Raw genomic sequence first — 54,461 nt, 5'->3', positions numbered from 1 at the left:
GACGACCGCGACGATTCCTGTGTAGCCTTCGATTTGTTCCCGACCGGTCGCCGCGAACGAGGCCTGAAAGACCGTCTGGAGGATGAGCGCTAACAGACCGCTTGCGATCAGACCAAGCCCGGCGCCTGCCCAAACCTTTCCTTCTTGTTTGGAACGGCTTTTGCGAGCGAAAGCAACGAGCGCACTGATGATCAGTAACGCTTCGAGACCTTCCCGCAGCATGACGAGCATTGCATCGACGAACGTATAATGCGTCTTCGTTTGTAATTGTGCGATAGCATTCTCAAACGACTGGAGTTCTTGTGCCGTCTTTTCCCGCGTTTCCGGCGTCAGGCGGGCAAGTAACAGTGGTACATCTGATTCAAGCTGGGAATAGAGCCCTTCATTACGTGTCCGGACCTCGCCTTCCGCACGTGGCCAGGTCTTCAGAAACGATTCGAGTGCTTGTTTCGCTTGTGGCAGATCATTTGCCGCAAGTGCGGTTTGTGCCTCCTCGAGTGGCGTCAGCAGCGACTGCAGTCCCGTTTTCTTCGCCTGGACTTGCTCTCCGTCGAGGAAAGACTGAACGGCCGTATCGAACTGATTAAGTGCGGCTTTCCATTCCTTCGTATCCGCGGAATCACGCGCCGCCGCGATCCGGATCGAAGCAAGTGCCATCTCGATGTTGCCATAGTGACCGACACTGTCGTTGCGAACAAGACTCTCGTGCGTCGCCCATGCGGTCAACAACCGTTGCTCCGCTGCCGGACGATCGCTCGCCTTGACTTGCCGCATCTCTTTCGTCAACGAAAGCAATTGCTTCACCTTTGCTTTCGCAATCGGGTCCATCTTCGGTTTCGTTGCTTCTTCCTGCTTCCGGACGGCAGCAGAGAGTGCTGTCAGTTGCTCGCGGACTTCCGGAAACGTTGCCGACCGTTTCGCATCGACCTGTTTGACAGCTTTTATGATTGCCGCTTGCTGTTCCGGTAAGTCTTTGGATGCTTGATTCAGTTCATCGATCGCTTGATTCAGTGCCGCGAGATCTTCACTTGCAACAGCGGACAAGGCTTGTCCGATCGCGACATAGAGATCATCCGTCGAAGCAGCATGGACAGGCACCGTGTGTTGACCGGCCATAAGGAGTACAAGTAAAAGGGCAAGATTACGCAAATAACGCATCACCGATATAGCCTCCTTTCGAAATCCCACCGAAGCAGGCGAAGATGGCACTACCACGGTGCGTGATGTATTCATTCAGGCGATCCTGTGCGGCAAGCCGGCGCTGAATCTCGATGAATTGTTTCGGTGAACGCTGATATGATAAAAACAGCAGTCCAGCATCAAGGGCACCCGTCTTTTCATCGATGCCGTCCTGATACGAGTAGGAACGGCGTAAGATGGCTGTCTTCCCGTCTCCATGCGCGACAGCGGTATGCGAGTCAACCGGTAAGGCAGCTTCGCCACGAGTTTGTCGTTTCGCTGGTGTGACGGAAGCGAACTCGTCTGTTGAGCCGAGCGGCGCCCCGGAAGCACGCTCGCGTCCGAAGGTCCGTTCTTGCTCTTTTAGAATCGTCCGGTCCCAGACTTCGAGATGCATCTGAATGCGACGGACGACAAGGAACGAGCCGTTCGTCAACCACGGTGTCCCGTCTTGCCACTGACAAAAGAGCGATTCTTTCCGGACCTGCTTCTTCGAGACGTCAGGATTTCCCGTACCGTCCTTGAAACCAAATAGATTGCGCGGGGTTCCACCAGAGGCATCTGCTGCTTTGCTGCGCTGGAAACCAGCTTGGGACCATCGCATCGCGACCGTTCCACGCCCGACACGGACGAGGTTACGGATGGCATGGAAGACGACTTGCGCATCATCACCACAGACTTGGACGACGAGGTCGCCTCCACTCCATTTTTCGTCTAAACGATCGAGGTCGAACGTCGGCAACGGTTGGAGCGCCTCCGGTCGTTTATGACGGATGCCAAAACGACCGTCAAACAGACTTGGACCGCACCCGAACGTAAACGTCAAGTGCCCGGCAGATAGACCATCCGCTTCCCCCGTATCTTCCGGTGGCACGTAACTGGATTCGGAATCACCGTACGGTAAACCAGCAGCAAGTCTGGCACATAACCGCGTCCAGCGTTTTAATAAATCGACCAACTCATCGCGTCGCTCTGTCTTGATATCAAACGCCACGACTTGGACGTGATTTTGTGGGGGGGGTCAGAATTCCCGCTTGATACGTTCCGTAGAACGGCTCTTGATCACTGGCTTCGACAGTCAATGTTCGCGGAAGGAACTTCTCAAGACCACTGGCATACAGGGCGGCCCCGAGACTCGTCAAGCCTGCGACCTTCAGGACGTCACGCCGCGTGACACCTTCTTGGATTGGTTTCATGCTTATCCCTCCAGTACGATGCCCATCTTCGAGAGCGGTTCCGCGAGTTCATTGATGGCGACACTCATTTGTTTGACGTCCTGTTTCGAAAGACTCGTATAGAGGACGTAGCCGTCACCCTGTTTCTTCGCATCGAGTAACGCGTGGACATCCTTGAAGCGAGCAGCGATCTCTTTTGATAACGCCGCATCTTGTTTTTTTAGCGCCGGGTTCAACAATTCGTAGATTTTTTCAGCACCCTCGACGTTTGCTACGAAGTCATATAAATCGGTATGCGAATAACGATCCTCTTCCCCTGTTACTTTTGACGTCGAGACTTCGTTTAGTAAATCTGTCGCCCCCGTGACGAGTAATTCTGGTGTCACCTCGACCGTCTCGACCTTCGCCCGCAGTAAGTGAACGTCCTTCATCAATTGTTTCGCGTATGCTTCATAGCCTTTTGTCGTTCCCTTTTCAAATAACCCTTGCTCGATCCGGTGGTAGCCACCCCACTCCGACGCTTTAACGTCGCCTGCTCGCGCATCGATTTTCGGATCGAGGTCACCGAACACTTCCGCGATTGGTTCTGCACGTTCGTAGTGCATCCGTGTTGGCGCGTACAACGCTTTCGCTTCTTCGAGTTTGCCAGCCTGTACGGCATCGGTGAACTTTTCCGTCTCGCGGACGAACGTATCGATTTCGTTGATCGCATACGTTCGGTAATCCGTGACGACCTGATCAAAATTCGTCTTTTTTGGTGCCGGTGTCTCCGCTTGTTTCGCTTCACTACAACCTGCTAAAACGACGGCGAGCGCCCCTGTCATCAATAATGCTTGTTTCATGTATGGTTCCCCCTGTTACTAATTAAGTCAGTTCCTTAAATAGTATAGACGACAATGATAATCGTTATCAATAAAAATTTTTGCGCAATTAAAAAAGCTTGAACCGGTTCATTTCAACCGATTCAAGCTCTTCGTTATGCTTGTTCTTTTCGTTTTTTGAAGTACGTCCGTGAAATGATGAATGTGACGATCCCGAAGCCAATGAAGACGAACGCTTTTTGGAATAAGCTCAGGAACGACAAATCGAACAATAAAAGCTTGACGGCACTGATCGTCAGTAGCAACAATCCGGACAATCGCCACGTCGACGACGTCCGCATCCGACCGATCGCGACAAGGACGAGTGCGAGGACGATATAGGCAGCGGACAACGTCGTACTACGCGCCGTTTCTTCAAGACCGCGGTAGAACGGTAACTCCATGATAATCAACGTATAGGTCGTAAAGACACCGATCGCAGCTAAAACGAGAACAAGTTGCCATGACCCTTTCCAGACCGGATCACGATGTGTCTGAACGAGGAGCAAGACGAATGCTGTCGAAGCAATGACCATAGCGAGCACCGTCAAGGCGTAAGACAGACCTAAGCTTTGATAGGATTCATAATCAACGACGGCAGAAAAGATGAAAACGACATACAAGCCGACGTTAAACAACCGTTGATGTGGCATCCGCGCCCGCGGAACGAACCAAAATGCGGCGATCAACCCGGCAATCAAGAAGTAGCGCAGTTGATACGTCCAGCTGATGGCATCTGCCGGAATCAAGAGGACGGCGACAAGTAAGGCAACGTGACCGACGCCGTTTTGCGCCGAATCCTTTAATCGTTCGGCAAGCACGTAGGCAACGCCAGCAAACAGAATCGCGATTAGCGTCCCGAACGACCAATCAAGAATCAGTAACGTCAGCAAGACGACAACACCAGCAAGCCAGCTTGGGGCGTTCTTCTCGAACTGGATCCGTCGTCCGACGAAAGACGTTGCGCCGTAACCGAAGAATGTCGCAAGTAAGAGAGACCATTCATCGAGTTGCGGAACACCATCGTCGTACCGTGAGAGCGTCAACGACAACAATCCAAACGCGAGTGCAATCGTAAAGATCACCCAAGCGAAGACGAACGCTTTCTTCGCCTTCAGTCGGTCAACGGCAAAGAAGATCGCTGCGAACAAGACGACTTCGTACAATAAGAAGAGCGGTAAGTTCGGCTCGTCCGATAATTGTAGATACGGTAATAAGAAACCGGTGATGGATACGAGGACGAGTAAGGCTTGCGATCGCATCCAGAGCATCAAACCGTACGCGATGAAGACGACGACGAGCTCAAGTAAGAAGGCTAAAGACGGTGGATAGAATTGATATAAGGCCATTCCGGCGAACAGTGCCGCCAAAGCGACGATCGTACCGGTCGCGACGAGTCCGACCCCAAGCTCACGTCGTTTCTTTTCATACTGGTATTCTCCGAGGGCGATGACGAGTAGACCAATCAACACCCCACTTCCGATACGGACAGGCGGACTGATCAGACCGGCAACCGAGGCATAGGAGAAGAGGAACAAAGCCCCGAGTGCAGCAAATATCGCTCCTATCCGGGGTAACCAGACGGTCGCGATGACCTGTTCCCATTCTTCGCGGGAGCGCTTTTCCTTGAACGTTGGTTGAGGAACAACCGGTTTTCGTTTCGTATAGGCAGGACGCGGGGCTGGGCGAGCGACCGTACTCACTTCTGGTTCGCTCGGTTCAGGTGCGATAGGTGAAGTGTGCTGTCCTTCAAGAGCAGCCACTCGTTGTCGTAACGCCGCGACCTCCTGCTCGAGACGCGTGATCCGTGGATCTTCCATCTCTTCACTTCCTTTCATAGATACATTGTCATTCTTTTACACACCTAGCAGGTGAACTCCTTCATTTTACAGTAGATTTCGTATCGATATGCCTGAAAATGACAAAAATCCGGTCGCGTGGGAGCGACCGGATGAGGGTTTAACGAACAGATAACGCATATTGTCCCGTTCGATTGAAAACGGATGTGAACTGCGAGCGACTGACACTATACTTGCCGCGGTATGGGTCCGAGACGTAGAACGAACCACTTGAGACACCTGTCACGAGCATGACGTGATAGTTCCGGTAACCTGTGAATGTTTTACCGTCCGGTTTGATCCAAGAGAAGTAGCCATATGGATTCTTGAAATCGACCGTTGCCCAGACGATGACCGGGTTACCGCTACGAATCTCACTCTCAATTTTCGAGACGCCTTGTTTCGAGATATCGACGGCACCACTGCGGTATTTTTTCGCGAGTGGTAGGATTCCTTTCGGGTAGATACCCCAGTTCTTGTAGTAGTCGAGCGTTCCGGCTGGATTCCCCGTGAACATTTTTTCCGGATCTGCCCAGTAATACTTTCCGTTCTTATACGTCGCGTTCTTCATGCTTTTCGGCATTTGATTGTAGAGTGACGCAGCAGAGACGGCTTTTTTCTTGTATTCAAGTGCCATCTTCAACGAGACGAACTCACAACCAGATGGATACCCGAGTGAATATTGGTTGTAGTACGGGACGTTCAGCTTCTTCGTCGTCGTCGATGGTTTTGATTTCGATACATATTGCGTCGAGATATAACGGTAGCTTCCCTTATAAAGAATCCGTGTCCAGCTCCCTGACGTTCCGTATGTCGCGACAGCAACCCCTTTATTCAGTTGGGCAACGACCTTATACTTCGTTCCAGCTCCCGTCCGGACGTTGAGCGTGCCGACCGTCGTATACTTCGTACCCGTCGACGTGTATTTCGACGAGGACGATTTGACGTAGTTTTTGTGTATGTAGCCTGTGCGGGATTTGTAGCTGATTTTATACCAGCTGCCGGACGTTCCCTTTGATGTGTAGACATTCCCTTTGTAGACGTTACCGAGAATCTTACTCGACGTCGACGGTTTTTCGCGGACGCGCAAGACATCCGTCGTCACGGTCAACTTCGTCGCGGCCTCAGCGATCAACGAAGGGCTGAGTACCCCAACGATGACAGCCGCTACGAGCAATGCGGATAAGAATCGTTTCATGATAGACCCCCTATGTTTTGATTTGGTGAGACATTCCCTTATTCCCAACTTTTTGAAAAAATAATCAACATTTCTTTAGAAAAATCTGAAAAATCAGGAATGCACTCATTCTTTATATCAAAAAAACCCGACCATGCCTATGGGCACAGTCGAGTTGTCATCAACCTGCAATCAAATTAAAATTTAATTTTGGATCGTCAAGATATAAGGTGACGGTTGCGCAAAAGCTTGTTCGAGCAGGTGGGCAACAAACAAGGTATCCTCTTCTTTCACCGGAAGCGGTGCATCTTCGACGATACTGCGGTAAAAGGCGCGGTACATTTTACCGTAATCACCAACAGGACTCGGAATCCGGACGTCTTGCAGATGACCGTGTTCATCATGATAGATCAAACGACCATAATCGTCTTCTGAATCCTCACCGAACCCCTCTTCTCCTGGGAAGTAGTTCGCTTTCAGATCGAGCTCTTGCCGATCGACGTGTTGTTTGATGAACGTGCCGTTCGTTCCGTGTAACATCCAGCGTGGGGCCGGAGCAAGTGCGACGTGACTCGTCCGGACACTCACCTTCAGCTCCGGATAATAGAGATCGATCGCAAATGCGTCGTCTGGATTGTGCGGCAGTCGAACACTGCGCACGTCAAAAGCGACCTTGTCCGGTTTTCCGAACAAGGCGATGATTTGGTCGAGCGTATGGACGCCGAGCCCGTAAAGCGCACCGTTTTCGTGACGCGGGTCCGCTGACGCCGCTTCCGGGCGGAATAGATCAAATTGCGAGACGACCTCGACGAGTCGTCCAAGTTTTCCGGAACGGATGATTTGCGCGACGACTTGGAAGTCGCTATCGTAACGTCGGTTTTGATAGGCGAGAATCTTAACGCCTTGCACAGCTGCTTCCGCAAATAACCGCTTTGTCTCTTCTTCCGTCACGGTGAACGGTTTTTCGACGAGAACATGCTTTTGATGCTGTAACGCTTGTAACGCATACTCAAAATGAGTCGCCGGTGGTGTATTGATGACGACGACGTCGAGTTTTGGGTCAGCGAGCATCTCGGACAGATCCGTCGTAAACCGGGCATCCGGCAGTCGATCCTGATAGGATGCGAACAGCTCCGGTTTTTCCTTCCGATTGTAAATCCAGGTGACGTGATAGTTGTCCTCGATCATCACGTACGGTAAATGGTAACGGGTCGTACTTTTGCCAAAGCCGATAAAGCCGATATTTAGTCGCATCCGATCACTCCTTGAACCGTTCTATTTCTATTACCATACCAAACGAAACGACCGTTGTCTTGATTGAACCGCTTCAGGCAGTCGCTTCGATGCGTTCGTACTCATAAATCGAGAATCCATCCCGTGTTCCTTGATAGACGAATCCGAATGACACGTAATATGCATTGAGAAACTCGTTCGTCGCGACACAGTCAAGTCGTAGAATTTCTCCTTCATCCTCTGTCACAGCAATCGCGTGTTCGAGTAGTTTTCGACCGACACCCTGTCCTTTTGCACGGTCGCTGACGACGATTCGATGGATATACAGACCTTCTACATCATCCCACAAGGATTGATCCCATTCGAGCGAAGGAAGCAGGGCAACGGAACCAAGCAGCTCGTTCTGATCCTCAAAGACATACAAACGACCTGCTTCTAAATCTCGCGCGACGAGTTGCTCGATGTCTTGCTCCAGATAAGCAGACCACTGGCTACTGCCACTGGCTTTGAGGGAGAGCGCTTTTTGCTCAAGTAGGGTTGCGATGTTTCGAACGTCTTTTGATGTAGCTTGTCGTATCATGTTATTCCTCCTGTTACAAAAAAATTCTTCTCTATCCTAACGAATGTACAGCGTGAAGAAAACCTTTTTGCTTCAAGATTTCACGTTTGCCCATTATTTTGTGATTTTTTTCATATTCCACAATTTTATTTCAATGTAACGTATCCTTTAGGAGTGATCTGACCCCCAGTCGTCACAACGGTAAACGACCGGCTTCCCACGAGCCGGTCGTTTTTTTGTATTTAGACGAGTTCGACCCAACGACGCGACAGATTCCGTACTTGCGCCCGGTACTCGTCGTCTTCAACGATCGGATTGCTGAGACGGGGTGCAGAGTCCGCATAGTAGCCACCGTTGTCAAGAGGCTCGTCGGTTGTTGCGAGGTAGAGTGCTGTCTTCGCACCGTATTCCGGCGTATAGAGCTTTCCAGTCCAGTATCCGACTTGGGCGACTGGTTTGAGTAACGTCTTCATCACTTTACCGTACTTGCCGCGGTAGAACAGATCCGTATTGACGATCCCCGGGTGAACGCTGACGAACGTGATCCGGTCGCCGTGCTTCTCTGCCAGTTCACGCATATGAATCATTTGCAGGAGCTTTGATTCGCGGTAAGAACGCATCGGGCTATAGTGTTCTTTTTTGACGTGGGCGATGGCTTCGAGTTCGACGTCGGTCCGAATCAAGCCACCTTCACCAGCGAGCGACGAAATCGAGATGACGCGCGGATCGTTTCCTTTTTCAAGTAACGGCAATAAGCGCTCGATCAAGTAGAAATGACTCAAGTAGTTGACTTGAAATTGTGATTCGAAGCCGTCCTTCGTAACATGATACGGCGGTACCATGACTCCAGCGTTTAAGATCAAGCGGTCGATGCGACCGACTAAATCAAACAGACGATCCGCAAAGCGACGAACGGAGTCCAATTGATCGAGTTGGACAATCTCGATTTCCAGATGCGTATGCGATACACCATGTTCCCGCAGTAATTGTACGAGTGCCGTTGCTTTCTTCTGCGAACGGACGGTAGCGATGACCCGATCTCCTCGCTCTAATAATTCTTGAATCGTGACCATCCCCATGCCGGAGTTGGCACCCGTGACGATACAGATGTTCATCCCTTTTCCTCCTTGTGTTCCATTTTGAACGCAAATAGTTCTGTTTCTAGTTTTCCTTTTTCTTTTCGTTTGTACACCTCGTTTTGACGTTATTTTTCGAAATTTTCAAAAAGTAACGTATACTAAAAGGAGAACATGTTATCACGAAAGAGGTGGTCGGATGGAAGAAGGGACGATTTTATTCGTCGCAGGAACGTTACTACTGATTGCGATCATCACGACGAAGTTCGCCGTCCGGTTAAATGTACCGACGTTGATTCTGTTCGTCGTCGTCGGGATCGTGGCAGGGTCAGATGTCACAGGAATCATCAACTTTGGTGATTTCGAGCAAGCCCGTCTCTTTGGGACGATGGCGCTCGTCCTGATTCTGTTTGACGGTGGCTTGCATACGAAGTGGACACACTTTCGGAAAATCCTCCCTGCCGCTCTGTCGCTTGCGACCGTCGGGGTCCTTGCGACGACGGGGATCATTGCGATCGTCGCGTATCTACTACTTGATTTTTCTTGGCCGGTCGCATTATTGATCGGCGCGCTCGTTGGCTCGACCGATGCGGCCGCTGTCTTTTCCCTGCTTAGTGGACGACCGGTCGATCCAAAAGTCAAACATACGCTCGAAGCGGAGTCCGGAACGAATGATCCGATGGCCGTCTTCCTGACGATTTTGTTCACGTCCTTTGCGTTAGCGCCGGAATCGTTCTCGATCGGTGCGGGTATTCTGTCCTTCATCTACGAGATGGGACTTGGGACGCTAGTTGGTCTTGCGATCGGGTATCTCGTCACGCAACTGCTGAACCGGATCGAGTTGCCATCGTCCGCCCTTTATCCGACACTTCTGTTCAGTGGGGCGCTCTTCTCGTATGGTCTCGCGACGATTTTGCACGCCAGCGGATTTCTCGCCGTCTATTTGACCGGGATCTGGATCAACAATCATGACATGATCTACCGCGAGACGCTCAAACGATTCAGTGGCAGCTTATCGCATTTAGCCGAGATCGGCATGTTCATCATGCTCGGATTGCTCGTCTTTCCAAAACAATTGCTCGATCCTCGGACCTTGTTCGTCTCAGCCGTCATCGTCCTGACGTTGATCCTGCTCGCTCGTCCACTTGCCGTTGTCTTGTCGCTACTTCCGTTTCGGTACACGGTCAAAGAACAGAGTGTCATCACAGCAGCTGGTCTACGTGGAGCCGTTCCGATCATTCTCGCGACCTATCCGCTTTCAAGTGGTCTTTCTGAAGCGCCGCTTCTTTTCAATATCGTCTTCTTCACCGTTATGACGTCTGCTCTTTTACAAGGGACGGCATTGCCGTGGATCGTCCGGCGGATGGGGCTTGAGACACAGCGCGACACGACGGTCGAACCGTTCCTGAAATTCATGACCGTCACCCATCCGCAAGCGGAAATCATCGAGGTCAGAGTCTCGACAAACAGTGTGATTGCCGGAAGAACGTTACAGGATATCGAGATGCCCCAAGATGTGCTCGTCGTTGCGATCATTCGTGAAGATGAAATCCTGACGCCACGTGGTCAGACACGTGTCCTCGTAGACGATCAACTGTTGATTTTGACACCTAAACAAGCGGATCAGGACGTTCGGCGGCTGATTGTGTCGCTCGGGTTATAGATCGCTCTCGACACATCCTCAAGTAGGGTGTGTTTTTTGATGTAGATTAGTATACTCAAAGAGGAAAATAAAGGAGGAACCTTGATGTTGAAACGATTACTTGCCATCATCTTGACCACCACCCTCGTTTGCACCGTCCTAGCATACATATCTTATACACCGCTCCGAGATCAGGAATCGGATACGATGTATGAATCATTCGGGTCAACATTTTTGTTTTATGTCTTAGTGGCATTGCCGATCATCCTGCTGTCCGGCTTCTTACTCGACTTTATCATCGGCATGATCATCAACCGATCATCGACGACATTAGCGTATGTGCCGACAGTCCTCGGTTACGGAGTGTACGGCATCGTGATTGCGAGCCTGCTCATCGTACTGACGACGAAGGACGCATTTGATCTGCCACTTTCTTTTACGATCGCTGGTCTGACAGCCATGATCTATTACAGCCTGTCCGTCGTCTTTAATCGACTGACACCAACACATTAAAAACGACCAGGTACGTCTGCTCGAGCGCGGACATACCTGGTCGTTTATTTATTCTGCTTCCGTTCGTTCAATCGTGACGACACCTGGCGGACGATGCGGGAAGGTCAACGTCAGACCGGCAAAGCGACAAATATCATCTTCGTTCGGTGCCCGGTGCACCCACTCAATCGTCTCTTGCCGCGCTAGCGCGTGACGAATGCGGTTATCGGCTTGTGTACGCGAGATGCCAAGGCAGTCGACGTTCGTGATATACGTCGCTTCGTCCGACTCGATCTGTTGCCAAATCCCAAGGATCAGTTGACCAATCGGACTGACGGATTGACCATCCGGTTCTTCGCTGCTGACGGCATCGTCGAGCATCTCGATGACAGCGTCACAGGTCTCACCAGAAGCAAGCAATCGCGTCGATCCTTGTTGTAGAATCCGGTATCGCGTCACGCCGTTCTCGAGCCACAAGCGCTGTGCGAATGGATTGACCGGGACACCATGGAAAAATGTCTGTGTGCCGCGCCAAGCAAAACCAAATGATGGGTCGTACGCCCGAATCGTCGCCATGGCGCGATCATGGAACTTAGCAATCGTCTGTCGTTCCGTTTCCAGTAAGGTCCGGATCGCGTTATCGTCTTCTAACGATACCGTCTTTGGTGTCACGGTGAATAATTCCGATTCCGGTAAGCGGTGTGGGGACAAAATCGTTCCGTCGAAACGATAATCGTTCGCCGGACGTCCAGTACGCCCGACGGATAAGCGCCACGTCCGTTCTTCCGGCATGAAGGCATAACTTTGATGGGCAAAAGGTGGTGCGACGAACAGTCCCGGAAACGGATCGAATGTGTCGACTCGCAGGACGTCACCGTCATACCAGCACTCTTCGATCAGACGGACAGCCGTCCGACGGGTGCATTACGGTCCGTCAGGTAACGACCGGTATTCGCATGAAATCCGAGCAGGAACTCGCGCTCTTCTTCCTGAAAGGTCACCATCAAGAGTTGGAACAACGACGCAATCTGCTGCTCGACGAGTTGTGGCTCCTCCTCCGTCTCTGCTTCGAAGGCGACCATCTTCCAGCCGGACCGCTCATACAGATGGATCGTCACCGGAAAGAACAGGAAGGCACCATGTGTCGCTTCGAGCTTGACCATATCTTGCGATGCTAATCGTTCTGTCAGTAGGGAAAAGCCCATTCGTTCGAAATGATCTTGCAGCCGTCGTTTCCAATGTGTGAACTCCACGCAATCCTCTCCTCTCGCGAATTATGCGCCGCGCTTTCGTAACGGATTCTTTGACCAGTAGATGTAGAGACCAACGAGTCCCGCGATGCCGATGATATAAGACGGCGTTCCGCTGACTTGAATCAAGACGTCCGGTGCCGGGAAGACCGTCACGAGCAGTGCCTTGTAGGTTGAAAACAAAATGAAGCTGATGACGAATTGAATCCACACCCGCGGTTTGACTTGTTTAAGCTTCGGTGCCGTGATGACTTGTGACATCGCGTCGATCAAGAATAGAGCGATGATCGAGAAGAATAAGTAGTCAATCAAAGCGAATTGGAACAATCCATCGATCCCTTCGATGAAAATGAACATCAGGATCGACGAGACATAGTTTCGCGTCCAGCGTTTTTGTGTTTCCATCCGGTGTCGTTGTGGTAATTCAGCGATCATCTGATCGAGGCGTGCTTCGACCGATAGACCGTGAATCTCTTCGAATGGACGCTGTTTCCGCTGGGCTTCATAGATATCTGCCCGCAGACGGTCTTCGATCTCCGTCCGGTCCGGTTCTGCGACATTCAGGTTCAAGCGTGGTAAAACGGTTTCTAATAGACGTGTGTTGGCTTTCGTTAATTTCAATCGATTTCCCCCTTTTTCATGTTTAAGTATACTGGGTTTTCGGGAAAAATACGTAGTGGAAGTAAAAGATTGCTTGACGAAACGATGAAGAATGTTCAGAATTATTAAAATATAGTGTCGGAATCAGACAGAAAGGACGTGTCGGACCATGCGTCAAACATTGACGAGCGCCGCCTTGATCACCTTGCTGACAAGTGCGGGCATCGCCTTCCCGTTGGCTGAAGCGAAGCCACCCGTGGACCAAGAACCGGTCGAACTCGATCAGCAACAGGAACAAACGCCTGAAACAGAATAACAATAACCCGCGCTCAAGCAGGAGCGCGGGTTATTTCATGTATCACTAGGTTGGGTGACGCGTTCCTCAATCGTGACGGTCCACGTAACGACCGTCGTGCTGTCACGAACGCCATGTGCCTCGATCGTCGAGAGAAGTTCTTTGACACCACCTGATCGTAAAGTTTCCTCGATCTGCACCGCGTCAGCATATGGGGTTCCCGGGCACTCAAGCAAACCATCCGTCGTCACGAACAACTGATTCTCGCCTTGGCGCAATTCGCGGACACCTCGTGTATAACTCGGCACCGGCAACGCAAACGTGTTCGCGCGTCCAATCCATTCATAGAACTGACGCTGGTTCAAAGCAGCTTGTTCCATCCTCATCAAATCTGGGTGAAACAAATACAAGACGACGTCACCGACCGAGAACCACCAGATGAACCCTCCTTTTCGGACCGCAATCAGGCAAGCCGTCTCGCCTTGCAACGTCGCACACGTCGCTAAAAAGTCCGGATCTTGAAACAGATCGAGCACGGTCGTCTCGATCCGTCGGAATGCTTCCGTAAGTGGTGCATCCAGATCAGTCCGAATGCGCGACTCGTGTTGTGACAACTGCTGTAAGACAAGTGCCGCACTATCCGCTGTCTTATGAGCGTCTAAGACGACAGTCATCTCCCAATCGTCGCCGATCAAGATGGCAACCCCGTCTTCGTTTTTATACTGACCGCTTCTTGAACAGCCTCCGAATCGCCCGAGCGTTATCCGACCAATCTGGTCGATCTGCTTCGTGTCGACGAATGGTTCGTCGGATCCGACCCAGTAGTAGGATGATTGTGTCGTCTGCATGCATCAGTCTTCCCTTCTTTACAGAATGTACGAGCGAGAAAGCCCACTCCTTTAGGGATGGGATGATAGCGAGTTCGGGGACGGGGTGTCTTCAGATACCGCATGTCCCCGACTGTTCTTCCTGATGAAATGCATTTATAGTAAATCTATAATGGAGTTGATTATTAGGATGAAGGAGGTGTCAAAGATGAGTCAAGTCGTCACGGTAGAAGTTCGAATCTATGCCACGCGTCGTCAGGATGCCATCCTAAAAAGGATGGGCAAGACCTATATCCAGACCGCCAACCGAGTCGTGGCGAATATGGTCGCCTCCGAGGACGGGAAGAGGTGGTCGAGCAAGGACATCGACACCCCCCTTCCGAGCGCCGTGAAGAACCAACTCGCAGGAGATGCCGTCGGTATCTACAAGAAGGCGAGGAAAGAGGATTTCAAACGCATCCCTGTCCTCAAAAAGCCGGTCTGCGTCTGGAACAATCAGAACTATTCCTTCGACTTCGAGAGCATCTCCTTCCCCGTTTGGATGGACGGGAAGTCCGTGAAGATGCGATTCCGTGCTGCCATGGTTGACAAGGACAATCGGAATACCCGACTCCTTGCCAACAAACTCGGTACGCTCAGGGTCACGAAGAAGGGAAGGAAGTGGATCGCTCAGATTTCCGTCCATGTCCCGACCGTCCCTCGGACGGGGATGCGGGTGATGGGGGTTGACCTCGGACTGAAAGTGCCGGCGGTCGCCGTCACCGATGACGACACGACCCGTTTCTTCGGGAACGGTCGTAAGAACAAGTATATGAAACGCAAGTTCCGTGCGGAACGGAAGGCACTCGGCAAAAAGAAGAAGCCGAAGGCTATCAAACGACGCAATCAGAAGGAACAGCGGTGGATGCGGGACAAGGACCACAAGGTCAGCCGAGCCATCGTCGATTTTGCAAGACAGAAGAAAATCTCTGTCATTCGCCTCGAACTCTTGGCGAACATCCGACAGACGGCAAGAACAAGCCGTAAAAACAACCAGAACCTCCACTCATGGTCGTTCTATCGTCTCGCGTCCTTCATCGAATACAAAGCTGCCTTGTCGGGCATCAAGGTTGAGTATGTGAACCCCGCCTACACGAGTCAGACCTGCCCATCCTGTTCCGTCAGGAACAAGGTGAGGGATAGGGTCTACACGTGTGCCTGTGGGTTTAAAGGACATCGGGACGCCGTCGGTGCGATGAACATTCGATACGCACCTGTGATGGATGGTAACAGTCCATCAGCCTGAGAACCTATACGGTCTGTCTCAGGAGGGGTGATGGCACACCCCTACCTCAAGGCTCGGACGAAGCAGAAATGGATTGAGTCCGCCAAGCACTTGAGAATCCCACCCTCACCAACGGTGTGGGCTTGCGGCTTTAGCCGTGGGAGTGTCAAATCTCCCGCAAGTACGGTTGCAGGAATAAGCGTAATCGTTTTTCGTAGTTATCCGGGTCCATCGTATACGTCTCGTCATGACCGGCATCACGAACCGGATACAATTGTTTTAATCCCGTTTTTGCTTGATACAGTTCATACATCATCCGGACCGGAACGAGGTCGTCCTTCATTCCGTGGATGAACATCGTCGGAACACGACTCTTCGTTGCTTGGCGCGTCACCGAGACGTCACCATAAAAGAAATCCTGCTCGCCTTTGTTCCACATGCTCGCAACCGTCAGAGACGGCAGTGCCGGGTAACGAATCTGTTCGTCCGCGAGTAGACTGAACCAGTCGTCGAGTCGGGCGTAAGCCCCTTCGGCAACGATTGCCCGGACTTGTGTCGGTACGGTCTCGCCAGAAGCGAGTAAGACGGTTGCCCCGCCAACACCAAGTCCGTGATAGACGATCCGTGTATCGTCTCCGTTTTCAGCAAGCAGGCGCTTCGTCCATTCCAAGACATCCAGTCGATCGAGCCAACCGTAGTTCCGGACGCCGCCGGTTCGTTCCTGTCCACGCCGTTCAATCAAGAGGACGTTAAAATCAGCATCATGGTAATAGCGGGCAAGCGCATAAACACCGGTTTGCGAAAATCCGATTTCGTCCGGTACGAGGAGGACTGTCTGTTTGCTATCGTCAACCGGTAGATAACGCCCGAAGCGGACGATTCCGTCCTTCGACCATTGCTGTGTTTCGCTCGTTTGTTTGAACCATGTCTCGTCTTTCGTCACTTGTCCGTCCGTTCTCGTCGTTTTCAGAATCGGAGAAGCATCCGACTGACCAATCAATGTTTCTTGCATCCGGTATCCATCATAGATGATGAACAGTAGCAGACACGTGACGAGCAACACGATGCCGATTCCCCATTTGCGCATGTGCTTCGCTTCCTTTCCGACAGTGAGTCTTTCCTTATTCGTCGTCGGTTTTCACTTCCCCTGCTAACGGGGTCGAAAGGAACGATTGTTTATACCAGCGCTGTAAGGCATCGATATCCGTTCGTTCAAAATAGAGCGCGTTAAACGCAGTATTGCCTCGCAGTTGAATCTCAATCCGGGCAATCTCCTTTGCTTCGAGCCAGCGCGAAACGGACCAGGTCAATTCCTCGATCTTCAGTCGTGGCGTATAGACGGTCTCTTTTTGAACCCATTGTTTGCGTAACATCAAGAGATCGTGTCCCGTTCCAAACCGTGTCTTCCGGTAGCCGCTCTGCACAGCCAAATAATAGAACAGTAACCAGATAAATAGAAGCAAGATCAAGAAGCGCCAGGAAGAATCAAGAACGATGATGACGACACTGCTTAGTGCCGTAAACAACAGTGCATAACCGAGTAACGGCCAACGAACCCGGTAGCGGAAGCCGATCGGTGCAACATCGTGCTGCGGGTGGAACTGACGAAAGCGCGGCAGATACGTCGCCAGGAACGCATCAATCTCGTTCGTTCGGATGAACGGATGGAGCAGCAGTCGCTCCTTCTCTCCAGTCGCCGAGATGATGTGCAAGGACAGGCTCGCTCGTCCGATCAAACGCTGAATCCAGCTTTCTTGAATGACGAGGGCTTGAATCTTATCGGCATGAAACGCAACCTCGGTCCGGTTCAACATTCCGTACCCGATCAATAAGCGATTGTTTTGCAAGACGGCACGGTAGGAACCGTATTTCAAGATATAGACGATAATCGAGCCGACGTAGATGACGAGTAAGACGAGGACACCAAGTCCCGTCAAGACGAACAACGATAAATGAGCGAGCTCCGAGAACAGTCGATCGACATAACGTTCAATGAACTGATCGATGAACTGATAAGCGGTTCCGATCCCGACGAGCGCAAGTCCGACGCGTCCTGACAAGGCACCGGCTAATGCCAAATCGCGGACCGGGATCGTATAGGCGACTTCCGCCTGTTGTTCTTCGACGACGAGCTGTTCCTCGTTTTTAATCGACGACTTCAGTTCTTTCGCAAAATCGAGCCGGATTCCCTTTAGTTCGACTTCCGGGGTTCCGCTCTCGGACGACGTCTCGACGGTCAATGTCGCAAGACGAAGCAGTCGTTCGATGACATTTTGCTGGATGCCGATCGACTCGATCCGTTTACGTTGCGTCGTCCGTTCACTTTTTTTGGAAAATCCCTTTGCGGACCCGGATTGTCTCGGCATCGATTGTGAACGTATAGAAATACCAGGAGGCGATCCCGTATAAGAGGACGAACACAATCCCGACACTGATACCGATCCACGTATAGGTGTTGATTTCCCCTTTACGAATCGCATTTAAAATCAAGGCAGCAAATGGAATCAGGAGCGAGCGGATGATCGAGATGCTCGACATCACGATGAACAGCGGATGGACGCGCCGCGTCATAACGATTCCTCCTCCCGTTCCTCGAGTTTCGCGAATCGTTCGACTTGTGTTCGCAGTTCGTTCCCTTGCGCGCGGTCGAGACGAGTTAACGTGACGAATCCTGATGCTGTCCGAATATCAAATGTGATTAAGTCATAACGACGCAGGATCGGTCCCGTTTGGCTATCGATCAATTGCACCTTGACGAGCGGCACGGTGACTTCGCGACGGAAGAAGATGCCGTTGCGGACGACGAGAAATTCCTCATCGATGCGATAACGCATATACTTCAAGCGAAGAACGGGTATGTAGACGATACGGGGAATGAAATAGATCAGCCAAAGCAGACCGACGATGCCCATCCACCAGGGTGTCAGGTCGAGCCACATGACTTGGGTAATCGTCGTTCCGATCAAAATGACGGCGATCAAGCCGTGTAACGGCAACAATCCGAGTCGTTCTGCTCGAATCGATCGTTCTGGCAATGCATGCCATTGTACAGTAGACATCAAAAAACACTTCCTTTCGTTTCCATTTACGGTTAAAATCGCTGCCAGGTTTCATTGCAACGGTTGACATTTTGTTCGATTTCATCGCATATATAGAAGTGAAGAACTGTAACACCAAGGAGGAACCATGTTAACTTTTGAAGAAAAACTACGAATTATCGAGACCTTCCCACAGCTCGTCCGAAAAGATGTCTCGCTGAAGCGCGTCAATTTCCAATTCCCGGATAGCCAATATGAGAAGAAGAATCTCGTCTATCATTTGCATCCGAACGGAAACGGCTTCGTCTATGCCGCTGGTCTACCAGGTTATGAAACGGACGAAAAAGGATTCGTCAACATCCGTGAATTCTCAGAGCCTGCTTTAATTCTCTTATTAGAAGATGCAATCAAAGCACTCTCGACGGTCCAATCGGTCGAAACACTCGAAGAAACATGGGTCAACGATAACCAGTTCGAATTGACGTTACTCAATGAAGATATCGACACGTGGCTCGTCTACGCTGGCGATCTCCTCGACGGTGCGTTCAACTCGTACAAGGAAGCAGCAAACTATCTCGAAGAAGAAGGCTTCCGCCGTAAATAAGACAATGAGCGATCCGGTTAATCCGGGTCGCTCATTTTCATGACGAGACGATTCAGTGCCGCTTTAACGACGCGTAAGTCTTCTTCGTCGACGTCGAGTGTCCGGACGAGATCAAGCGGAACGGTCTCTGCTTGTTTCCGTAACGCACGACCGGCATCCGTCAAAAAGATTTGGATGTGCCGTTCGTCTTCCGGCTTACGGACGCGTCGCAACAGATCTGCCGCTTCGAGTTTCTTCAGCAACGGCGTTAACGTCCCTGAGTCAAGATGGAGCCGTTCACCGATGGCTTTGAGTGATTGTCCCTCCTCTTCCCAGACGACGAGCATGACGAGATATTGCGGATACGTCAGACCGAGTGGTTCAAGTAACGGACGATAGCGACGCGTGATTTCACGCGAAATCGCATAAAACGGAAAACAAAGTTGTTCATCTAACGCTAACGGGTTCATAAAAATTCCTCCAATCGTGAGCAAACGAGTTGCATTTCGATTTAAATTGTATACAATCTAATTGTAAGCTACTTATTTGAATCTAACAACGAAAGGGAGTTACACACATGAAACCAATGTTCACATCATCTGCAACAGCTGTCGGAGGTCGCGACGGACGCGTCGTATCGGAGGACGGAATTCTTGACGTCGCTCTCGCAATGCCGGTACCAGGATCGAAAAAACAAGCAACGAACCCAGAGCAACTCTTTGCTGCAGGATACTCTGCATGTTTCGACTCTGCATTGAATCTCGTTGCTCGTAAACAAGGCATCAAACACGACGGCAGTGAAGTCACAGCACACGTTACGTTAAACGAAGCAGCTGACGGATTCATGCTTTCAGTCGAACTCGATGTTCTCGTCCGCGGGATCTCAGAAGAAGCTGCGGCTGAACTTGCGAAAGTCGCGCATACGGTCTGCCCTTACTCGCGTGCAACTGCTGGAAACATCCAAGTTGACGTCTACACACGTACAACTGACGCAGAATAAGTGTAGCATTTCTAGCCAGTCTGAGGTTTACTCTCAGCTGGTTTTTATTTTTTGTTACAATTTCGGTAATTGAAATAATTTCATTTTAGATGATAAACGGTTGCTCTCATGAAAAGAACAACCGCCCTTTTTTAAAGTTGATGGACCGATAAGATGACGAGTTCCCCGGATACGGTGACATAATAGGCATCCTCGAACCGATAGCGTTCATTGTGTTCTGCATCATAGACCGTGACCATCGGTTCCGCGTCGTCTCCGATCGCTTCGTGTAAATAGAAGCGTCCACGTAAGACACGTTCGAACGGTTCCTTATCGAGGAATCGGGCACCGTTGCGTAAGTTGATCACTTCATGATGGTGCTCGGACCGGTCATTGACGATGAAGATCGTCGACTCAACGTCATCGTATGTGAAGTCGAGCGGTTCATAGTCACTCCACTGAATCCGGGCAATCTCTTCGACACTCGCTTCCGTATCAATCCGGTAAAAGATTTCTTCGTTCAACCGATCGGTATAGGCACTGAAAATGAGATGCCCTTCTTGTTCCCCGAGATACTGGACGGTATCCCCTTCCCCTTCTAACTTCAACAAGGTTGCGAACGATAAATGTTCAACGCCGCGTTCGATCTCCTCGATCAAGGTCGGCAGTGGGGCAATCAAGAGGCTTTCCGAGTGGTCAATCGGATCTTCTGGTGAGATGACGCTACTTTCAAGGGCGTCATAGAACGAGAACTCATCGAGCCGAGCGTTACAGACGATGTACTCCTTCTCTTCGAGCGTGACGAGAAAGAAATAGAGTTCCCGGTAATTCTCCGTCATCCCGTAGAGCCGTGGATCGCGAATCGTCTGCCGCGATTCATCCTTAACGTCATACAAAAACGCGGACGTCGTATCCGTCGTCTGCAAGAATACGAGATAGTTCTCATTGAGCACCCAGTAGAGTGTCAAATCCCCTTCGACATAAAACGACGCAATCTGCTCCCGTTTACCGGACAAGAGATCGATGACGAGCACTTCCGTCTCCCCACCCTGTTCTTGCGTATGTTCATTTAAGCAATAGACCTTGCCTTGCCGGACGAACGGTCGGGTTGGTCCGTGATCCGTCAAGGCTTCTGGCGTTAGATCGACCTGTTCCTGATCTTCAAGATCATACCGGCTGATGTGGTAACGGGCGTCATCAAGACGACGTCGAAAATAGATCGACGATGGGGTGACATGTAAGACATCCATATGATCGGCGGGTAAAGCACGGGCATCCACTATTTCCATGATTAATCTCCTCCCGGACACGTACTACTTGTCTTTTTCCCACGAATCGTACTGCTTCAAACAGGGTCTTGCTGTGCGTTTAACGAAGCAGAGTGCTACAATATGGCTAGATGACTACAGGATGAGGAAGGTGCGAAACGGTGCAATCACAAGATTTAAATACGATGATGCTCGAATATGTCAACGATAAGGAAGAATATGATGCCTACGCCGACAAGTTGAAGATGCTCTTGTCCGAGCTCTTGGACGCGGCAGGCATTAAATATCACTCGATCGTCGCCCGGACGAAGGACTCCGAGAGTCTATACCAAAAAGTCTTACGGCAGCCGAACAAATACCGTTCACTTAAGGACGTCCACGACTTGACCGGGATCCGGATCGTCACTTATTTCCATGATGACGTCCGGGAAGCGGCACGAATCATCGAGAATGAGTTTGCGATCGACCGCGATCAATCGGTCGATAAGTCGACATTGCTCGATACGACGGAATTCGGTTATCTTTCGGTCCACTTCGTCGCATCGCTCAGCGATCAGCGGCTTGCCCTGAGCGAGTATGGTCGCTTCAAGGATTACACGGCTGAAATCCAGATTCGGTCGATTCTGCAACATGCGTGGGCGGAGATCGAACATGATCTCGGATATAAAAATCCGAACAGTGTCCCAGCAGAAGTCCGGCGCAGCTTCAGTCGAGTCGCAGGATTACTCGAGATCGCCGATCAGGAGTTCGTCAACATCAAGAAACAGTTGAAACAATTCGAAGACGAGACCGTCCAACAAATCTTATCTGATCCGCATCAAGTCCGGATCACGGCAGATAACTTGAACTACTTCATCGATCACTCCCGGTCATCAACGAGCTCGATAAACGACTCGTTACATCGCAAATGATGCTCGATTCCGATCAACAGTTAATCAACGAACTGATTCGGATGTTCCATTATGTCGATATCCGGACGTACGGCGAGTTGATTGAAGCCGTGACGACGCACAGTCCGCTCGCCTTACGCTGTGCGAATGTCATGCCGAATCCGTTCCTGCCTCGTCAAGGAATCGGCATCGCCTATATCTGCATGGCGCTAACGATCGCTGGCGAAGATACACACCGGATCGACTACTTCTTCCGCCGCTTCTATCCAGAACTGCGCAACGTCGAAGAGATCGTCGCTCAAGTCGCCCGTGTTGCCGAATCAGATGATTCAAGAGAAAAATATTGATTAAACTAAAATTTTTCACTATACTAAATCACGAGTGAAAGAAACTACGGTATAGAAAGAGTGAACGATACATGGCAACTACACTAGAAGTAGCACAACGCGATCGATTGATCGTTGATACGGAAAAAGGATTACGGATGAACTACCGCGCAATCAAAAAGGACGTGCGCAGCATGTTCACGACGTACTTGACGCGTAACGAGTTTTTCATCTTAAAATCACTTTGTGCGAACAGTCCGCAAATCGCCTCTGCCCTCTCGCAAGAGTTCCAATTCTCAGCGAGCATGATCACGGCGTTAGCAGACGAATTGACGAAAAAAGAGTTGATCTCGCGCGAGCGAAGCGAACTCGATCGTCGTGTCGTCGAACTCCGCGCCACTCCAAAAGGCATCGAGCTCTATGAAAAACTCGAATCTATGAAGATGGATTACCTCGCAGACGTCTTCGAGGACTTCTCGGATCAGGAACTCGAACTGTTCCGGACGCTCTTGACGAAGCTTGAAAAAACAATCTAAGCTGTTCAATCGAACGGATCCGGTCAGGATGACCGGATCCGTTTTTTAGTAAATTCAGGAGGAGGAAACACGATGTTTGATTTCGAATCGGTGCAACAGTTACGACAGACGGGGCAATATGAAGCAGCGAAGGCTGTCGTTCGTCAGTATGTCGAGACGGCACCTAACGACCCGACCGTTCTCTATCAGATGGCGTGGTGTCATGATAGTCTCGGTGAGGAGCAGGCTGCTGTTCCCTATTACGAACAAGCCCTAGCGCTCGGTCTTACTGGCGAAGACCGCTTGCAGGCATATATCGGGCTAGGCAGTACATATCGTGTCATCGGTCAGTTCGAAGTTTCGTCAGACGTGTTTCATCGTGCGCTCCGTGAGTTTCCGGACGCCCATGCTCTGCAAGCCTTCCTCGCGATGACGGAGTACAATCTGGGTCAAGCCGATCAGGCGGTCGGTCGGTTGCTGAAGAGTCTTGCTACGACGTCGTCAGACACATCGATCCAGACATTTGACCGGGCACTCCGTTATTATGCCGATCATTTGGACGAGATCGTCAAAGAATGAACAGCAACGGTTGACGATGGATTGGTTTGCACAGCATAATGTAACAGCCAAGCGGACTCGCTTTTGGCAGGAAAGGAAGTTAAGGATGTCATCAAAAAAAGTATGGACAGTAGAAGGTTATGAAGAACAAGGGCAGGAAAAACACGGCAAAGCCAGCAAGTCAGAGACATATACGACTGAAGCGGATGCTAAGAAAGCCGCTAAGAAGATGGCGGATCAGAATGATCATCTCGACGTCTACGTCATTTATACGAGTACGGTAAACGGTAAAACAGAAGAACGATTCTTCAATTCGAACGGCAAGTATAGTGAAGAAGGCTTCGAGTGGTAATCTCCATTTTCATTTAAAGATTCACCTATAAAAACAACGGGTTCGTCTCTTATTGAAGAGAAACGAACCCGTTGTTTTTTTAGTCATGACTTTACCCTTTATACCAAAGCGGCACCTCACGCTGGAATCCATCGTGATCTCGGATGATCCGCTGGACACGTCGTTGCATCGCTTCTATTCCGTCTAAATCGAACCGCTTTGCCCAGACGAGAGCCGAGAAGACGACCATCGCCATGTAGAGACTGTAGACACTAAAAAAGTCGGACGGTACTCCGTTCTCGAAATACCCTTCAATCATATTACGGGCAAACACCGGACTCCTCTCGACCTGAAACAGCCCACATTTGACGAAATCATGCCACGGATCGCCGTAATCATGGTTCCCGTAATCAAGGAAAGCGGAGAGATGTCCATCCTCGACAAGTAGATTATCGAGATGAACGTCGTCATGTTGCAACCGGTTTGGACGTGTCTGAAGTAACGGAATCCGCTCGCTAATGAATCGATCAAGACGCTCGATCCACGTTGGCTCAAGCAACCCGTCAATCGCTGCGCGATAGCGGTCATGTTTCGCCTGGCAACGTTCGCTCCAAGACATCATTTCGCTCGGTGCGGTGACGTCATGAATGCGTCTCAACGCTTGCCCTATCTCCTGACCAAGCTGAGGCGCAAATTCCGGTGACTCCTCGAGCACGCTTCGAACGGTTTTTCCGGGTAGGTACGGATAGATGCCGTAAGCGGTCGTTGCGGTCCGTCCGGTCGCTAGCGGTAAGGCATGAGACAATCCCGCTTGTTTTGGAATCGCTAAAGCGGCTTCTCGTTCAAATTGACGACTAGACGGATCCGTCACGACCTTGACGATGTAGTGCGCTGTTGCCGTCTTGACGGACCAGACGGCTTGGCGCGATCGACCAGATAACTGTCTTTCGCTCACAACGTGCGTGAGTAAGGGATGCAAAGGTAGCATATAGACTCCTTTCTGACATCAAAAAGAGGACGCATCTTGCGTCCTCTTCGTCATGCCTGTGGAATGTAGCCAGCAATGATCTCAAGCAGATCGGCATACGCTGTCTCAAAATCGATGTTTTCAATCATATAATCATAATGATCGCGGTCTTTCCACGCTTCCTCGTAATCGACGAGTCGCGCTTCAAACTCCGGTGTATCCCCGCGCATCAACAGTCGTTCCTTCATCAAGTCGGGTGGGACCGAGACGAAAATCGTGATCACCTGATCGCCAAACAAACGCTTGAAGTTCGCCGCCCCTTTCGGATCAATGTCCTTGATGACGATTTGATCCTGTTCGAGGACATCGACATACGCTTGACGCGGTGTCCCGTACCACGCCCGGTGGACGTGGGCGTATTCGATGAAGCCGTCGTCTTGGATCAATTGTTGGAACGTCTTGACGTCGACGAAATGATAGCTTGCTCCATCAATCTCCGTCGGTCGTTTCGGTCGGGTCGTCACCGACGGGATGAACCGGACGTGCGCGTATTCCGTTCGCAGACGTTTGATCAGGGAGGACTTTCCGCTGCCCGATCCACCAATCAAGAGAATGATTTTACCTGACATCGTTTTCCCCCTGTTGTTGTGTCGTGAAGTAACCTGTAAAGCGAAGAGCGAACTGTTCCAGTTCACTATCGACGACCGTTCCGTAAATCGGTCGGATGACGATTAAATAGCGTTCATACGAGATGATCCGGGATGTCTCGTTTCGTGTCATCTGGACTTGTTCTTCCGGATAACTCTCGACGTAATACCAATCGACCGCAATTCGTTCATCGGATGGGGTCTCATAAATCCAGGTCACCGTCGTTCCATCCGCAGGAAGGGTGCTTTTCAAGGTGAAGCGCTGAATCTGCTTCAGTTCCCGTTTCGCTGACGCAAGTCCTGCCTGATAATCCGCAGGACGCATCGGTGTCGTCGTCACTTTCTTCGGTTTTGGTTCCGGCAAGCGGGCAAAGCCAAGCTGAAGTCCGACGAATAAAGCGACGAGCGACAAACTGATGACGAATACGTATTCCTTGCGCATCCCTTCCTCCTCCTCATCCTTCAAGTGTGTCGCGCATCCCTTTTGGATCATTGACGATGACGGCGTCGACGCCGATCCGCTGCATCTGCCGGACATCCTCGAGCGTCTTCGGAGTATAAACCCGGACCGTGACATCTTGCGCGTGAGCGAACGCGACGTCCGCTTCCGTCACCCGTCGATAATCGGGATGAATACCGGTCGCACCAATTCGGAGGGCTTGTTCTTCCGGATGATAGATTGGATACGGATAGAGAATCGCCGTCTCAACGCTTGGGTCGAGCTTCCGGATCAAGGCAACCGAATAATGGTTGAACGAACTGAATAACAATCGGTCGGTCGCGATGCCGTGCGCTGCACAGCGTTCAAGGACATACGCTTCAAGCCCGTCATAGCGGATCGTATCCGTCTTCAGCTCGATGTTGAGCCGCAGGGTCACTGGTGCAAGGATTGCGAGGACTTCGTCAAGCGTCGGAATCTTCGTCTTGATCGGTTCCCCTTTGAATCGTGCTCCAGCATCCAGCGCCTGCAGTTCGGCAACCGTCATGTCGATGACGCGCCCCTTCCCGTTCGTCGTCCGGTTGACGGTCTCATCGTGAATGATGACACCGACACCGTCCTTTGAGAAATGGACATCGAATTCGACCCCATCGACGTTATCTTCGATCGCAGCAGCGATAGCTTCAAGCGTGTTCTCGGGAAAACGGTCACTGACGCCGCGGTGTGCGAACCACAACATCAGAGTGCCTCGACGACACGCGTGTATTTCTTCGTCAAGTAGTTGACGAGTGGTGCAACCGAGATCGATTGACCCGTTGCTGCTTCGATCAGTTCAGCCGGTGTCTTCGATTTCCCGTGACGGTGAATGTTTTCTTTCAACCAGCCTTTGATCGGGGCAAGTGTACCCGCTGCGATCAGACCATCGACGTTGTCGACGTCACGACGAAGTGCTTCGTTCAGCTGTGCCGCATAGACAAGACCGAGGGCGTAACTTGGGAAATAACCGAACGAGCCACCTGACCAATGGACGTCTTGTAAGACCCCTTTTGCGTCGCTCGGCACATCGACACCGAGATACTCTTTATAGAGACGGTTCCATTCCTGCGGGAGATCCTTGACTTCGAGTTCTTTCGTCATCAGGCGTTTTTCCAGTTCATAGCGGATGATGATATGAAGGGCATACGTTAATTCATCGGCTTCAATCCGAATCAGTGACGGCTTGACTTCATTGACCGCTGCATAGAAGCGTTCGAACGGAACGTCAGCCAGCGACGGGATTGCTTGTTGTAAGCCATGATAACGAGCTTCGAGGAAGCCTTGGTTACGCCCGATGAAGTTTTCGAAGAACAGTGATTGTGATTCGTGAATCCCCATCGAAGCACCGTCACCGAGACCGAGTGAATCGAGTTCTGGTTCGATTCCTTGCTCATACGTCGCGTGACCAGCTTCATGCATCGTGCCGAAGACGGAGTTCCGGTAGTCATTCTCATCATATTTCGTCGTGATCCGCGCATCCTTGCGGTTGATTGTCGTCTGGAACGGATGGACCGTCTCATCCAAGCGACCGGACGTGAAGTCATAGCCGATATCGCGGAGCCACTCTTGGTTCAAGGCGATCTGTGTCTCGCGATCCGCTGACCAATCAAGCGTCGGGAAGTCTTTTCCTTCGAGCTGACCGAGCAAACCGATGATTGCTTGGCGGAGTTCTGCAAACAATGGATCAAGTGTTGCGACCGTCATCCCTGGCTCATAGTCATGGAGCAGTGCGTCATATGGATGTGCATCATAGCCCCAGTATTCGACGAACTGGCGCTCCATCGCGACGATTTTTTCAAGGAACGGTTCGAACATCGACCAATCGTTCGCGTCCTTCGCCTTTTCCCAGACGCTCTCTGCTTCAGAGATCAACGTGATGAACGTTTGGTACTCGGCTTCTGGAATCTTCGAGTCGCGATCGAATGCTTCTTTTGCTTTCGCAAACGAGATCGCTTCGATACCCGTCAGCGTCTCTTGCTCCATCGCGGCCAGTAATTGTTGATACGTTTCCCCCGTCCGGCGGCGGAAGCTCTCCGTCGAGAGGAATCCGATCGACGCGGAACGGTTTGCTGCGCCTTGATCCGGCATGTATGTCCGCATATCCCAGTAAAGTAATGCGACGGCTTCTTCGTATGCGCGAAGACCATCGAAATGGTCGCGCCATTGTTGTGTCGTTGACATGATTAAAAACCCCCTTAAAGTATGTAACAGTGTAGCATTTTTAGCATATCACATAATGTTCAAAACTTTCACACACAAGCGATTTTTGAAACTTTTCCTGTCAGATGAGCGTATAATGGGTATAAGAAATGAAGGAGGAAAGGAAGTGACACCATTGAAAACTGACGCTGAGTTAGCGCAATTGATCCAATTGAAAGAAACAGGCTTCGTTTGTACGATCGAGCATCTTCCGAGTGAACTTGACTTAATCGGGACAGGACGAAGTGCGTTCGTCTTTCGTATCCGCGGCACGGATCGCGTCATCAAGAAATTTTACCCGTCGTTTCGATCGCTCGCCGATCTCGAAGGGAGCATCTACGCACAGCTGACTGATTTTCCGACGTATGCGCAAGTCTACGAATACGGTGCCGATTATATCGTGCTTGAATACATTGAAGGTCAAACGTTATTCGAATGTCTCGTCAGCGGGACGTTCATCCCGGAATCCGTCTTAACGACAGTCGATACGGCTTTAGCACAAGCACGATCCGTCGGTTTGAACCCATCAGACATCCATTTACGCAATATTTTTTTGACCGCTACCGGAACACGGATCATCGACGTCGCTCGGTTCCGTCAAACGGAGCCGTGTACACAATGGGATGATTTGAAGAAGGCGTATCATTATGTATATGCAAAACCGTTCTTCCCGAAAAAGTTGAGCGAGACGTTCCTCAATACGATTGCCGACGTCTATAAGGGACGGTTGTTCGAATCGATCCGAAAGACCGGTTAACGAAAAGGCGCGCTGGATCTCTACAAAAGAGAATCAGCGCGCCTTTTTTGTATGTATTCATATAATCATTAAGGGAACGACCTATCTTAGTATTTTTTGCGCTTTAAATCTTTAAATCGTTAATACGGTCAGTGAAATAAAATCACTTCGAATAAACAAGTCGGAAGACGATCATACTGGCGACGGCTAAGAGACGTTCATTCGTGTCACAGTCAAAGACGAGTCGCGCTCCGTGTCGTGACCCCGTCGCGATACAGTCCCCGTTTTGATAGACACCGATTTTTCGCGTAAGCGTCGAGGACCGAATCTGATACGCCTGATCGGCATACGAGACGAGTAACAATTCTTGCAGTCGTAATTGTTGTCGCAGTGCCGCATCGGTGCGGATTGTTCCGACGTCGCGTCCGTCTTTACGAATCACAAAATGTGTCGTATTGCGTAGCCACTCCGTCCTTGTCTCTTTAATTTGTAATTTTTCCCCGTCTCCTTCGAATGTTACGTCGAGGAAAAATGATTCGAACTTTTCGAAGCGCGCAAGGATTGCCTGCCACCACGTGGCGTAACGACGTGAGAACGTCAGCCATCGTTCATGCGCGAGAAAGACCGTATTCATCTTTCGGCTCGCCCGGTCCGCTAAGCGAACGGATATCCCCTCTTCTACTCCCCGATAGCGTAAATCGCGCCGGATTTCCCACCATTCAATCCCGCCGGTCAAGAAAGCGACACCCATTAAACCGAGTAAGGCATAGAACTCCCGTGGAGCGAGGTCACCTGCTATCACGTAATTTCCTACAAAAGCGATCATACATACAAAAATCAATCCAAGACTTTTCATCATGAATTCTTCACACCTCCACTTTACATTTTTCCATAAAACGACAAAAAAATCCTCCTTTCCCGTAGAAAGGAGGATTCACTTATAAGGTTGCTGCGACTTCTTGTAAGTCATCCGCTGTCTCAGCAATCGCTTCTGCAATCTTACGCATACCTTCGATCGTTCCTGCGACATCCTTCGTATCGGTCGATAGTTCATGAATTTGCCGCGAGACCGCATCCGTCTGTTCCGAAATCCGTGAGAAGGCACGGACGACTTGTTGCATCTCCGTCGTCGTTCGGACAACCGCCGTCTCCGTCGTTCCCATCCGCTCTGAGACGACGAGCATCTTTTGCGTGATTTCTTGGGCGATCCGCGACGTCTCGGCTGCCGACTGTTTACTCTCTTCAGCGAGTTTCCGAATTTCTTGCGCCACGACGGTAAATCCGCGCCCCATCTCCCCGGCACGCGCCGCTTCGATCGAGGCGTTCAAGCTGAGAAGGTTCGTCTGATCAGAAATAGTCGTCACCATCCCAGCGATTCGCTCGATTTCCTGCGACAGACGAGACAGTTCAGCGACTTGTTCGGTCGTCCGTGATAAATCTGCAACGACATGTTCAAAGCGACGTGTCTCCTCTTCGACGAGGACGACACCTGCTTCTGCTTCACTGACCGCTTCCGTCAACTGGATTGAAATTGCGTCTGTCGTCGTCGAGACGTGTTTGGCGTGCCGTTCAATCTCTTGGAAGTTCGCTGACGACTCTTCACTCATCGCAGCAAGTTCTTCCGTTGATTTTTGAACGCCATCTCCGACGTGCCGTTTGGCTGTCGCGATCGCTTGGCGTTCCTCATCGATTTGATCCTCATACATCGTCATGACGATCTGTTGCTCGAGGTTGAAGAGTTTCCCCGCTGCCCGCATGATCCGGACACGTTCTACTTCCGGCCAATCACTGCCGTCAATCTGTTCACTGAGGACGTTCCAGACTTTTTGGAAGGCGGCGATATACCATTTATTATGCAGCCCGATTTGAACATGCCGTTCAGCGATCCGGCGCCGGGCTTCGATGTAGTCCATCGTCACCTGACCATCGAACATTTGTAGGATGTGCCGAGCGAGAGTGCCTTTCAATCGTTCGAGCGTCGAATGCTGTTCAATCAAATGCCGGAGTGACGGAACACGAACCAGCTCCTCGTAGAACGCGTCGACCATGCTCGGCATCCAACGGGATACATCTTCGCGGATGACCCGGACAATTTGTAAATCGACTGCTTCTAGACCGATTAAACGTAATTGTTCATGTAAGGATGTCGGAACATTCAACACGACATGAGCGCGTTCGCCTTCGATGCGCGCATCGAAGGACGGTGATGCTGATTTCGCGAACCATTTCATATGCTTCTCTCCCTCACTAATTTGTGAACTTCATTCCTTATATCGTCTCGAACTTCTAACAATTGAATGAAAAATCACAATAATTATGTATAACCTTGAACGTTTGTTGATTAAAGAGACCACTTTCCTGAGCATCTAGTAGATATATTCTCGCTTTATCGCCAAATCTTATCGATTCGTGAGCTCGTCGGTCCGGAATATTATCATACTTCTCTTTGATGAACACGCTAAGACCTCGTTTGATAAAAGAAGACCCGTCTGCTTAGTAGATTGAACTACTAAGCAAAACGGGTCTTTCTGTTAGCTTGACGGCAAGGTCAACTTGACATCCTGAATCTGATATTGGGCAGAACGCAAGATTTCAAGCGTAAACGCCTCATCTGTGACGATCGTTCCCTCTTCAAAAGCAGCCGTCCGTGATTGGATATATCCACCGATCGTGTCGACCGCCTCTGCTTCAGTGAACCGAAGACCAAATCGTTCTTCAATTTCAACTAATAGGACAGTACCCGCTAAGCGGTACGAGCCGTCCGGTAACTGTTCGATTTCGGCTTGCTCCGCTTCATCGAATTCATCACGGATATCACCGACGATTTCCTCCAAAATATCCTCCATCGTGATCAAACCGGATGTCCCACCATACTCGTCGATGACGAGAGCGATGTGTGACCGTGTCTGCTTCATCTTCAAGAGTGTTTCTTGCAGCGGTGTCAATTCCGAAACGACCGGCAACGGTTTAAGGAACGAGGCAAGTTCTCGTTCGTCTTGTACCGCGTGATGGGCGAGCACTTCCTTGACGTTGATATAACCACTAATCCGGTCCTTATCCGTTCCTTCACTGACCGGGTAACGTGTATACGGATTGTCAGACATCGTCTGTAATAGATTTTCCCAACTCATCTCGTCCGAAATGACCATCATGTTCATCCGTGGCACCATGATGTCGCGTGTGACACGCTCATCAAACGCAAAGACGTTTTGCATCAAGGCGAGTTCCGATTGATTGATCTCACCACTTTGAAAACTTTGTGCCATGATGATCTTCAACTCTTCTTCGGAATGGGCTTGTTCGTGACCGGCAGGTTTCACACCGAACATCCGCAAGAGGACACGGGCCGAACCGTTCATGATCCAGATGAACGGATACATGACTTTTCCGAATACATAGAGTGAAGGAGCTAGCAGTAACGTCATCCGTTCCGCATACTGGATCGCGAGTGTCTTCGGTGCAAGTTCTCCGATGACGACGTGGAGAAACGTCACGAAGATGAAAGCGATACTGTATGAGAGAATCGTTGACAGCGCAACGGCGACACCAAGTTCATCAAAGACCGGTGTCAACAATTTCTCGACGGTCGGTTTCCCGAGTGCACCCAGACCAAGTGCAGTGATCGTGATACCGAGCTGACAGGCCGACAAGTAATAATCGAGATCTCCTGCGACCTTCTTCGCAAGTACTGCTCCCTTTTTTCCTTCTTGCACCATCTGGTCGAGACGTGACATCCGGACTTTAACGACAGCAAATTCCGAACCGACGAAAAACGCGGTCAAACCAATCAATACGACGAGCAACAACAAATTCAGTGTTAAGACGATGTCCAACTTGTATCCCCCTAAAAGCGGGGGATCACCTCCTTTTGATTTTAAACTGTACAGTATAACGTGACACTTGATACGAGTGTACGATGCTTTTTCTTCAAACGCAACCAATATCACTTCGTTGAAGTTCAGACGACCATTAATCATGTACCTGTAATACTAGGTTTCTCTTATTTAGTTACCGGTTATATAAGAGCTATGCGCGTAAGAAACTTGAGATGAAGCTTTTACATTCATGAACATCTCGAACTTGAAAGACCAATTTGGGGAGAGGTAGTGCTTATTATGGAAAAGACAAACAGAGGCTTTTCGTCGCATTTCCGAGCGGAAGCGGACGGAGCAGGTCGTAACATCTCATGGAGCTCGATTTTTGCAGGTGTGGTATCATTTCTATCTTTATTGATCTTATTTAGTTTAATCGGTTCAGCGATCGGACTCGGCGTCACGGACGTCACGTCGAATAACCCGTTCGATGGTGTCGGTGCTGGTTTGATCATCTGGGCAATCCTTTCATTGCTCATCTCGCTGTTCGTTGCTGGATTCGTCTCCGGTGTGACGTCGGCACGTGCCGGTCTCGTCCACGGTTTCTTGACATGGTCGACGAGCGTCATCCTCTTGTTCGCTCTCTTGACATTCACGACGGTAAATACGTTACAATCGGTCGGCTCACTACTCGGGACAGTCGGTGGTGCGGCAGGTAGCGGCATCGGATCCGTTGCTTCAACCGCTCAAGACGCTGCGACGAAAGGATTCGATTTGATTACGAAAAACGTGTCACAAGTTGATACGAAAGAACTTGAAGGTAACGTTGACGAAATTTTAAAAGACACGGACATCAAAGAATTGCAACCAGGTTACTTGCAGAACGAACTTGACGCTGTTCAAGAAGACGTCACGGCTGCTGGTAAGGAAGCGATCACGAAACCAGAGAACTTCGATACGATCGTCCAGGATCTCGGTGATTCGTTGACAGCACGAGCTGAAAAAATCGAGAAATCAGTCGATGAAGATAAAATCGCTGATGCTGTTGCGAAAAACACCGATTTGACAGGTGCTGAAGCGGAAGAAGCGACGCAAAACATCGTTGATGGTCTCAACACGGCAACAAAAGAAACGACGCAACAAATTGAGACTGCTAAACAAACGCTTGATGAAACATCCGCTGACCTCAAGAAAACGGTCCAAGATGCCCGCGAGCAAACAGAACAAGCGACACAAACGGCGTCAAAAGTTTCAATCTGGGCGTTCGTCGGACTGCTTCTGACTCTTATCTTTACGTCATTCGCAGGAATCGCCGGCTCACGCGTCGCAACACGCGGTCGTGTCATGAATAAATAATGATTCTTCCTTAACTGATTCCGCCTTCGCGGAGTCAGTTTTTTTGTGCGGTAAGACAATCTGATTGACTACATTTGAAATTTGCTGTTACAGTGTTACCTAACGACCGTTAGGAAGGTGATTCATCTGAAAGCCCAACAATTGTTACAGACGAGCATCCATCATTTTGCTTCGCACGGCTATGAAGGGGCATCGTTGCAAGAGATCGCGACAGAGGTTGGCATAAAAAAGCCATCGATCTATGCGCACTATAAAGGGAAGGACGACCTGTTCCTGCAAGCGACGACGTACGCCTTGCAAGAACAAAAGCGCCGCTTTGCGACGTATTTCACGAGTACGCGGCAGCAGCCGCTCGAGCAATCGCTGCACGGCTTCTTCGATTGGTTCATTTCGGAACAGCAAGACGATATCCTGATGCGATTCATCCTTCGGGCTGCCTATTTTCCACCGGAGAAGCTCGAACAAGAGATGACGGACCGTTTCAATCCGTTTTTCGATTCATTGCACGATCTATTGACGCGATTACTACGCGAACGAGACCGAACAGAACAGATTCTCTTTTCGACGGATTACAAAAGTGCCGCTCTCGCCTATTTGACGGTTGCTGAAGGTACGCTGACGGAACTCGTCTACAACGGTGTCGACGCGTTTCACGCTCGACAGCAAGCTGTCTGGCCGATCGTCTGGCGCGGTATGTCAAAAACGATTTAATTTTATTGAGGTGAACTATGCAAAACAATACATTGATTTTAAGTACACTCCTGCTCAACTTATTCATCGCCTTTTTAGGCATTGGACTCGTCATTCCTGTCACACCGACAATCATGAACGAGTTGAACATTTCCGGGGCGACGGTCGGTTACATGGTTTCCGCCTTCGCCTTTGCGCAACTGATTCTTTCACCACTCGCGGGACGTGCCGTCGACAAGTACGGACGTAAACCGATGATCATCATTGGTTTGTTCATCTTCAGTATGTCCGAGCTCTTATTCGGTCTCGGTCAAAGTGTCGAAGTCCTGTTCGCGTCTCGGATCCTCGGTGGTGTCAGTGCGGCTTTCATCATGCCAGCCGTCACGGCATTCATCGCTGACATCACAACGAACGAGACTCGTCCAAAAGCGCTCGGATATATGTCTGCTGCCATCTCGACTGGTTTCATCATCGGACCAGGGATTGGTGGGTTCCTCGCTGACCTCGGTTCGCGGACACCGTTCTTCTTTGCTGCTGCGTTCGGTTTAACAGCGATGGTGTTATCCGTCTTTACGCTTAAAGAACCGGAACGTCACTACGAGACAACGACGGTCAAACAACAGACGGGTTTCCGGAAAGTCTTCAGCCCGCTCTATTTCATCGCTTTTCTTGTCCTGTTGATCTCATCGTTCGGTCTCGCCTCGTTCGAGTCGTTATTCGCCTTGTTCGTCGACCGGAAGTTCGGCTTCACAGCGAAGGACATTGCGCTTGCGATTTCTCTCGGTGCGATCGTCGGCGTCATCGTCCAAGTCGGACTGTTCGATCGTTTGACACGCTGGTTCGGTGAGATTCGCTTGATCCGGTACAGCTTGATCGGTTCGACACTGCTCGTCGTCTTGATGACGTTCGTGACGAACTATCTCTCGATCATTCTCGTGACGATGGTCGTCTTCGTCGGTTTCGACTTGATGCGCCCCGCTGTCACGACCTATCTTTCGAAGATTGCCGGAAATGAACAGGGATTCGTCGGCGGAATGAACTCGATGTTTACGAGCATCGGCAACATTCTCGGACCGATCGTTGGTGGACTACTCTTTGACGTCAATTTGAACTATCCGTTCTATTTTGCGACAGCCATGCTCGCAGTCGGTATTTTCCTGACGTATTTCTGGCGTGCACCACGCGCTGAAGCCACCAAAGCAGATCGATTGTCTTCTTAAAAATACAGCCCCGTTTCCATCACTGGAAGCGGGGCTGTTTTTATGTCAGTAACAATTCCTTTAATCGACCGGGCGACGTTATGGTATACGTCGCAACGGTCTGACTCGTATGTTCGGTTATCAAACACGTCTTGATACCGGCACGATGTCCGGCTAAGACGTCGAGTTCCCGGTCTCCAATCATGATCGTCTCGTCTCGTGCCATCTGGTGCCGATCGATCAAGTACGTGACAGCTTCCGGATCCGGTTTTCGGGCGAATCCATCCGGTGCCGTCAATACGTCTTGAAAATGATGCGTCATCCCATGTTTTGCAAGCAACGCATGAATCGATGTTCCGCGATGGGTGACGATATGATGCGTCGCACCTCTCGTCGATAACGCCTCTAGCAGTTCACGGATTCCGAGAAACGGTTCAGACTGTTCTTGTTCGATGATCATCTTTTGTTGCTTGTAGTTCAGAATGAATGGTTCGGACACACCAAACGCCTCATACGTCGTTTTTGCCGAGATCGCCATCAGCTCTGCTACTTGCTCGCGTTCAACCGTTCGCCCCTCACGCTCGAGTAATTCCACGAACACATCGACTAACACTGGATACGTATCAAACAAGGTGCCGTCAAAATCCCAAATGAAGTGTTTTAACATCTGCCTCTTCCTTTCTCACTCTCTTGACGCCGACAAAGACGGCTTGCCCGTCCATCTCGACTTTCCATTGGCTGTGATCAAGACCTTCGCCAGAAATACGGATTCCGACATGACCGGGTCGTTCCATCTCGTGTCCTTGTTCGACGATGATCGCAGTTTCCGTTTCAAATGGCTGGATGAATTTTCGGTAATAGACACCCATCACACCACTCGCCGTTCCCGTAACCGGATCTTCGATGCTCCCTGCTCCTGTTGCCGAGAAGTGACGTCCGTGCATCGTCGCTTGTCGGTCATATGTATCGAGACAAATCGGATGAATCGAGGCTTGTGGGAGATCGGTCAACACGGTGGTAAAGCGTTGGTTATCCGGCACCATCCGGTGAAAGTCCTCAAGTCGACGAATCGGGAGGAGCAGTGTCCAGTTCCCAGTACTGCCGTATACGATTGGCCATCGGTCATCGAGATGTGTCAATTCGAGACCAATCGCGGCTAGAACGTGCTTTATGTCACCGTCAAACTGATGTAATTGTGGTTGTCCCTGTTGCAAGCGAAACATTCCGTTCGCTAAACGCATCACGGGCAAGATGCCTGACTTTGTCTCGATCTGACATGCCATAGATAAACGGATCTTTGAATCAAGTGCCGTCAATGCGGCAATCGTACCATGTCCGCATAAGTCCATTTCCCGTTCCGGTGCAAAGTAGCGCATGCGGTAGTCCGCTTGGTCGGATGACAGGACGAACGTCGTCTCGGTAAAGCCATTCGTACGCGCGATTCGTTGCATTTCCGACTCAGTCAATTGATCGGCGTCTAAGACGACCCCAGCTGGATTACCGCTTCCTGGCGTCGTCGTGAACACATCATAATGTAGCGTCTCGATCATTTTTTTACTCCTCTCTTTTCTAAATAGCGTTCAACGGATCGTATGGCCCCTTCTAAGTGTCCACCATGACTCGGATCGGTCTCTGTCCCAATCAGTGAAATCGCTGCATGCTCCATTCCGAGATTGATAGCATGATATGCCGGGAAATCCACGAGCGGTGCTGCATCAGCTCGTGTTGCTGTCCAACTATCCGTCGACCAGTCTTTATACGCCCAACCAATCGACTGACGCGCTTGTTCACCGAATAGACGAACCAGCTGCGCGAATACGGTTTCCTTGATTTCCGCCTCGGTCAATAACTGTCGTTCACGTGCCGGTGTCCGGAAAAAACCGAACAACGCTCCTGGTCCGTCTTGTGGGGAAGCGTCATGTATCTCTTGCACCATCCCAGTCCAGCTGATTGCCTGACCGGACCAGCCCGAATCACGCCAAAACGGTCTCTCGTAAAGAATCAGACATTTAGCTTGCTGCGCCATCCAAGTCGGTAATGCTTCAAGTTCACCCAGAACTGCTTCAGGTAAAGCTGGCATATACGATAATGTTGCCGCTAGACGCGGTGGTAGTGCGAGGACGATCTCGTCGTACGGTTGACTTTTCCTTCCTGAACTGACGAGAATCCGGTTCGTGACATCAATTTGGCTGATCGGAGACTTGAGTCGAATCGTTCCCGGTGTGAGTCGTGCAGCAAGTGCCGTAGCAACGGAGCGGATTCCGTCACGAAGGCGAAGCGCCGTCGGTTGATTCGCAACCAGATGTGACTCGATTCCGTCAGCCCGTTCTAGTCGAAGCGTTCCCGTCGCATATTGTTCCAGTGTCGGTAAATCGAATCGATGGATCAAATCGACCATCAGTGGTTCACTGTCCGGCCAAAACCAAGTCGGTCCAAGATCAAACGCATATGCTTGCCCGGCTAGGTCGAAATCGACTGTCTCGATTCTACCGCCGATTCGGTCACGTGCTTCATAGATCGTCACGTCGTGTCCAAGTTCCTGCATACGCGTCGCGAGATACAAACCACTGATTCCTGCTCCTATGATGGCAACGTTCATTTCACTTCATCCTCTCGATTTGAGATACTTGTTTTAGTATACCGGAACACGCGAAAAAACAAGGACGAAACGTCCTTGCCTTAGGATGATTGCATTTGCTGCCAGTCGTCTTCTTCATAAATCGATTGAACCCATTCGATCGAAACATACAAGGATCGGGCAATCGCTTCGTCCGTCTTCCCCAGTTTTCGCAACAGATGGACGATCCGAATCCTTCGTTCGAGCTCCCGGTCATCCGGTATCAGTTCAGGCATCATCTTCTCTTCTCCTCTCCACTGAATCGGCGATGGCGTTTTCAACAGAATACCCGATAATTATCTGAATATTCCGATTGATGTGCAGAAGCGAGGATTTTTGATAAAGTTCAGGGATAGATAACAGAAAGGAATCCCTCGCTTTTTGTAGAAACATATTGAATAGGCGCAACAGTAGGATTTCTTGCGTCAACCAAACAGAATAGGAGCATGCATATGATTAAACGTAAAGCACTATTTCGCCTGTCGATCGGCTTGCTGCTGATGGGTGTCTTTGGCGGTATCCTTTTAGATGCCATCGGCTTCTTTCCGCACGCGACAGCTTACTTATTGAGCATCCCGATTGCTTCGAATAGCACGGAATTTTGGCTAGGATGGATTTTATCCGGTATGACGATCACTGGGCTGATCACGCTTTTCTTATCCTTACGTTATCATCAGGGATGGACGACGTTCGCCTGTCTCATGGCTGTCATTTTGACACCTTACGCATTTTAATGTTCACGTGGGCTTCAGATGACTGATCCTAAAAAATGACGCGTCTTTTCACGCCCTTTCCTCAGGCGAGACACAAGCCAGAGCGACCCTGCAGCGAAGCGGTGCGATGCTTGTCCTAGGAAAACGATTCGAGATGAACAAAAAAGCGCAATCCTTTTCGTTTTTAAAAAAAATTACGCTTTGTTTTCAGTCTGAGGAGTTGACTTTTGAGTCAGCTCCATTTTTTACATACATGACGTAAAGTCTACTTTACAAAATGTAAACCTGACTTTACAATGTAAACAACTGGAAAGGAGGTCGTCAGATGAAACTGACGAACCATGTCCGCCTCTATCGTCAACAGCACAAGTGGACACAAGAGCAGTTCGCTGAACGAATCGGTGTGACACGACAAACCGTCATCTCACTTGAAAAAGGAAGCTATACGCCGTCGCTCTTACTCGCGATGCAGATTGCCCGCGTCTTTGATTGCCCGATCGAGGAACTATTTCAATTAGAGGAGGAATCCTGATGAAACGTGTCGTCACTCAATCTTTACTTAATTGTTGTCTCTACTTTTTAGCTGCTTATCTCATTAGTGCCATTCATGCTAATCTGCAGTTATTTCAAGATGATCCTGTATCCGGTACGGGATTGTCGCTGAAATTAGATGTAATGGTTATCCTTCCAGTGCTAGTGATTGCGATAGTCCTTTCGATCGTCAGCTATTTCTTACGAGAAGACCGTACACGTTCGTTCGCGACAGCAGAATTTTCCGACTCCGATGAACGTGAGGCACTGATCACCGGTAAAGCAACTCGTGCCGCGTATGTTGCTTTTATGATCAGCCTTCCCGTCCTAATGATTGCCTTTTTGTTCGAGCAACCGTTACTTCAACTGTATCCAGCGTTTCCGTTCTATGCGATTGCTATTATCTTATCGATCGGAACACTTACGTACATGTCAGCTTGGATCGTGCACGTCCGGCGTTAAAATCATTTGTTGAACACATCATGGAGGGTGATTCATAAATTATTCTCTGCAAAGATAAGGGTGACAGAATAATCATCTATCATCCTTATCTCGTAAAAAAATGACTCGTCACACGCAACTCCGATAGGAAAAAGTGCAAAAAGGCGAATCATTCTTTTTTTGAGTCACCCTTTCGTATTGTTCTGACCCTAATTGAATTTTCATTTCTTCTCTCCTTAAATTTACAAATGATACCATTCCTGCCATAATGATAGCATATTCCATCTAGAACGGAGGATTACATATGCAGACGATGCACCACTCGTTCGATACGCAACGGTACCAGATTCGACCGGCTCGACTCAGTGACGCTGAAGCCCTCGCTGAACTCCGCCAAACACTCGATGCGGAAACGGAATTCTTCGACCGAATGCCTGGTGAGGACGTGATGACGGCGAGCGATTTCGCGGATCAATTACACGATGCCTCGGTTCCGGATCGTATCCTCGTCGTCGAGCGCGATGGACGACTCATCGCCTACGCCCGGTGTCGTGGGTTTCATTTAAAACGTTTCGCGCACAAGGCATCATTTGGACTCGGTGTACTTCAATCCGACTGGGGGCAAGGAATCGGTACGCAACTGATGGAACGGATGATTGCTTGGGCAAAAGCGCAATCCCTGCAAAAAATTCAGCTCGAAGTCGTCGAGACGAACCTCGGCGCCATTCGCCTCTATCAGCGACATGGATTTCAAGAAGAAGGACGACTGCGTCATGACCGGTTACTATCGGACGGTTGCTTTTACGATACGGTGTTGATGGGCTTACAGCTATGAGTCTTTCATTGTCGATTGCGACATATAACATCTGGCATCACCCGCACAAACGACAAGAACGGTTCGAGGCGTTATGCGCGGAGATCAAGCAACACCAACCGGATATTCTCCTCCTGCAAGAAGTCATGTCGACGTTTCATCCGGATGAACCATTCGTCTCGATCGCTGAGCACCTCGCAGAGGCGACCGGTTATCCGTATATGATGATGGATCCTTACATGGATTCACCGGACGAAGGACTTGCCATTCTGACGAAATTACCGTTTGAACGAACGGATTCGAGTGCCGCTGCGACAGCAAACATCAACCACCACTGTGCGATTCGGATCCCGTTTTCGATTGACGGTATTCGTTTTGCCGTGACGAACATTCATTTCAATTGGCGTGCTTCAGACATTCGACTCGATCAACTTCGATTCGTCAACGAATGGATTGCCTCACAGACGGATGACACGACGATCGAGTTCTTAGGCGGTGACTTTAATGATTGTCCAAACTCTGCTCTGCATCAAGCTGCGCTTAAGGAATGGGTCGATCTCGCCGGTAGTTTTGCCGCTCGTACAGGACAGATTGCCGCCGCGACGCTTGATTCCGTGATGAATCCGTACGCAAGGAAGAATGACGGCATCACAAGCCCCGTTCGATATGATTGGTTACTCTGTCAGCGTTCGCTTTCACAGGTGACCTTACAGCACGTCCAGCTGATCGGAAATCATCGACTGCAGCATCACCTTGTACCGAGCGATCATTACGGTGTCCTCGCTCACGTGAAGCTACACTAAGACAACAGGTCTACACCCCTTACGGGCGCAGACCTGTTGTTTATTTTTTATATTCTTTTTCGGTTCCGTCTGAGAATTCGATTTCAACCTCTAAGCGGGAAGCATCTTGAATCGCAAACACACGCTCAACCTCACTGATGACCTCTTTTTCAGATGTATCCGCATCAATCTTTAAGTTCTTGAACTTCGCGTCGAGTTCCGTCATCGCGTCGTCTCCTTGCTTTTGCTCCCCTTTATAGCGATATTCCGCTTCCGTTCCGTCATTATCCCGGTCATAACTAATATCAATGGCATCGTTATCCCCTTCAACGTCCGCTTCAATCGACAGACTGTTGAAGCCATAATCCGTGTCGGCATTTTTCGTTACCGTATCCTTGTCTTGCATCGTATCGTCGGTCGTGTTCGAGTTCGTTGATCCTTCTTCGACCTTGTCCGTCGACGCTTCGTCATTTCCGCAACCCGCCAACATTAAACTCATAGCGAACAACGTTGCGACACCGTATCCTGTTAAACGTTGTCTCTTCATTCCATCACATTCCCTTCTGCTGGAATCGGATGCTCATTTAACATCTTGGCAAAATGGTATAGGTTGGCAGCTAAAAACTGTGCGTGTCGCTTCGTAAAATCATTGTCCCGTCCTGCTTCGATGTACGATGGTCCTGGTCCCGCTTCACCGACCCAGTAAGCATCGACGTTCGGCGGAATCGTAAAGCCGATATGCGACAGACCGTACAAGATGGAAGCAGACGCATGTTTAGCTCCATCTTCATTCCCCGTGACAATGACGCCACCGACCTTGTTGTAGTAGATTGCTTGTCCAAGATCGTTCGTCAGACCGCTCCCTCCGTACAATCGTTCAATGACTTGCGTCGCAACACTACTTTTTTCACCCAGCCAGAGCGGTGTTCCGATGACAACGATGTCGGCTCGTTTCACTTTTTCGAAAATCACGGGCCATTCATCCCCGTTGCCTTCGTCTTCCGTGACGCCGAACGCCACTTGGTGATCGACGATCCGGACAATTTCTGAAGTGACGTCCTCCTGTTTCCAATATGCGATCACGTCACGGATCAGCGCCTCCGTATTCGATGGTTCATGTGATGCTTTTAAGGTGCAGTTCAAGAATAAGGCATGCAACATCCTTCCATCCTCCTCTGTCATTTTAGGTAGTATCATTCGTCTTTAATACTTCCCTTCTTCCATTGACGGATAAACTAAAAAACCTTCGCTTCAGCGAAGGCAGATCATGGTAGAAGAATTGAATTGAAAAATCAAACGCGGAAACATCGTTTTATTATTGGAGGTCATTTCGTCGCTCCAATAACAATGTGTCTCGCCAGACACCATGATGCTGTGCGATGGCACGTCGTCGACCGACTAGTTCGAACCCAAGTCGCTCATGCAGCCGTCTGCTTGCGATGTTTTCTGGGAACATGTGTGATTGAAGCGTCCAGATCTCATTGGCGTCCGCATAGGTGATCAATGCCTCCATTAAGAATCGTCCACCGCCGAGTCCTCGAGCGGAACGCTCTAGATATATACTGACTTCTCGTACGCCACGATAGACATAACGTTCAGAAACACGTTCCAGTTTAGCCCAACCAATCACTTTTCCACCTTGCTCTAGAACGAACCGTTCAGATTGTGTCACCGTTGTCCACCACTCTTGCTCATGAATCATCGTTTCAAACGTCGCGTTTCCTTCTTCTACTCCTTGACGATAGATGGCTAACACAGTGCTACGATCTTTCTCTTCCATCGAACGAACAAGCATCGAATTTCACCTTTCCTTATTAACGACTGAATATGAGAAAATCATATATTTATTATTTGCAATTTGCAAGTTTATATCGTATAACTGATTCATAAGCAAAATAACGAAGGGAGAGCTATACATGAATGAAACGCGTGAATTATTTCAAACGTTCACTCGGCGCTTTGGATTATTGAATAAGAATTGTTGTGCCGTTCTAGATGAAGAGATATCTCTCGTTCAAAGCCATTTGCTGTATCAGGTTGCCAAACATCCTGACTCCGCAATGCAAGAAATTGCGGACCAACTCGCTCTTGATATCACTACGTTCAGCAGACAAGTACAAACATTGATTAAGCGGGACCTACTCGTAAAGCGTCCCGCGATCAACGATCGGCGAATTCACCTACTTCGCCTGTCCGAGAAAGGATTACGTGTTGCTCAAGCCATTGACGAAGAGATGAACACGTATCTTGATTCCATCTTCTCATCAATGACTTCCTTCGAAAAAGCACATGTCCTCCAGGCAATCGACTTGCTGAACACGAAGATGGGCGAGAGTGACGTCTGCTGTAAACCATGTCTCTAATACTTGCAACTTACAAATAAAGAGGAGGTTTTATTCATGTCATACGCTTCTTCCCACCCCATCGTCATCATCGGTGCCGGTCCGATCGGTCTTGCAGCTGCAGCTCAACTTGTAGTGGAAGGTCAATCGTTTTTACTATTTGAGAAAGGTCCTTCGATTGCCCACCATATCAAACAATGGGAACACGTTCGGATGTTTTCGACGTGGCAATACAATATTAGTGACGCAGCACGTCACTTGCTCGAGCTGACGGACTGGATTGCACCAGCAAACGATACTGTGCCGACCGGAACTGAATTGATCAAACAATACCTTGCTCCACTTGCTGCATTACCGGAAATTGCTCCCTCTCTACATTTCCAACATGAGATTCTCTCGATCTCACGGGCAGGTCTAGACAAGATGACAAATGCCTCACGTGAAGTAACGCCGTTCGAATTAGTCATAGATACGCCGAATGGTCGTAAACATATTCTCGCTCGCGCGGTCATCGATGCGTCTGGAGTCCTCGGGCGACCAAACCCTGCAATCAGTTCCGGACATCGAGTCGAAATTGAGCAGAACTTACCTGTCCGGTATTCGATCGTAGATGCGAAACGTGATACTGTTGTTTTCGCTAATCAATCCGTCGCTGTCATCGGTAGCGGGCACTCGGCTTTGAACTCGCTCCTTGAACTCGTTTCCATTAAAGCACAACATCCTGAAACGGAGATTCATTGGATCCTTCGCAAATCGGACCCCGTTCAAGCTTACGGAGGAGAAGACAAGGATGCACTGGAAGGTCGCGGAGCACTCGGTTCGCGTATCCGTCAGCTCGTTGAACGAGATCAGATTAGGGTTCACTCCAGCTTCAAGACCCGATCCATTGAATCGAAAGGGAAGTCGTTTGACATCACTGCTCAAGATGGTCGGACCCTTCATCACATCGATCAGTTGATCGTCAACGCAGGAAGTCGACCCGACTTTTCGTTCCTCGAGGAAGTACGGCTTGACATCGACCCTGTCACCGAGAGTAGTCGAATACTTGCTCCTCTGATTGATCCGAACCTTCATAGTTGCGGAACTGTCCGTCCACATGGAGAAGCGGAGTTACGTCATCCAGATCTCGGACTTTATCTGGTCGGTGCAAAAAGTTACGGTCGTGCTCCGACCTTCCTGCTTGCGACCGGTTATGAACAAGTTCGATCAGTCGTTGCTTTTCTTGTCGGAGACGAGGCACGTGCCAAGCAGGTCAAGTTATCATTACCGGAGACGGGTGTGTGCAACGTTTCCCTGCCACAATCATCGACTTCCTGTTGTTCTTAAATATATACATCGGACCAGTCTTAGACAGGTCCGATTTTTTCTGCCAACTCAATGATCACGTCTTCTGGTCCTCTTACGTAACATAGGCGATACTCATTTTCGTAATTCGCGACGTCGCCAATCGACTGATATCCATTGTCCGCTAAACGTTCGACGAGCGCGGCGAGTGCCGTTACTTCAAAACAGAGATGACGCAATCCACCTGCGTGGACGGATTGGATCACGGAAGGCGTGTCACGCGGGTGTTTAAATCGAACGAGTTCAAGCCAGATTGCTTCACCTGGTAATCCGAGTGCAGCACACTCCGTCTCCGCTCCCTCTAAATTTAATAAACGATCGAGTAACTCTCCTTTCATCTCCCATCGTCCGCGTACTTCGAGGCCACAAAGCGAAAAAAAGTGAATCGCTTCTTCTAGGTTCACGACGTTCAGACTGATATGATCCATTCGTTTACTCGGCATCCGTCACTCCTCCTCAAGTGTGTCGAAATGTTGTCAAACCGTTGATAGACCACACATCAAGAGCGTTTCGACATGGTGTCTGAAGACTGTATCGTCAGTAAAATAAAAGTATGAAAGGTCGTGTCCACTTACGAAAAGGAGTCGAAACAACATGGAAGACGTCAATCTCCTCGTCCTTGCGACCCAGTACATGTTCTGGGTCGGATTCGTCGGAATGGCCGCCGGTACGCTCTATTTTCTCGTCGAACGAAATTCCCTTGCCCCGGAATACCGCTCGACCGCAACAGTCGCTGCTCTCGTCACGTTCGTCGCTGCGATTCATTACTATTTCATGAAGCAAGCTGTCGGGGAATCGGGTTTGTTGTCAGAGATCGATGGCTTTCCGACCGAAATCCGCTACATCGACTGGCTTGTGACGACGCCTCTCTTACTGATCAAGTTTCCGCTGTTGCTCGGTTTAAAAGGTGGGAAAGGACGTTCCCTTCTAACGAAACTCGTCATCGCGGACATCATCATGATCATCGGTGGGTATATCGGCGAGTCGTCCATCAATTTAGCGGGTGGCTTCACACAACTCGGTCTTTGGGCATACGTCGTTGGTTGTATCGCATGGTTTTATATCATTTATCTGCTGTTCACGAACGTCACGAAAGCTGCTGAAGATAAGCCTGCCCCGATTCGTGAAGCCTTGTTGCAGATGCGCTTGTTCATCTTGATCGGATGGGCGATCTATCCGGTCGGTTACGCGGTCACCTTGTTTGCACCCGGCATCGAGGTACAACTCGTCCGCGAATTGATCTATAACTTCGCTGACTTGATCAACAAGGTCGGATTTGGTCTGATTGCCTTCTTCGCCGTCAAGACGATGTCTGCTACGAAAAATTTGAAATTGACTTAATCAAAAGGGGCTGACTCAAAAGTCAGTCTCTACAAAGATAAGGGTGGCAGAATAATGATCTGCCTCCCTTATTTAGTAACAAAAAGAATGACGCGTCACACACTACTCCTACAGGAACAAGCGCATTTATGCGCTATCAGAGACGAACAAGACCCGCTTTCCTGCTTCAATGAAGCAGGAAAACTGGCTTGTGTCTCGTCTGAGGAAAGGGCGTGAAAAGACGCGTCATTCTTTTTTTGAGTCAGCCTCTTCATTTGAATTCATGCTGTAAATCCTGTGGAAATCCTCCGTTTTTAAAGGTGAAACTTGAAAGCCTAATCCGGTTCCCATCCATATCTAGAAAATAAGTTACGTCAGGTTCATTTGCAAATTCGACTTCGATTGAAGCCGGATTCGCCGAAGACTCATACGAAAATTTTTGTGTTTTTGTAGTGTAGACTTCATCCGGGAATCGACGTGCTAGTTCTATCTTAAGCAATTTCTCATCCTCAGCAATCTGTTGATTGATGAGCGTCGGTCGGATGTACCAAAAGAAACTGCACCCGATCGCCACCAAACCAAGCAAAATCAATCCATACCGCTTCCATCGTTTCGGGAGACACATCACGCCGCAGCCGACTACGAGTAGTGTAAAAACGATCGTCATCCCTTCGATTATGAAATTTGGTACCATCTCATTCACTCCTTTCGTTCTATCCTCGACTAAAAAACCGTGGTATGATCAATTCCTATGACAAAAAATAGGAGGTATTGCATGCAAAAGATCATCCTGATCGGTTCCGGTGGATCCGGTAAATCGACGCTTGCCCGCGAGATGGGCAAAAAACTCAACTATCCCGTTGATCACCTCGACAGCTTATTGTGGCGTCCGAACTGGGAGGCGGTTTCGCGTGAGGAACAACGCCAGATTCAACAAACACTCATATCGCGAGACACGTGGATTATCGACGGTAATTACGGTGGAACGCTTGACTTACGAATCGATGCCGCCGATACAATCATCTTCCTTGATCTACCGCGGACGCTCTGTCTGTACCGGGTATTGAAACGGACGTGGCGCTACCGCAAGACCGGTCGACCGGATATGGCGGTAGACTGCACGGAGAAATTATCGTTTGATTTTCTGAAGTGGATTTGGCGTTTCCCGATTGATAAACGACCGAGTATCCTTTCAACACTTGAAGCAACGTCCGATAAACAGATCATTCATTTGACGTCCCGCCGCGCCGTCAAACAGTTTCTTCAATCACTTTCATAATATCCATCCATTGCCTCTTACTTAACCTGTACATACGACGAAACACGCTTACTTCCCTGCCTATTTTCCAGTAATTCCCACAAATAAAAAAAACGACCATGACGGTTGCCCTTCATGTGGGCTAACCTAAAATTTTGAGACAATATAAAACACCTTCGGAGTGGTACACTTTTAAAAAGTACTAACATCGGAGGTGTTTTTGCATGGGCAAAAACGTATATTCAAGTGAAGTAAAATGGGCAGTAGTCAAAGAAAAGCTGAGTGGTAAGTTAACGACGAGAGAAATCATGGAGAAGTACGGAATCAAAAATGAATCTCAAATCAAAACATGGATGAGATGGTATCGCTCTAACGAACATTATCGATTTGATCAGCCAATCGGTAAACAATATACCTATGGACATGGTCCAGATTCTGCGAGTGAGGATGACAAGAGAGAACGACAAATGTCACATCTGAAGATGGAAAATGAGATCTTAAAAAAGTACATGGAAATCGAAAGAGAGTTGAGAAAGAAGTAGTCATAAAAATTGTAGAGTTTCTTCGGAGAAAGTATACAATCACCGCCATTCTTAGCGCTTTGAATGTACCAAGAGCAAGCTATTACCGTTGGATTAAGGAATCTGTGAAAGCACCTTCGGTGCTCGAAAAAACCGTCATTGAACTAAGTAAACAGACGAAGTATCGGAATGGACATCGAAAAATAAAGGCATTATTACAGCAAATCTATCAGTTAAAAGCCAATCGGAATACCGTACAGAAAATCATGCAAAAACACCATCTCCAATGTCGGATCAAGCCGAAGCGAAGATGGAAGTCTCAAGGTGAGCGCATCATAACGGCACCGGATCTCATCAAGCGCGATTTCACAGCAAGTAAACCGAATCAAAAGTGGGTGACGGATATCACCTATATCCAATACGGCAGCACGACGAAATATCTTTCCACCATCATGGATCTTTTTAATAACGAAATCGTCGCATACAAGTTATACGAGCATCAACAAACGTCTCTTGTGATTGATACGTTGAAGATAGCGCTTGAGAATCGAAACTATCCCGAAGGGGTCATCCTTCATTCGGACCAAGGAAGTGTCTATACGTCATACGCCTTTCAAGAATTCGTTAAAAGGAATCACCTAACAAGCAGCATGTCTCGTAGAGGAAACTGTTGGGACAACGCAGTTATCGAATCGTTCCACTCTAATTTAAAGTCCGAGGAATTCCAGTACGTCAAATTTAATTCACTAAGAGACCATGAGGTCTCTGAACGCGTTACTAATTACTTAAATTACTATAACGAAGAACGAATCCAAGAAAAATTAGGCTACCTGACACCGAAAAAATACGGTGTACAGGCAGCCTAATCAAGGTGTTTTATATGTGTCTCATATTGCTAGGTCAGTCTAATGGTCGCAGTTTTTAATCACTTAGACAGTAAACCTGCCTGTGACTTGTTTTAAATCATCCGCCATCGTCGCAAGCGACTGAGACGCAGACGAAATTTCTTCCATCGACGCCATCTGCTCCTCGGTCGACGCGGAGATGTTTTGGGTTCCGGCAGCCGTTCCTTCCGTCACCGCTTGAATTGTTCGCATGACGGAGGCGATCTGCTCACTCGCTGCCGCCATTTCTTGTACGGCACCGGACACTTCTTCGACGTGCCCTGTCACGTCGGTGATGGCTGTCTCGATTTCTGAGAATGAGGCACCGGCTTGATCGACAACGGCAATTCCACTCGTCATCTCGGTTGAGACTTTCTCCATCGAGGCGACCGATGCTTCCGTCTCTTGTTGAATGACCCGAATCAACAACTCGATCTGTTTTGCCGAGACCGCTGACTGCTCCGCGAGCGTCTTGACTTCCGCTGCGACGACGGCAAATCCGCGTCCTTGTTCGCCAGCACGCGCCGCTTCGATTGCTGCGTTTAACGCAAGTAAGTTCGTCTGCGCCGCGACACCTTTGATCGAATCCGTGATTTGTCCGATTTCCTGCGATCGGTTACCAAGACCATCAATGACTTGGCTCAGACGAGAGACGTCTTCTTGAATCCGTCCCATTTGGGTGCCGAGTGTTCCGACGACTTGACCACCGAGTTCGACTTTTTCCATCGCATCCGCTGTACGCTCAGTCATTTGTTGGGCATTGCCGGCGACGTAACGAACCGACGTCGTCAACTCTTCAATCGTCCGTGAGGCGTCGGATACTTGATGCAATTGTTGACTTGCACCGCTTGCCATCTCTTCCATCGTCACGGCGACCATTTCCGTAGCTTTCGTCGTCGATTCCGCATTAACGCTTAACTCGTCCGATGCGACAGCGACACGGTCAGCCGTACCGGTTAGTTCAAGTACGACTTGTTGCTGTGAGGCAATCATCTCGTTGAAAGACGTCGTCAACTGTCCAAGTTCGTCTTTGGAGTCGTATGTTCCACGGACGGTCAAGTCCCCGTTCCCCGATTGATCCATCCATCCCTGCAATTGACGAATCGGACGAGTGATGAGACGTGTAATGTACATCGCAAGTCCTGCAAACAAGAGAACCGCGAGAAAAAAATGCCGAGCATTAAGTAAAAGGCCGTTTGTTTTTCAGCTTGATTCTGAGCGTCTAACGCTTTCGCTTGCTTCGTCATCGAAGCCATCAACGACTTCGCAGAATCCGCGACGTTATCCCGGACTTGTTCCAGACCTTGCGTATACGCCGTATAGGCTTCTTCGGTCTCGTTGCGCGTCGCCGCATCCTGGACGATCGTCATCGAATTATCATAGGCGAGGACGTTATCCTTTAATTCTTCAAGCTATTTCTTTTCTTTGGCATCGAAATGCCCTGTTTTTTCGACCTTCGTGACCGACGAACGAATCTGCGCCTGACGCGTATCGATCTCAGCTTGCAGTTCCGTGACCCGCGTCTCGTCCTTCGTTAACATCATCTCGACTAAAAAAGAATCGAGCGCGCGTGTATCGATTCGGATTTGAGCTACTTCCTGGATCGGTATTAAGTTTTGCTGATACATCGCTCGGGAAGCATTCGACATCTGATTCAAGAAATAGAGTCCTGCTCCCGCAATCAAAAGCATCGCAACGACGGCTGTTGCGATCAAAGCTTGTATCTTCCGTCTGACTGACATATGTTTCATTCCATCCCCTCCCGTTTTTGTTATCGGTTTAAGAATGAAAAAGTTGACTATTTTTTCAATATTCCCATACTTTAGATGTGCTTTGGTAAAGACTTGCCGTACGACTTTCTCCCTCACGTTCGATATAATCAGCATACAGCAGTTGAAGAAAGGATGAATCGTATGCAACGTGTAGCCAATGAGATCACGCAATTCCGCGGCAGTCATTATGAGTTCGGTCGCGAACAAGGGCGTTACGTCAAACGAAACCAGTTGCTCCATAACCGGGAGGACAACTGGAAAATCCGTGTTCCGCGCTTTCAAGTCGATCCGGTCGAGACGAAGGAGATGTTTCTCCGGTACGCCCCGCATATTTGGGACGAGCTACTCGGACTTCAAGACGAACTTGAACTTTCTCTGCCGGATACGTTACTGCATTTTGGGCACTACCGGGTCGAAGGACCGAAAAGTGGTTGTTCGATCATGACCGGTGATAATTTCCTCGTCCGCAATTACGACTATCATCCGATGACGTACGATGGGCGATTTTCCGTCTTTCAACCGAATGATGGCGGATCAGCAATTATCGGTCCCGCTTCACGGGTGACCGGTCGGATGGACGGGATGAATGAACATGGGCTTGCGATGGGCTATAACTTCATCAATCGTCGGCGTCCGGGCGATGGGTTCGTCAGTTTCATGATCGGGCGGATCATCCTCGAGATGTGCACGTCGGTCGACGACGCGATCTCACTCGTCAAGGAGATTCCGCATCGCGGATCGTTCACGTATGTCGTCCACGATAAATCGGCGCGTTCGTTCGTCATCGAGGCGACGGCACGCGACGTCCAAGTGCGGGAATCGAACATGTGCACCAATCACTTCGATTTGCTGCAACACGAAAACCGCTATCATCTGGATGACTCGAAACGTCGGATGATGGAGTTGAAGACCCATCAACACATGATTCAAGATGCGGAGTCCGCTTTCCGACTACTCAACGATACCGATAAAGGCGTCTTCGCTGATTTATATGCCCAGTGGGCGGGAACGATTCATACGTCTGCCTACTTCCCGGAAGAGTTGAAGGTCTGGTTCGCGCTCGGTGGTGATCAAGAACCGGTCACGTTCGACTTTTCCGACTGGCTCGCTGGCAATGACTTTACAGCAAGCGAGATCACGGGAGAACTGGAGACGAACATCCAGTTCGCGAATACATTACAGACGTGGCGTTAAACGAAAAAGCTTCCTCCTGCTTGCGCAAGAGGAAGCTTTTTAATGGCTGTCATCGAGACGTTTCGACATATGATAATCCGTCGTCTCGTAGCCAAGCGAGTGATACACATGAATCGCTCGTTCGTTATGGGCGAAGACGTGTAAAGAAATCTTCTTGACGTTCATCCGCTTTAACATCACTTCGAGCAAGCGGAGTGCTTCCTTGCCGTAGCCTTGGTTTTGTTTATCAGACGTAATCTTGACGTCGAAGATGAACGCTTCACGTCCAAGCGGTCCCTTTGTCACATGGACCCAGACCATTCCGACATCACTACCTGTCTCGTCGCGAAACGTAAATAAATAATGATCTTTCGTCTCTAAACCTTCTGGCAACAGCGAAGCGAACTCTCCTGTCGCCTTCTCCAGCGACTCGTTCTCTGACCACGTACCGGCGCGACACTTATCCGTCGCGTACTCTTTGATTGCGATCGGTAAGTAAGCGTCATACGTCGCTTGACTCATTTGCTCAATGCGCATGCTGCCACCTCCTGCGTTTTCGTCCAGTCCCGTCGTAACATCGCATAGACCTGAAGGTCATGATAAGTCCCGTACAATTTCTCAGCGTCCCGTAAGACGCCTTCTTCCGTGAAGCCGAGTCGTTCTGGGATTCGTCTACTCCGGACGTTTCCGGTCGCACACTCGATGACGACACGGTTTAAACCGAGCGTTTCGAAACAATAGTTCGTGACGAACCGGACGACGTCCGTCATGACGCCTTTTCGAAGTCCCTTTTCTCCTAGATAATAGCCAATCGACGTTTGTCCGAGATGCCGATTAATTTCATGCAAACTGATCGTTCCAACGAGCTCGTCCTCAAGATAAATGCCACACGTAAAGCCGTTGCCATCGGCGAACTGTTGCAGCCATGCTGGAATGACGATCTCCTGATATGTACTTGCCTCTGTTGCACCATCGACCCAACCGAGCCATTCGCGGAGATGTGCGCGATTGGCATCGACGAGTGCGAATAATCCTTCCGCATGGTGCCGTTCGATCAATTGAAGCGCTACGTGATCGGATACTTGTAACCTGAACATGACCTCTCCCCTTTCTAATATCTGTTGTTTGACGTCACGTCGTCGTTTCCCTGCTTGGTGTTACGTTCCATTCCATTCGTCTCGAGCGGACAGCCATTCCGAGTGCCTCGTAAAAGGCAATCGCTTCCTGATTGGCGTCATCGACGCCGAGTTCGATTTTGTCACAGCCAATCGTTTCCGCGTGCGCGTAAGCGGCTTGCATCAACCGTTTGCCGACGCCTTGTTTTTGATGTGTATCCGCAACGACGAGACTGATGACGCGTAAGTAATGCTTATCGAAGACGAACCCACTTCCTTCGACGATATCTTCCTTGAGGACGATCACACCGGCAAGCCCGTCTTGTTCCGCAACGAGTAATGCATAATCCGGATTCTCGAGTTGCGTCAGAAATAAGTCTTCCGGAACCGGCATCTCGTGCGGACGGTAATGATCGGGTCGTAAGGCAACGTGTTGATCGTGGATTTGTTGAAACAATGGAATCAATGCCTGAAAATCGTCAGGACGGGCAGTGCGGATATTCATTAGATGTTCGCTCCTTTTTCGTTTTGTAGTATATTAACATATTATTCCAAAGTGTAGGGGTATTTTTTTATACAAAACGGCACTCCGATTATCGGAATGCCGTCTCTCACTTAAATTGCTTTTGTAAAGTCTCGCGCTGTCTCCGTTAACGTCGATGCGGCACTCTGAACGTCATGGAAGCGATCGACCGTTTCCGCGACGACCGTGACGCTTGCTTGTGCATCAGTCGTTGCTTGCGTCATTGCACGAGCAATCCGCTGCAGTTCATCATTCATTCGCTGCGTCGTCTGTCG

Annotated in this window: 67 protein-coding genes and 1 pseudogene (2 of these 68 only partly in view); 26 read left to right on the top strand and 42 right to left on the bottom strand. The window is 49.7% G+C overall.

The genetic code is table 11. From position 1 onward, the window contains the following. From P401_RS0106150 to P401_RS0106115, 9 genes are all read right to left on the bottom strand, one after another. Positions 1-1,158, bottom strand: partial view of an FTR1 family protein gene (locus P401_RS0106150; protein ID WP_029341702.1) — the 5' portion only. 516 nt of this gene lie to the left of the window's left edge; the window shows 1,158 of its 1,674 coding nt (coding positions 1-1,158); it begins with the start codon at positions 1,156-1,158; its stop codon lies off the left edge, out of view. Beyond that, entirely contained in the window at positions 1,142-2,173 is a 1,032-nt protein-coding gene (locus P401_RS17595) for a Dyp-type peroxidase (RefSeq protein WP_236627085.1), read from the bottom strand. The genes P401_RS0106150 and P401_RS17595 overlap by 17 nt, the downstream gene beginning before the upstream one ends. Further along, positions 2,163-2,375: a hypothetical protein gene (locus P401_RS18835; RefSeq protein WP_236627084.1), complete on the bottom strand. Its 213-nt coding sequence runs from the start codon at positions 2,373-2,375 to the stop codon at positions 2,163-2,165. Before P401_RS18835 ends, P401_RS17595 begins: the two co-directional genes overlap by 11 nt. A 2-nt stretch (positions 2,376-2,377) precedes the next feature. Further along, on the bottom strand, positions 2,378-3,196 hold the full coding sequence (gene efeO / locus P401_RS0106140) for an iron uptake system protein EfeO (protein WP_029341701.1): 819 nt from the start codon (positions 3,194-3,196) through the stop codon (positions 2,378-2,380). Between the two features lie 134 nt (positions 3,197-3,330). After that, positions 3,331-5,034, bottom strand: a complete 1,704-nt coding sequence (locus tag P401_RS0106135) for a DUF2339 domain-containing protein (RefSeq protein WP_029341700.1) — start codon at positions 5,032-5,034, stop codon at positions 3,331-3,333. 139 nt (positions 5,035-5,173) lie between these two features. Then, positions 5,174-6,250, bottom strand: a complete 1,077-nt coding sequence (locus P401_RS0106130) for a C39 family peptidase (protein WP_029341699.1) — start codon at positions 6,248-6,250, stop codon at positions 5,174-5,176. Positions 6,251-6,433: 183 nt separating this feature from the next. Beyond that, the gene (locus P401_RS0106125; protein WP_029341698.1) at positions 6,434-7,483 is read right to left on the bottom strand and encodes an oxidoreductase; all 1,050 of its coding nucleotides are present in this window, start codon (positions 7,481-7,483) and stop codon (positions 6,434-6,436) included. Positions 7,484-7,556: 73 nt separating this feature from the next. Next, a complete protein-coding gene (locus P401_RS0106120; RefSeq protein ID WP_029341697.1) occupies positions 7,557-8,042 on the bottom strand; it encodes a GNAT family N-acetyltransferase in 486 nt (161 codons plus the stop codon). A gap of 221 nt (positions 8,043-8,263) precedes the next feature. Beyond that, positions 8,264-9,136 (bottom strand): SDR family NAD(P)-dependent oxidoreductase, encoded by an 873-nt coding sequence (locus P401_RS0106115; RefSeq protein WP_029341696.1) that lies wholly within the window; start codon positions 9,134-9,136, stop codon positions 8,264-8,266. Between the two features lie 160 nt (positions 9,137-9,296). On the opposite strand from P401_RS0106115, the gene P401_RS0106110 reads away from it, so the two are divergent. After that, positions 9,297-10,760 (top strand): potassium/proton antiporter, encoded by a 1,464-nt coding sequence (locus tag P401_RS0106110; protein ID WP_029341695.1) that lies wholly within the window; start codon positions 9,297-9,299, stop codon positions 10,758-10,760. 84 nt (positions 10,761-10,844) lie between these two features. Next, complete coding sequence (locus tag P401_RS0106105; RefSeq protein ID WP_029341694.1) at positions 10,845-11,252, top strand: hypothetical protein; 408 nt, start codon at positions 10,845-10,847, stop codon at positions 11,250-11,252. A gap of 48 nt (positions 11,253-11,300) precedes the next feature. Here the strand turns inward: P401_RS0106105 and P401_RS0106100 are convergent, their stop codons facing one another. From P401_RS0106100 to P401_RS0106090, 3 genes are all read right to left on the bottom strand, one after another. After that, the gene (locus P401_RS0106100; protein WP_029341693.1) at positions 11,301-12,023 is read right to left on the bottom strand and encodes a hypothetical protein; all 723 of its coding nucleotides are present in this window, start codon (positions 12,021-12,023) and stop codon (positions 11,301-11,303) included. A 104-nt stretch (positions 12,024-12,127) separates the two neighbouring features. Beyond that, entirely contained in the window at positions 12,128-12,484 is a 357-nt protein-coding gene (locus tag P401_RS0106095) for a hypothetical protein (protein ID WP_029341692.1), read from the bottom strand. Positions 12,485-12,505: 21 nt separating this feature from the next. Beyond that, the gene (locus tag P401_RS0106090; RefSeq protein WP_029341691.1) at positions 12,506-13,102 is read right to left on the bottom strand and encodes a DUF1129 family protein; all 597 of its coding nucleotides are present in this window, start codon (positions 13,100-13,102) and stop codon (positions 12,506-12,508) included. A 148-nt stretch (positions 13,103-13,250) separates the two neighbouring features. Between P401_RS0106090 and P401_RS18540 the strand changes: the two genes are divergently transcribed. Beyond that, positions 13,251-13,397, top strand: a complete 147-nt coding sequence (locus P401_RS18540; protein ID WP_023468299.1) for a hypothetical protein — start codon at positions 13,251-13,253, stop codon at positions 13,395-13,397. Positions 13,398-13,432: 35 nt separating this feature from the next. Here P401_RS18540 and P401_RS0106080 read toward each other — a convergent pair whose 3' ends face one another. Further along, positions 13,433-14,224 (bottom strand): protein phosphatase 2C domain-containing protein, encoded by a 792-nt coding sequence (locus tag P401_RS0106080; protein ID WP_029341690.1) that lies wholly within the window; start codon positions 14,222-14,224, stop codon positions 13,433-13,435. A 187-nt stretch (positions 14,225-14,411) separates the two neighbouring features. Here P401_RS0106080 and P401_RS0106075 point away from each other — a divergent pair, with 187 nt between their 5' ends. Then, a complete protein-coding gene (locus P401_RS0106075; RefSeq protein ID WP_029341689.1) occupies positions 14,412-15,488 on the top strand; it encodes an RNA-guided endonuclease InsQ/TnpB family protein in 1,077 nt (358 codons plus the stop codon). A 145-nt stretch (positions 15,489-15,633) separates the two neighbouring features. Here the strand turns inward: P401_RS0106075 and P401_RS0106070 are convergent, their stop codons facing one another. From P401_RS0106070 to P401_RS0106060, 4 genes are read right to left on the bottom strand one after another with little or no spacing between them, the layout of a single operon-like run. Continuing rightward, on the bottom strand, positions 15,634-16,554 hold the full coding sequence (locus P401_RS0106070; protein WP_029341688.1) for an alpha/beta hydrolase: 921 nt from the start codon (positions 16,552-16,554) through the stop codon (positions 15,634-15,636). 34 nt (positions 16,555-16,588) lie between these two features. Next, positions 16,589-17,833 carry a PH domain-containing protein gene (locus P401_RS17590; protein ID WP_160171454.1) on the bottom strand — a complete coding sequence of 415 codons (1,245 nt, stop codon included), beginning with the start codon at positions 17,831-17,833 and terminating at the stop codon, positions 16,589-16,591. Then, positions 17,787-18,038, bottom strand: a complete 252-nt coding sequence (locus tag P401_RS18535; RefSeq protein ID WP_160171453.1) for a hypothetical protein — start codon at positions 18,036-18,038, stop codon at positions 17,787-17,789. Before P401_RS18535 ends, P401_RS17590 begins: the two co-directional genes overlap by 47 nt. Beyond that, on the bottom strand, positions 18,035-18,526 hold the full coding sequence (locus P401_RS0106060; protein WP_029341687.1) for a PH domain-containing protein: 492 nt from the start codon (positions 18,524-18,526) through the stop codon (positions 18,035-18,037). Before P401_RS0106060 ends, P401_RS18535 begins: the two co-directional genes overlap by 4 nt. A 127-nt stretch (positions 18,527-18,653) precedes the next feature. On the opposite strand from P401_RS0106060, the gene P401_RS0106055 reads away from it, so the two are divergent. Further along, entirely contained in the window at positions 18,654-19,109 is a 456-nt protein-coding gene (locus tag P401_RS0106055; protein WP_023468294.1) for a hypothetical protein, read from the top strand. A gap of 17 nt (positions 19,110-19,126) precedes the next feature. Here P401_RS0106055 and P401_RS0106050 read toward each other — a convergent pair whose 3' ends face one another. After that, complete coding sequence (locus tag P401_RS0106050) at positions 19,127-19,558, bottom strand: MarR family winged helix-turn-helix transcriptional regulator (RefSeq protein ID WP_029341686.1); 432 nt, start codon at positions 19,556-19,558, stop codon at positions 19,127-19,129. A 107-nt stretch (positions 19,559-19,665) separates the two neighbouring features. Here P401_RS0106050 and P401_RS0106045 point away from each other — a divergent pair, with 107 nt between their 5' ends. Beyond that, positions 19,666-20,088 (top strand): organic hydroperoxide resistance protein, encoded by a 423-nt coding sequence (locus P401_RS0106045; protein WP_029341685.1) that lies wholly within the window; start codon positions 19,666-19,668, stop codon positions 20,086-20,088. A gap of 131 nt (positions 20,089-20,219) precedes the next feature. Here P401_RS0106045 and P401_RS0106040 read toward each other — a convergent pair whose 3' ends face one another. Further along, entirely contained in the window at positions 20,220-21,356 is a 1,137-nt protein-coding gene (locus P401_RS0106040; protein WP_029341684.1) for a hypothetical protein, read from the bottom strand. 140 nt (positions 21,357-21,496) lie between these two features. Between P401_RS0106040 and P401_RS17585 the strand changes: the two genes are divergently transcribed. The 5 genes from P401_RS17585 (at position 21,497) to P401_RS0106020 (ending at position 23,976) form a co-directional block, all read left to right on the top strand. After that, a complete protein-coding gene (locus P401_RS17585; RefSeq protein WP_236627083.1) occupies positions 21,497-22,246 on the top strand; it encodes a GTP pyrophosphokinase in 750 nt (249 codons plus the stop codon). Further along, on the top strand, positions 22,243-22,572 hold the full coding sequence (locus P401_RS18830; RefSeq protein WP_236627082.1) for a hypothetical protein: 330 nt from the start codon (positions 22,243-22,245) through the stop codon (positions 22,570-22,572). The genes P401_RS17585 and P401_RS18830 overlap by 4 nt, the downstream gene beginning before the upstream one ends. A 71-nt stretch (positions 22,573-22,643) precedes the next feature. Continuing rightward, positions 22,644-23,087 carry a MarR family winged helix-turn-helix transcriptional regulator gene (locus P401_RS0106030; protein WP_029341683.1) on the top strand — a complete coding sequence of 148 codons (444 nt, stop codon included), beginning with the start codon at positions 22,644-22,646 and terminating at the stop codon, positions 23,085-23,087. Between the two features lie 72 nt (positions 23,088-23,159). After that, complete coding sequence (locus tag P401_RS0106025) at positions 23,160-23,645, top strand: tetratricopeptide repeat protein (RefSeq protein WP_029341682.1); 486 nt, start codon at positions 23,160-23,162, stop codon at positions 23,643-23,645. 85 nt (positions 23,646-23,730) lie between these two features. After that, positions 23,731-23,976, top strand: coding sequence for a hypothetical protein (locus tag P401_RS0106020; protein ID WP_029341681.1), 246 nt, complete (start codon positions 23,731-23,733; stop codon positions 23,974-23,976). Between the two features lie 91 nt (positions 23,977-24,067). On the opposite strand, the gene P401_RS0106015 is transcribed toward P401_RS0106020, so the two are convergent. The 5 genes from P401_RS0106015 to P401_RS0105995 form a co-directional block, all read right to left on the bottom strand. Beyond that, positions 24,068-24,910 (bottom strand): aminoglycoside phosphotransferase family protein, encoded by an 843-nt coding sequence (locus P401_RS0106015; protein WP_160171452.1) that lies wholly within the window; start codon positions 24,908-24,910, stop codon positions 24,068-24,070. A gap of 83 nt (positions 24,911-24,993) precedes the next feature. After that, positions 24,994-25,551, bottom strand: coding sequence for a guanylate kinase (locus P401_RS0106010; protein WP_029341679.1), 558 nt, complete (start codon positions 25,549-25,551; stop codon positions 24,994-24,996). Continuing rightward, positions 25,541-26,011, bottom strand: coding sequence for a hypothetical protein (locus P401_RS0106005; protein ID WP_029341678.1), 471 nt, complete (start codon positions 26,009-26,011; stop codon positions 25,541-25,543). Before P401_RS0106005 ends, P401_RS0106010 begins: the two co-directional genes overlap by 11 nt. A 13-nt stretch (positions 26,012-26,024) precedes the next feature. Next, positions 26,025-26,747, bottom strand: coding sequence for a glycerophosphodiester phosphodiesterase (locus tag P401_RS0106000; RefSeq protein ID WP_029341677.1), 723 nt, complete (start codon positions 26,745-26,747; stop codon positions 26,025-26,027). Next, on the bottom strand, positions 26,747-28,225 hold the full coding sequence (locus P401_RS0105995) for a carboxypeptidase M32 (RefSeq protein WP_029341676.1): 1,479 nt from the start codon (positions 28,223-28,225) through the stop codon (positions 26,747-26,749). Before P401_RS0105995 ends, P401_RS0106000 begins: the two co-directional genes overlap by 1 nt. Positions 28,226-28,370: 145 nt before the next feature. Between P401_RS0105995 and P401_RS0105990 the strand changes: the two genes are divergently transcribed. Beyond that, positions 28,371-29,000, top strand: a complete 630-nt coding sequence (locus P401_RS0105990) for a serine/threonine protein kinase (protein ID WP_236627081.1) — start codon at positions 28,371-28,373, stop codon at positions 28,998-29,000. A gap of 142 nt (positions 29,001-29,142) precedes the next feature. Here the strand turns inward: P401_RS0105990 and P401_RS0105985 are convergent, their stop codons facing one another. From P401_RS0105985 to P401_RS0105975, 3 genes are all read right to left on the bottom strand, one after another. Further along, positions 29,143-29,781 (bottom strand): hypothetical protein, encoded by a 639-nt coding sequence (locus P401_RS0105985; RefSeq protein ID WP_160171451.1) that lies wholly within the window; start codon positions 29,779-29,781, stop codon positions 29,143-29,145. A gap of 136 nt (positions 29,782-29,917) precedes the next feature. Then, positions 29,918-31,210, bottom strand: a complete 1,293-nt coding sequence (locus tag P401_RS0105980) for a globin-coupled sensor protein (protein ID WP_029341673.1) — start codon at positions 31,208-31,210, stop codon at positions 29,918-29,920. Between the two features lie 300 nt (positions 31,211-31,510). Further along, the gene (locus tag P401_RS0105975; RefSeq protein ID WP_029341672.1) at positions 31,511-32,812 is read right to left on the bottom strand and encodes a hemolysin family protein; all 1,302 of its coding nucleotides are present in this window, start codon (positions 32,810-32,812) and stop codon (positions 31,511-31,513) included. A gap of 282 nt (positions 32,813-33,094) precedes the next feature. Between P401_RS0105975 and P401_RS0105970 the strand changes: the two genes are divergently transcribed. The 3 genes from P401_RS0105970 to P401_RS0105960 all read left to right on the top strand — a co-directional run bounded on the left by P401_RS0105970 (position 33,095) and on the right by P401_RS0105960 (position 36,057). Continuing rightward, positions 33,095-34,147, top strand: a complete 1,053-nt coding sequence (locus P401_RS0105970) for a hypothetical protein (RefSeq protein WP_029341671.1) — start codon at positions 33,095-33,097, stop codon at positions 34,145-34,147. A 117-nt stretch (positions 34,148-34,264) separates the two neighbouring features. Continuing rightward, positions 34,265-34,858 (top strand): TetR/AcrR family transcriptional regulator, encoded by a 594-nt coding sequence (locus P401_RS0105965; protein WP_235609888.1) that lies wholly within the window; start codon positions 34,265-34,267, stop codon positions 34,856-34,858. A 17-nt stretch (positions 34,859-34,875) separates the two neighbouring features. Then, positions 34,876-36,057 (top strand): MFS transporter, encoded by a 1,182-nt coding sequence (locus P401_RS0105960; RefSeq protein ID WP_029341669.1) that lies wholly within the window; start codon positions 34,876-34,878, stop codon positions 36,055-36,057. Between the two features lie 40 nt (positions 36,058-36,097). Here P401_RS0105960 and P401_RS0105955 read toward each other — a convergent pair whose 3' ends face one another. The 4 genes from P401_RS0105955 to P401_RS18670 form a co-directional block, all read right to left on the bottom strand. Next, positions 36,098-36,703 (bottom strand): HAD-IA family hydrolase, encoded by a 606-nt coding sequence (locus P401_RS0105955; protein ID WP_029341668.1) that lies wholly within the window; start codon positions 36,701-36,703, stop codon positions 36,098-36,100. Next, positions 36,675-37,586 carry a PhzF family phenazine biosynthesis protein gene (locus tag P401_RS0105950; protein ID WP_029341667.1) on the bottom strand — a complete coding sequence of 304 codons (912 nt, stop codon included), beginning with the start codon at positions 37,584-37,586 and terminating at the stop codon, positions 36,675-36,677. The genes P401_RS0105955 and P401_RS0105950 overlap by 29 nt, the downstream gene beginning before the upstream one ends. Beyond that, positions 37,583-38,635, bottom strand: a complete 1,053-nt coding sequence (locus P401_RS0105945) for a flavin monoamine oxidase family protein (RefSeq protein WP_029341666.1) — start codon at positions 38,633-38,635, stop codon at positions 37,583-37,585. Before P401_RS0105945 ends, P401_RS0105950 begins: the two co-directional genes overlap by 4 nt. Before the next feature lie 80 nt (positions 38,636-38,715). After that, positions 38,716-38,892 (bottom strand): hypothetical protein, encoded by a 177-nt coding sequence (locus P401_RS18670; protein WP_169738094.1) that lies wholly within the window; start codon positions 38,890-38,892, stop codon positions 38,716-38,718. A 213-nt stretch (positions 38,893-39,105) separates the two neighbouring features. On the opposite strand from P401_RS18670, the gene P401_RS0105935 reads away from it, so the two are divergent. From P401_RS0105935 to P401_RS0105915, 5 genes are all read left to right on the top strand, one after another. Then, positions 39,106-39,387: a hypothetical protein gene (locus tag P401_RS0105935; protein ID WP_051656262.1), complete on the top strand. Its 282-nt coding sequence runs from the start codon at positions 39,106-39,108 to the stop codon at positions 39,385-39,387. Between the two features lie 304 nt (positions 39,388-39,691). Then, on the top strand, positions 39,692-39,898 hold the full coding sequence (locus P401_RS0105930) for a helix-turn-helix transcriptional regulator (protein WP_023468270.1): 207 nt from the start codon (positions 39,692-39,694) through the stop codon (positions 39,896-39,898). After that, positions 39,898-40,359 carry a hypothetical protein gene (locus P401_RS0105925; protein ID WP_029341664.1) on the top strand — a complete coding sequence of 154 codons (462 nt, stop codon included), beginning with the start codon at positions 39,898-39,900 and terminating at the stop codon, positions 40,357-40,359. The genes P401_RS0105930 and P401_RS0105925 overlap by 1 nt, the downstream gene beginning before the upstream one ends. Positions 40,360-40,642: 283 nt before the next feature. Continuing rightward, entirely contained in the window at positions 40,643-41,173 is a 531-nt protein-coding gene (locus P401_RS0105920) for a GNAT family N-acetyltransferase (RefSeq protein ID WP_029341663.1), read from the top strand. After that, positions 41,170-41,955, top strand: coding sequence for an endonuclease/exonuclease/phosphatase family protein (locus tag P401_RS0105915; RefSeq protein WP_029341662.1), 786 nt, complete (start codon positions 41,170-41,172; stop codon positions 41,953-41,955). The genes P401_RS0105920 and P401_RS0105915 overlap by 4 nt, the downstream gene beginning before the upstream one ends. Before the next feature lie 40 nt (positions 41,956-41,995). On the opposite strand, the gene P401_RS0105910 is transcribed toward P401_RS0105915, so the two are convergent. The 3 genes from P401_RS0105910 to P401_RS0105900 form a co-directional block, all read right to left on the bottom strand. Beyond that, entirely contained in the window at positions 41,996-42,481 is a 486-nt protein-coding gene (locus tag P401_RS0105910) for a YusW family protein (RefSeq protein WP_029341661.1), read from the bottom strand. Beyond that, entirely contained in the window at positions 42,478-43,095 is a 618-nt protein-coding gene (locus P401_RS0105905; protein ID WP_029341660.1) for a flavodoxin family protein, read from the bottom strand. Before P401_RS0105905 ends, P401_RS0105910 begins: the two co-directional genes overlap by 4 nt. 154 nt (positions 43,096-43,249) lie before the next feature. Further along, a complete protein-coding gene (locus P401_RS0105900; RefSeq protein WP_029341659.1) occupies positions 43,250-43,729 on the bottom strand; it encodes a GNAT family N-acetyltransferase in 480 nt (159 codons plus the stop codon). 121 nt (positions 43,730-43,850) lie between these two features. Between P401_RS0105900 and P401_RS0105895 the strand changes: the two genes are divergently transcribed. Then, positions 43,851-44,297 (top strand): MarR family winged helix-turn-helix transcriptional regulator, encoded by a 447-nt coding sequence (locus tag P401_RS0105895; protein WP_023468262.1) that lies wholly within the window; start codon positions 43,851-43,853, stop codon positions 44,295-44,297. Positions 44,298-44,333: 36 nt separating this feature from the next. Next, a complete protein-coding gene (locus P401_RS0105890) occupies positions 44,334-45,602 on the top strand; it encodes an NAD(P)-binding domain-containing protein (RefSeq protein ID WP_029341658.1) in 1,269 nt (422 codons plus the stop codon). Between the two features lie 20 nt (positions 45,603-45,622). On the opposite strand, the gene P401_RS0105885 is transcribed toward P401_RS0105890, so the two are convergent. Continuing rightward, positions 45,623-46,063 (bottom strand): VOC family protein, encoded by a 441-nt coding sequence (locus P401_RS0105885; protein ID WP_029341657.1) that lies wholly within the window; start codon positions 46,061-46,063, stop codon positions 45,623-45,625. A 151-nt stretch (positions 46,064-46,214) separates the two neighbouring features. On the opposite strand from P401_RS0105885, the gene P401_RS0105880 reads away from it, so the two are divergent. Then, positions 46,215-46,961 (top strand): bacteriorhodopsin, encoded by a 747-nt coding sequence (locus tag P401_RS0105880; RefSeq protein WP_029341656.1) that lies wholly within the window; start codon positions 46,215-46,217, stop codon positions 46,959-46,961. 250 nt (positions 46,962-47,211) lie between these two features. On the opposite strand, the gene P401_RS0105875 is transcribed toward P401_RS0105880, so the two are convergent. Then, on the bottom strand, positions 47,212-47,634 hold the full coding sequence (locus P401_RS0105875) for a hypothetical protein (RefSeq protein WP_029341655.1): 423 nt from the start codon (positions 47,632-47,634) through the stop codon (positions 47,212-47,214). An 81-nt stretch (positions 47,635-47,715) separates the two neighbouring features. Here P401_RS0105875 and P401_RS0105870 point away from each other — a divergent pair, with 81 nt between their 5' ends. After that, positions 47,716-48,219, top strand: coding sequence for a DNA topology modulation protein (locus tag P401_RS0105870; protein ID WP_029341654.1), 504 nt, complete (start codon positions 47,716-47,718; stop codon positions 48,217-48,219). A gap of 203 nt (positions 48,220-48,422) precedes the next feature. Next, a protein-coding gene (locus P401_RS0105860) for an IS3 family transposase (protein ID WP_152548164.1) occupies positions 48,423-49,585 on the top strand; the annotation gives its coding sequence in 2 pieces (ribosomal slippage) (positions 48,423-48,699 and positions 48,699-49,585; 1,164 coding nt in all). A gap of 63 nt (positions 49,586-49,648) precedes the next feature. Here P401_RS0105860 and P401_RS17580 read toward each other — a convergent pair. Continuing rightward, the gene (locus P401_RS17580; protein ID WP_236627080.1) at positions 49,649-50,737 is read right to left on the bottom strand and encodes a methyl-accepting chemotaxis protein; all 1,089 of its coding nucleotides are present in this window, start codon (positions 50,735-50,737) and stop codon (positions 49,649-49,651) included. Then, a pseudogene (locus P401_RS18820) lies at positions 50,659-51,294 on the bottom strand (MCP four helix bundle domain-containing protein). The gene P401_RS17580 and the pseudogene P401_RS18820 overlap by 79 nt, the downstream one beginning before the upstream one ends. Positions 51,295-51,516: 222 nt before the next feature. Here P401_RS18820 and P401_RS0105845 point away from each other — a divergent pair. Next, the gene (locus tag P401_RS0105845; RefSeq protein WP_029341652.1) at positions 51,517-52,569 is read left to right on the top strand and encodes a C45 family autoproteolytic acyltransferase/hydolase; all 1,053 of its coding nucleotides are present in this window, start codon (positions 51,517-51,519) and stop codon (positions 52,567-52,569) included. A gap of 39 nt (positions 52,570-52,608) precedes the next feature. Here the strand turns inward: P401_RS0105845 and P401_RS0105840 are convergent, their stop codons facing one another. From P401_RS0105840 to P401_RS19105, 4 genes are all read right to left on the bottom strand, one after another. Further along, positions 52,609-53,085, bottom strand: a complete 477-nt coding sequence (locus P401_RS0105840; protein WP_029343377.1) for a GNAT family N-acetyltransferase — start codon at positions 53,083-53,085, stop codon at positions 52,609-52,611. Continuing rightward, positions 53,067-53,645 (bottom strand): GNAT family N-acetyltransferase, encoded by a 579-nt coding sequence (locus tag P401_RS0105835; RefSeq protein WP_029341651.1) that lies wholly within the window; start codon positions 53,643-53,645, stop codon positions 53,067-53,069. Before P401_RS0105835 ends, P401_RS0105840 begins: the two co-directional genes overlap by 19 nt. Before the next feature lie 34 nt (positions 53,646-53,679). Beyond that, positions 53,680-54,168, bottom strand: coding sequence for a GNAT family N-acetyltransferase (locus P401_RS0105830; RefSeq protein WP_034785996.1), 489 nt, complete (start codon positions 54,166-54,168; stop codon positions 53,680-53,682). Between the two features lie 110 nt (positions 54,169-54,278). After that, on the bottom strand, positions 54,279-54,461 hold the final stretch of the coding sequence (locus P401_RS19105; protein WP_029341649.1) for a methyl-accepting chemotaxis protein. It continues 723 nt past the right edge of the window; 183 of the gene's 906 nt are visible here — the last part of the coding sequence; the start codon falls outside the window, past its right edge; its stop codon occupies positions 54,279-54,281.

Origin of the sequence: Exiguobacterium acetylicum DSM 20416, from assembly GCF_000702605.1 — a bacterium.
Taxonomy (GTDB): domain Bacteria; phylum Bacillota; class Bacilli; order Exiguobacteriales; family Exiguobacteriaceae; genus Exiguobacterium_A; species Exiguobacterium_A acetylicum.
The sequence above is the reverse complement of the archived record's forward strand: the minus strand, read 5'-3'. Positions and strand labels throughout refer to the sequence as shown.

Bases quoted from the DNA above. Each gene is read 5' to 3' on its own strand.
- P401_RS18835 (WP_236627084.1), bottom strand. From the start codon at position 2,375: ATGAAACCAATCCAAGAAGGTGTCACGCGGCGTGACGTCCTGAAGGTC.
- efeO (WP_029341701.1), bottom strand. From the start codon at position 3,196: ATGAAACAAGCATTATTGATGACAGGGGCGCTCGCCGTCGTTTTAGCA.
- P401_RS0106135 (WP_029341700.1), bottom strand. From the start codon at position 5,034: ATGGAAGATCCACGGATCACGCGTCTCGAGCAGGAGGTCGCGGCGTTA.
- P401_RS0106130 (WP_029341699.1), bottom strand. From the start codon at position 6,250: ATGAAACGATTCTTATCCGCATTGCTCGTAGCGGCTGTCATCGTTGGG.
- P401_RS0106125 (WP_029341698.1), bottom strand. From the start codon at position 7,483: ATGCGACTAAATATCGGCTTTATCGGCTTTGGCAAAAGTACGACCCGT.
- P401_RS0106120 (WP_029341697.1), bottom strand. From the start codon at position 8,042: ATGATACGACAAGCTACATCAAAAGACGTTCGAAACATCGCAACCCTA.
- P401_RS0106115 (WP_029341696.1), bottom strand. From the start codon at position 9,136: ATGAACATCTGTATCGTCACGGGTGCCAACTCCGGCATGGGGATGGTC.
- P401_RS0106110 (WP_029341695.1), top strand. From the start codon at position 9,297: ATGGAAGAAGGGACGATTTTATTCGTCGCAGGAACGTTACTACTGATT.
- P401_RS0106105 (WP_029341694.1), top strand. From the start codon at position 10,845: ATGTTGAAACGATTACTTGCCATCATCTTGACCACCACCCTCGTTTGC.
- P401_RS0106100 (WP_029341693.1), bottom strand. From the start codon at position 12,023: ATGCCGGAAGAACGGACGTGGCGCTTATCCGTCGGGCGTACTGGACGT.
- P401_RS18540 (WP_023468299.1), top strand. From the start codon at position 13,251: ATGCGTCAAACATTGACGAGCGCCGCCTTGATCACCTTGCTGACAAGT.
- P401_RS0106080 (WP_029341690.1), bottom strand. From the start codon at position 14,224: ATGCAGACGACACAATCATCCTACTACTGGGTCGGATCCGACGAACCA.
- P401_RS0106075 (WP_029341689.1), top strand. From the start codon at position 14,412: ATGAGTCAAGTCGTCACGGTAGAAGTTCGAATCTATGCCACGCGTCGT.
- P401_RS0106070 (WP_029341688.1), bottom strand. From the start codon at position 16,554: ATGCGCAAATGGGGAATCGGCATCGTGTTGCTCGTCACGTGTCTGCTA.
- P401_RS17590 (WP_160171454.1), bottom strand. From the start codon at position 17,833: ATGCCGAGACAATCCGGGTCCGCAAAGGGATTTTCCAAAAAAAGTGAA.
- P401_RS18535 (WP_160171453.1), bottom strand. From the start codon at position 18,038: ATGACGCGGCGCGTCCATCCGCTGTTCATCGTGATGTCGAGCATCTCG.
- P401_RS0106060 (WP_029341687.1), bottom strand. From the start codon at position 18,526: ATGTCTACTGTACAATGGCATGCATTGCCAGAACGATCGATTCGAGCA.
- P401_RS0106055 (WP_023468294.1), top strand. From the start codon at position 18,654: ATGTTAACTTTTGAAGAAAAACTACGAATTATCGAGACCTTCCCACAG.
- P401_RS0106050 (WP_029341686.1), bottom strand. From the start codon at position 19,558: ATGAACCCGTTAGCGTTAGATGAACAACTTTGTTTTCCGTTTTATGCG.
- P401_RS0106045 (WP_029341685.1), top strand. From the start codon at position 19,666: ATGAAACCAATGTTCACATCATCTGCAACAGCTGTCGGAGGTCGCGAC.
- P401_RS0106040 (WP_029341684.1), bottom strand. From the start codon at position 21,356: ATGGAAATAGTGGATGCCCGTGCTTTACCCGCCGATCATATGGATGTC.
- P401_RS18830 (WP_236627082.1), top strand. From the start codon at position 22,243: ATGATGCTCGATTCCGATCAACAGTTAATCAACGAACTGATTCGGATG.
- P401_RS0106030 (WP_029341683.1), top strand. From the start codon at position 22,644: ATGGCAACTACACTAGAAGTAGCACAACGCGATCGATTGATCGTTGAT.
- P401_RS0106025 (WP_029341682.1), top strand. From the start codon at position 23,160: ATGTTTGATTTCGAATCGGTGCAACAGTTACGACAGACGGGGCAATAT.
- P401_RS0106020 (WP_029341681.1), top strand. From the start codon at position 23,731: ATGTCATCAAAAAAAGTATGGACAGTAGAAGGTTATGAAGAACAAGGG.
- P401_RS0106010 (WP_029341679.1), bottom strand. From the start codon at position 25,551: ATGTCAGGTAAAATCATTCTCTTGATTGGTGGATCGGGCAGCGGAAAG.
- P401_RS0106005 (WP_029341678.1), bottom strand. From the start codon at position 26,011: ATGCGCAAGGAATACGTATTCGTCATCAGTTTGTCGCTCGTCGCTTTA.
- P401_RS0106000 (WP_029341677.1), bottom strand. From the start codon at position 26,747: ATGTTGTGGTTCGCACACCGCGGCGTCAGTGACCGTTTTCCCGAGAAC.
- P401_RS0105995 (WP_029341676.1), bottom strand. From the start codon at position 28,225: ATGTCAACGACACAACAATGGCGCGACCATTTCGATGGTCTTCGCGCA.
- P401_RS0105980 (WP_029341673.1), bottom strand. From the start codon at position 31,210: ATGAAATGGTTCGCGAAATCAGCATCACCGTCCTTCGATGCGCGCATC.
- P401_RS0105970 (WP_029341671.1), top strand. From the start codon at position 33,095: ATGGAAAAGACAAACAGAGGCTTTTCGTCGCATTTCCGAGCGGAAGCG.
- P401_RS0105960 (WP_029341669.1), top strand. From the start codon at position 34,876: ATGCAAAACAATACATTGATTTTAAGTACACTCCTGCTCAACTTATTC.
- P401_RS0105955 (WP_029341668.1), bottom strand. From the start codon at position 36,703: ATGTTAAAACACTTCATTTGGGATTTTGACGGCACCTTGTTTGATACG.
- P401_RS0105950 (WP_029341667.1), bottom strand. From the start codon at position 37,586: ATGATCGAGACGCTACATTATGATGTGTTCACGACGACGCCAGGAAGC.
- P401_RS0105945 (WP_029341666.1), bottom strand. From the start codon at position 38,635: ATGAACGTTGCCATCATAGGAGCAGGAATCAGTGGTTTGTATCTCGCG.
- P401_RS18670 (WP_169738094.1), bottom strand. From the start codon at position 38,892: ATGATGCCTGAACTGATACCGGATGACCGGGAGCTCGAACGAAGGATT.
- P401_RS0105935 (WP_051656262.1), top strand. From the start codon at position 39,106: ATGATTAAACGTAAAGCACTATTTCGCCTGTCGATCGGCTTGCTGCTG.
- P401_RS0105930 (WP_023468270.1), top strand. From the start codon at position 39,692: ATGAAACTGACGAACCATGTCCGCCTCTATCGTCAACAGCACAAGTGG.
- P401_RS0105925 (WP_029341664.1), top strand. From the start codon at position 39,898: ATGAAACGTGTCGTCACTCAATCTTTACTTAATTGTTGTCTCTACTTT.
- P401_RS0105920 (WP_029341663.1), top strand. From the start codon at position 40,643: ATGCAGACGATGCACCACTCGTTCGATACGCAACGGTACCAGATTCGA.
- P401_RS0105915 (WP_029341662.1), top strand. From the start codon at position 41,170: ATGAGTCTTTCATTGTCGATTGCGACATATAACATCTGGCATCACCCG.
- P401_RS0105910 (WP_029341661.1), bottom strand. From the start codon at position 42,481: ATGAAGAGACAACGTTTAACAGGATACGGTGTCGCAACGTTGTTCGCT.
- P401_RS0105905 (WP_029341660.1), bottom strand. From the start codon at position 43,095: ATGTTGCATGCCTTATTCTTGAACTGCACCTTAAAAGCATCACATGAA.
- P401_RS0105900 (WP_029341659.1), bottom strand. From the start codon at position 43,729: ATGCTTGTTCGTTCGATGGAAGAGAAAGATCGTAGCACTGTGTTAGCC.
- P401_RS0105895 (WP_023468262.1), top strand. From the start codon at position 43,851: ATGAATGAAACGCGTGAATTATTTCAAACGTTCACTCGGCGCTTTGGA.
- P401_RS0105890 (WP_029341658.1), top strand. From the start codon at position 44,334: ATGTCATACGCTTCTTCCCACCCCATCGTCATCATCGGTGCCGGTCCG.
- P401_RS0105885 (WP_029341657.1), bottom strand. From the start codon at position 46,063: ATGCCGAGTAAACGAATGGATCATATCAGTCTGAACGTCGTGAACCTA.
- P401_RS0105880 (WP_029341656.1), top strand. From the start codon at position 46,215: ATGGAAGACGTCAATCTCCTCGTCCTTGCGACCCAGTACATGTTCTGG.
- P401_RS0105875 (WP_029341655.1), bottom strand. From the start codon at position 47,634: ATGGTACCAAATTTCATAATCGAAGGGATGACGATCGTTTTTACACTA.
- P401_RS0105870 (WP_029341654.1), top strand. From the start codon at position 47,716: ATGCAAAAGATCATCCTGATCGGTTCCGGTGGATCCGGTAAATCGACG.
- P401_RS17580 (WP_236627080.1), bottom strand. From the start codon at position 50,737: ATGTACATTACACGTCTCATCACTCGTCCGATTCGTCAATTGCAGGGA.
- P401_RS0105845 (WP_029341652.1), top strand. From the start codon at position 51,517: ATGCAACGTGTAGCCAATGAGATCACGCAATTCCGCGGCAGTCATTAT.
- P401_RS0105840 (WP_029343377.1), bottom strand. From the start codon at position 53,085: ATGCGCATTGAGCAAATGAGTCAAGCGACGTATGACGCTTACTTACCG.
- P401_RS0105835 (WP_029341651.1), bottom strand. From the start codon at position 53,645: ATGTTCAGGTTACAAGTATCCGATCACGTAGCGCTTCAATTGATCGAA.
- P401_RS0105830 (WP_034785996.1), bottom strand. From the start codon at position 54,168: ATGAATATCCGCACTGCCCGTCCTGACGATTTTCAGGCATTGATTCCA.